The sequence below is a fragment of the Sphingomonas sp. 67-41 genome, assembly GCF_001899725.1.
GTDB classification, from domain to species: domain Bacteria; phylum Pseudomonadota; class Alphaproteobacteria; order Sphingomonadales; family Sphingomonadaceae; genus Sphingomonas; species Sphingomonas leidyi.
In genome coordinates this window covers 57,672-113,898 of record NZ_MKWJ01000010.1, presented here as the reverse complement: position 1 = coordinate 113,898, position 56,227 = coordinate 57,672, and the positions used below count along the sequence as shown (strand labels likewise).

Below are 56,227 nucleotides of genomic sequence, written 5' to 3'. Positions count from 1 at the left end.
AGCGGCGCGGTGAAGCTGCCATTGCCGGCGACGATGGCGGTGCCGATCTCGGTGCCGGCGGCGTTGAGCACATGCACGGTGGCGCCGGGCTCGCCGGTGCCGGTGACGGCAGTGCCGTCGGCGGAGACCGTGCCGGCCGGCGCGAGCGGCGGCGTAATGTCGGGTGCCGTGGCCGGCGTCGCTGGCGAGACATTGCCCGCGGCATCGGCCTGCGTGACCTGGAGAAGCTGGCCGTTGAGCTGGGCAGTGGAAAGCGTGGCGGTATAGCTGCCATTGGCTGCAACCACGGCGGTGCCGATCGGCACGCCGCCGGGATCCCGCACCGTCACCGTTGCGCCGGGCTCGCCGGTGCCGGTCACGATCGTTCCGGTCGCATCGACAGTGGCGGCAGGGGCGGCCGGCGGCGTGGTGTCTGGCGCCGTCGCCGTGACCGAAGGCGAGGCATTGCCCGCCGGATCCCGCTGGATCGCGGTAAGCGTCTCGCCATTGGTCTGCGGCGTCGCGAGCGTGGCCGTGTAGGTGCCGCCGGGCGCGACGGTGGCAGTGCCGATCGGCGTGCCCGCGGCATTGGTGATCGTCACCGTCGCGCCGGGCTCGCCGGTGCCGACGACGGTGGCGCCGTCGGGCGATACGGTGGCGGTGGGAGCAGCCGGAGGCGTGGTGTCCGGCGCCGTGACCGGCACGGCCGGCGAGACGTTCGCCGCCGCGTCCGCCTGGGTGACGGACAGTAGCTGGCCGTTGGTCTGCGGCGTGCCGAGCACGACGGTGTAATTGCCATTGGCGCCGACGGTCGCGGTGCCGAGCACGGTGCCGCCCGCATCGGCGACGCGCACCGTTGCGCCGGGCTCGCCGGTGCCGGTGACGATCGTGCCGGTGGCATCGATCGCCGCGACCGGTGCGACCGGCGGCGTCAGGTCGGGCGCAATTGCCGTGGCCGGCGGTGAGACGTCACCCTCCGCATCGGCCTGGGTGACGTGCAGCGTCTCGCCGTTCAGCTGGGGGGTGGTGAGTATCGCCACATAGGTGCCGCCGGGCGTGACCGTTGCGGTGCCGATCACGACGCCATTGGGTCCGGTCACGCTCACCGTGGCGCCGGCCTGACCGGTGCCGAACACGGTCGCGCCATCGGCCGCCACCGTCGCGGTGGGTGCCCCAGGGGAATCGTTCGGGACGAGGTCGGGGGCGACCGCACTCCCCTGGGGCGAGGCATTGCCGGCGGCGTCCGTCTGGACGAGGCCGAGCAGCTGCCCGTTGGTCTGCGGCGGGACCAGCGTGGTGGTGAAGGTGCCGTCCGAAGCCACGACGACGGTCCCGATGTGCAGGCCCGTCGGATCGGTGATGACCAAGGTCGCCCCCGCTTCGCCCGTGCCGGTTATCGAGGCGCCATCCGCTGCGACCGTCCCGACAGGCGCGGGCGGAGCGGTGAGATCGGGTGCGGTGAGCGACAATGCCGGGGAGGTGTTCCCCGCTGCATCCGTCTGCGTCACGCTCAGGACCTGGCTGTCGATCTGCGGCGTGGAGAGGACGACCGAGAAGGTTCCCGCCGCAGTCACCGTCGCTGTTCCGATCACCGTCGACAAGGGATCGCGTACCACGACCGTCGCTCCCGGCTCGCCCGTGCCGGAGACGACTGCGCCGGTGGCATCGAGGGTGGCGGCGGGGATTGCGGGAGGCGTTATGTCGGGCGCGTTGGCGGTGCCGGGAGGCGAGACGTTGCCCGCCGCATCGGCCTGGGTGGCGCTGACCGTGCCGCCATTGGCCTGGGGCGTGGCGAGGGTGATCGAGAAGTGCCCGTCGGCTGCGACCGGGCCGGTGCCGAGCACGGCGCCCGAGGCGCTGGTGACCGTCACCGTCGCACCCGGTTCACCCGTTCCCGTCGCGGTGGTGCCGTCGGCGCTGATCGCGAGAGCCGGAGCGGCAGGCGGAGTGATGTCGGGGGCCAGCGCCGGCGTCGGAGCGGAGAGGTTGCCGGCGGTGTCGGTCTGGGTGACCTCGAGGAGCTGGCCGTTGGCCTGGGGCGTGGTGAGGATCACCGCATAGGCGCCGTTGGCGGCGACCACCGCAGTGCCGATCGCGGTGCCGAGCGGATCGTGGACGATCACGGTCGCCCCCGCCTCGCCGGTGCCGGTGACGATCGTACCGGTGCCGTTGACCGTGGCGGTCAGCCCGGTCGGCGCGGTGATGTCGGGCGCCGTCGTGTGCAGGTCGGGCGAGGGATTGCCGGCCGGATCGGTCTGGCGAACGGTCAGCACTTCGCCATTGGTCTGGGGGACGGAGAGCGTGACCGAATAGCTGCCGTCGGCGGCCACCGTCACGGTGCCGAGCACCGTACCGGCCGGGCTTCGCACGACGAGCGTCGCCCCCGCCTCGCCAGTGCCGGTCACCGTCGTGCCGTCGGCCGAGACCGTCGCGGTCGGCAGTGCCGGCGGGGTCAGGTCGGGCGCGGCGGCCGGGACGGGCGTGGACGCATTGCCGGCGGGGTCGGTCTGGGTGACCTGGAGCAGCTGGCCGTTGGTCTGCGGAGTGGTGAGGGTGACGCTGTAGCTGCCGTTCGCGGCAATTACGGCCGTGCCGATCGCGATGCCGGAAGGGTCGCGGACGGTGACGGTCGCGCCCGCCTCGCCGCTGCCGCTCACCACCGTGCCGACGCCGTTCACCGCAGCGGTGAGGCCGAGCGGGGCCGTGATGTCGGGTGCGTGCACCGCCACATCGGGCGAGGCGTTGCCTGCAGGATCGGTCTGCGAGACTTCCAGCAACTGGCCGTTGGCCTGGGGCGTGGTCAGGGTGATCGAGAAGCTGCCATCGGCCGCGACCGGGCCGGTGCCGAGCGGATTGCCGGCGGCGTCATGGACGGTCACCGTCGCGCCGGGCTCGCCGGTGCCGGTCACGACCGTGCCGTCCGGCGAGACGCTCGCCACGGGCGCGGCGGGCGGAGTGATGTCGGGCGCGGTGACGCTCACCGGCGTGGAGACGTTGTGGGCGGCATCGGCCTGGGTGACTTGCAACACCTGGCCGTTGGTCTGCGGGGTGGTGAGCGTCGCGGTATAGCTGCCGTTCGCGGCTACGGTCGCGGTACCGATCACCGTGCCGGCGGGGTCGCGCACCGACACGGTCGCACCGGGCTCGCCGCTGCCGGTCACGACCGTGCCGCCGGCGCCTATCGCTGCGGTGAGGCCGAGCGGGGCCGTGATGTCGGGCGCGTGCACCGCCACATCGGGCGAAGCATTGCCTGCCGGATCGGTCTGCGAGACTTCCAGCAGCTGGCCATTGGCCTGGGGCGTGGTCAGGGTGACGCTGAAGCCGCCATTGGCAGCTACAACGGCGCTGCCGAGCGCGTTGCCGGCGGCGTCATGGACGGTCACCGTCGCACCCGGCTCGCCGGTGCCGGTCACTGTCGTGCCGTCCGGCGAGACGCTCGCCACGGGGGCAGCGGGCGGCGTGATGTCGGGCGCGGTCAGGCTGACAGTCGCGGAGGCGTTGCCCGCGCCATCGGTCTGCCCGACCGTCAGCGTCTCGCCATTGGCCTGGGGCGGCGCGAGCGGTACGAAATAGCTGCCATTGCCCGCAACCACCGCGGTACCGATCGCCGCGCCGCCGGCGCCGGTGATGGTCACGGTGGCACCCGGCTCGCCGGTGCCGGTCACCGATGTGCCGTCCGGCGCGATGGTCGCGGTCGGCGCTGCAGGCGCGACGACATCCGGCGTCGTCACGCTGGTGGGGGGCGAGACATTGCCGCTGGGATCCGTCTGGGTGACCACGAGCGTGCCGCCATCCGATACGCCCGGCGCCAGCGGCACCGTGTAGCTGCCGTTCTGACCGACGACCGCAGTGCCGACCGCGGTGCCGGTATCGGGATCGCGCACGGTGACGGTGGCGCCGGGCTCGCCGGTGCCGGTCACCGCCGTGCCGTCCGGCGTGACGCTGGCCGTCGGCGCGGCGGGCGGGGAGAGGTCGGGCGCGGTGACAATTGTTGGAGGCGAGTGGTTGCCGGCCGGATCGGTCTGCACCACCGTCACCGGCTCGCCGTCGAACACGGCGGGCGGAAGCGCGATCGAATAGCCGCCATCCGCATTGGCGACGGTGCCGCCCAGCGGCCTGCCGGCGGCATCCGTCACCGTCACCGTCGCACCGGGCTCGGCACTTCCCGAGACGGTGAAGGTATGCGGGTCCATTATTGCGGTGGGAGCGCTGGGTGGCGTGATGTCGGGCGCCGCGAGATTGATGGCATTCGATCCATTGCCCGCCGCATCGGTCTGCGTGACGGCGAGCGTGCCGCCATTGTTCTGCGGCGTGGTGAGCGTCACCGAGTAATTGCCCTGTGCATTGACGACGGCGGTGCCGATCACGGCATCGCTGCCGTTGCGCACGGTCACGGTCGCTCCGGGCTCGCCGGTGCCGGTGACGATCGTGCCATTGGGATTTACCGTGCCGGTGGGCGCGGCCGGCGGGGTGGTGTCGGGTGCGTGCGCCGTGGTGGGGGCGGAGACGTTGCCCGCGGGATCGGCCTGCGTGACGGTGACCGTCTGGCCATTGGTCTGAGGCTGGGTGAGCGTCACCGAATAGCTGCCGTTGCTGCCGACCGTGCCGCTGCCGAGCAGCGCCCCCGAGCCGTCGCGTACCTGCACGGTGGCGCCGGCTTCGCCCGTGCCGGTGACGCTGGCGCCGTTGCCGCTCACCGTCGCGGTGGGCGCACTGGGCGGCGTCGTGTCCACGGTGGTGCCGGGACTGCTGCCGCCCCGGCTCGAGCCGCCGCCCGCCAGCGCCGCCGCGCCCCCGGCCACGGCGGCGCCCCCCAGCAGCACAGGGAGCAGCGCGCCGCCACCGCCGCCGGCTGCCTCCGCCCCGGCCCCGATCAGCAGGTCGTCGATACCGTGCAGCGCCGCGAACCGCGCCGGCCCCGAGGCCGCGGTGTTCGCCAGCCAGAGATGATCGCCCTCGCGGACCACGAGATCGCTCGCGGCGCCATTTGCCTGGACGTAGAAATTGGAGACACGGATCGTCTCGCCATTGGCGAGGTGTACGATCAGGTCATTGCCTTGCCGCTCCAGCGCGGTGATCTGCGAGCGGTCGATGTCGAGCCGAACCACGCTGGGGCTGGATAGATCGATGGAGTCCCCGGGAACGTGAACAATATTGCCCGTCGATTTATCGATCACATCGGCACGCATGACAGTCTCCTCCCAGAGAAATCCACGCAACTTCGCCGGAGCCGACTGGTTAATATCTGCGCAAGTATTTAGTTTAAATCTCGTAACCTGCGAAACATTGTTGGAAGGTCCGGTAGTTCGCTCAAACCTTACGGGAAGGATTTCGATGCAATACTTCCGAAATCGGAATCGATCGATCTACTATGCGGCCCTCTCAACTGCAGGTGCATGCGCATGCGCCGCGGGCGCAGTGCTTCCGTGCCGCGGGGCCGGGGACCTTCACCGATCGGCGCAGTCCCTTGTCTTCAGCCGCGGTGCCGCGTCTCGGCCAGATCGAGTTCGCGCGTCAGCTTGCGCGCGGTCTCGCTGCCGATCGCGCGCGCCCTGCCGAGCTCCAGCAGCCGCGCGCGCTCGGCCTGGATGCCGACGAGCCTGAGCTCGCTGGCCAGCCTTTCCTGCGCGCGCGCTTCGCCAGCCATGCCGTCGCCCAGGCCCTCGATGCGCTCGCGATAGAAGCCCATCACGCGGGCGCCTGCCGCCGCGTAGAGATCGGGGTCGCCATGCGCTTCGCCCAGCGCGTGCTGATGCCGCTCGACGGCGCGGATGGCGGCCTCCGCGGTGGCGACCCGCGCGGAATCCTCTTCCGCCTGCCGGGACGGCTCCGGGGGCAGGACCAGTCCCTTGAGCAGGATCGGCAGCGCGATGCTGGCGATTACCAGCGACAAGATGATCACGCCGGCCGCGAGGAAGATCGCCAGGTCGCGCGCGGGGAAGGGCGTGCCGTCCCGCAGCACCAGCGGCAGGGTGAGCACGCCGGCCAGGGTGATCGCGCCGCGCACGCCGGCGAAGGAGGTGGCCGCGACCAGCCGCCAATTGGGGCTGCGCATCGCCGCGGCACCCTCGCGCTTGCGCAGGATCGTCAGCCGCAGCGACGTCCACACCCAGGCAAAGCGCAGCGCCGCCAGCCCGGCGACGATGGCCACGACATAGACCGCCAGCCACCAGGGCGAGGCATGGCCGGTCAGCAGCACGGTCTGCCTGGCGCCCGCGACGATGCCGGGCAACTGCTCGCCCAGCAGCACGAAGATGACGCCGTTCAGGGTGAACTGGAGCGTGTCCCACACCGAGTTCCGGCGCATGCGGGTGACCGCCATCGCCTGGCGCGAGATTTCGGCGAAGGTCATGGTCACTCCCGCCGCCACGGCGGCCAGGATGCCCGACGCATGGAGATGTTCGGCGAGCAGATAGGAGCCGAAGGGGATCAGCAGGCTGACGAGGATCTGCGAGCCGGTATCCTCGCCCCAGCGCCGGGTCACCCACGCCTTGGCGCGCGAAGCCGCGAGCGTGACGAGCACGCCGATGGCGAGCCCGGCGCCCGCGACCCAGAGGAAGGTGAGCGCGGCTTGACCCGCGGAGAAGCTGCCGGTCAGCGCGGCGGCGACGGCGAAACGCAGGCACACCAGGCCCGAGGCGTCGTTGAGCAGCGATTCGCCTTCCAGGATGTGCATCATGCGCTTCGGGATGGGCACGCGCGCGGCGATCGCCGACACCGCGATGGGGTCGGTGGGCGAGATCACCGCCGCCAGCGCGAATGCCACCGCCAGCGGCATGGCGGGGATCATCCAGTGGATGAGCAGCCCCATGCCGATCACGGTCAGCAGCACCAGCCCGAGCGCCAGCTCGACCACGGTGGGCAGATCCTTGAACAACTCGTCCTTGGGAATGCGCCAGCCGTCGAAGAACAGGAGCGGCGGCAGGAACAGGAACATGAACAGCTCGGGATCGAGCTCGACCCGGTGCGAGGTGGACAGGCCGATCGCGGCGCCCAGCACGATCTGCACCAGCGGGGTGGGCACGCCGAAGGGAAGCATCCGCGCGACGGCGCCGCTGACGACGACGGCGAGCAGGAGGAACAGGATGATCGAAACGGTTTCCACGGCTCTGCCTTGTTCTGCGCGGCCCGGCGGCCGCCGCTGGTTGCATGTCCCGGCAGGAGCCGGGGACGGGACGGGAATTCAGTTCGCGCTGGCGAGCCGATAGCCGACTCCGGGCTCGGTCGCGAGCAGCCGCGGATCGCTCGGATCCTCCTCGATCTTCTGGCGGAGCAGGCCGATATAGACGCGCAGATACTGGCTGTCGGCGGTGTCGCTGCCCCAGCCCACGGCGAGCAGGCGCTTGTGCGTCACCACCTGGCCGGCGCTGAGCGCCAGCGTCCGCAGCAGGTCATATTCCTTGGGCGAGAGTTTCACGACATCGCCCGCCAGCGACACGCGCCGCGCCTGGAAGTCGATCTCCAGCGGGCCGCTGCGATAGGTGGTGGGGGTGTTCTTCAGGCTCGAACTGCGCCGGATCGCCGCGCGGATGCGCGCCATCAGCTCGCCGATCTCGAACGGCTTGTTCACATAGTCGTCGGCCCCGTGGTCGAGCGCGGCGATCTTCTCGCCTTCCTGGTGGCGCGCGGAGATGACGATGATCGGCACCTCGCTCGTCGCGCGCAAGGCGCGGATGACGTCCTTGCCGTCGATATCGGGCAGGCCGAGGTCGAGCAGCACCACGTCGGGCCTGATGTCCTCGGCCATGCGCAGCGCCGGCACGCCGCCCGAGGCGACGGCGACGCTATAGCCTTCGGCGCCGAGCACCGGTTCGAGCACCGCGATCAGCGCGGGCTCGTCGTCGACGAGGAGGATGTTGGTCATGCTTGCATAGCCTCGGCGAGCGGAAGTCGGATGGTGATGCGGGTCCCGCGGCCGTCCAGCCCGGGGATCGTGGCGTGGATGGTGCCGCCCAGCGCTTCCACGAAGCCCTTTGCGATCGCCAGCCCCAGCCCGCTGCCGCGTCCGGTCGTATCGGGCCTGCCGGCACGGTAGAAACGCTCGAACACCCGCTGGAGCGCGTGTTCCGGTATGCCTTGTCCGCTGTCCGCTATGTCGATGCGGCAGGCGCCGTCCTCGGCGGATATGGCGATTTCCACCCGGGCGCCTTCGTCGCTGTAGAGGATCGCATTGTCCAGGATGTTGAGCAGCACCAACTCGAACAGCGCGGGGTTGGCGGCGACCGGCAGGTCCGGGTCCGGTGCGTGCAGCGTCACTTGCCGCCCGCCCGCGCGCGGCCGGATCCGGTGCAGCGCCGCGCCGGCCATTTCGGCGGCGCCAAGGATCTGGAGCGGCTGCGCGATGCCGCCGGCCTCCATCCGGCTCATCTCGAGCAGATTTGCCGTATAGCGATTGAGGCGCTCGCACTCGTCGACCACGCCGCGCAGCAGGCGCGCGGAGGTTTCGGCGTCGAGCTTCTCGCCATAGGCGATCAGGCTGGATGCCGACGCGCTGATCGCGGTGAGGGGCGTGCGGAAATCATGGCTGACCGAGGCGAGCAGCGCGCTCTTCAGCTTCTCGGCGCGGGCGACGGCGCGGCGCTCGGTGATCTGTTCGGACAGCGCCGCGCGCTCGAGCGTCAGCGCGACCATGTTGGCAACCGCATCGATGAAGGCCGGCTTGATCTTTCCCGGCCGCAGCGGCTCGAGCACGAGCACGGTGACCGGCGCATTGGCGAGTTCGAGGCGCCTGCCGATCAGCGGGCTGTCTCCGGAGACCTGGGGGGCGTGCGCGATCCCGTTCGCGAAGTCGTGCCAGCTCGCCTCGCATGGCAGTGCCGAGAGGCAGCGCAGCCCATCCTCGTCGGCCTGGAAGAGCGTTGCCCGGGCCCCGAGGATCCGGTGCACGGCCCGCTCGACGGTGACGACGACATCGGAAGGGCGCGCCGCCGACTGGAGTTCCTGGCTGAGCGCCAGCAGGCTGTTGAGCTGAAGGTTGCTCGATCGCGCCGCCAGGGCATGGTCCTTGAGCTGTCCGGCAAGCACGCCGGAAACCAGCGCGCACAGGTTGAACACCACAAGCGGCGCGAGGTCGCCGCCCGTCGCGATCCGGAAGGTGAGGGCCGGCTCGGTCAGGTAGAAATTGTAGATCAGAAAGGCCGCGAGCGCGGCGATCAGGGCCGATGCGAGCCCGCTCAGCGCACCCGCCACCGTGATGCCGAGCACGAACACCAGCGCCGAGGCGACTTCGCCCAGCGGATGAACGGCGAATGCCGCCATGGCGGACAAGGTGAGGACGATCGCAGTGCGGAGCAGGCCGGCGCGATCGAGATGCAGCCGCGCCGTCAGGAAACCGATGAGGGGATTTGGTCGTCCGGTCGTCATCGAGCTCCTGATATTCTCGGGCGGCTGGTCCGGGCGGCGGGCTGGGGCCGGGAGCCCTTTGTGCCCGCCGCCGCGGTAGGAACGCGCGCCTCTCTTGGGGGGAGGCCTGCATGAGGGGGTGCAAAAGCGCGCTCTCGCCAAGTGCCTATGGCGGCGGCCGGTCTCGGTCCATGCATAAAAAACCTATAGTAACGCTCGCTCGCCAGGCTTCTCTAGGGATGTTTCCGAAACATTTCTTGGAGAAGTTATGCGTAGGGAACTCGTGCTGGCGGTGATGGTGGGGGCGGTGGCCCTTGGCGGCTGCACCAAGCGGACGCACCCCGGCAATGTGTCGGACGTGCCCAATGCGGGCGGTGGCGAACCCTATGTCGAGAATGGCGAAGATCCGGCGCTGGCGCGGCTGCAGGCGGACCTGGTGGCGAGCGCGGGCAGCGACCGCGTCTTCTTCACCTTCGATGCGTTCAGCCTCTCGCCGGAGGCGCGCGCCACGCTGACGCGCCAGGCGCAGTGGCTGCGCCAGCATCCGCGGGCGGGCTTCCTGGTGGAGGGGCATGCCGACGAGCGCGGCACGCGCGAGTACAACCTGGCGCTGGGCGACCGCCGCGCGCGGGCCGCGGCCGACTTCCTGTCGCTGCAGGGGATCGCACCGAACCGGATCACGACCATTTCCTATGGCAAGGAACGGCCCGAGGCGCTGGGCTCCGACGAAGCCTCGCACGCGCAGAATCGGCGTGCCGTGTCAGTCGTCATTCATCTGCCGTAAGGGATATGGGGGGCGCCGGAGGAACGTCATCGTTTCGCAGGCGACCCACGCTATCCGATTGCCCAAGATGAAGATGTCACTGGTCAACCACAGCCGCGCCGATGCGCCTGCCTCCCGGGCCGGGCGTCCCGCCCTCGTCCGACCGATGGGGCCGTCCGATTCGGTCGCGTGCGAACCGGGCGCGACGCGCCCGGCCAACGATGCCATGCCCGCCGCGGGCATGCGGATCGCACTCTTCTCGGGCAACTATAATTGCGTGCGCGACGGCGCGAACCGCGCGCTCAACCGGCTGGTCGATCACCTGCTCGCGCGCGGGGCAGCCGTGCGCGTCTATTCGCCCACGATCGCCGATCCGGCCTTCGCGCCCGCAGGCGATCTCGTGTCGGTTCCGTCGCTGCCGATCCCGGGGCGCAGTGAGTTCCGGGTGGCGCTCGGCCTGCCGGCATCGGTGCGCATGGACGTCGAGCGCTTCGCGCCGAACATCGTGCACGTGTCCGCGCCCGACCTGCTCGGGACCGGGGCGCAGAAGCTGGCGCGCAGGCTCGGCGTGCCGGTGGTGGCCAGCCTGCACACTCGGTTCGAGACCTATTTCGACTATTATGGCCTCGGCGCCCTGCGGCACTGGGGCGAGCGCCGGCTGCGGCGTTTCTACCGGGCGAGCGACCGCGTCCTGGCGCCGAACGCCGACTCGGCGGAGAGCCTGGCGGCGATGGGCGTGCCGGACGAGGACATCGCCATCTGGGGCCGCGGTGTCGACCCCGCGGCCTTTTCGCCGGCGTTGCGCGACCTGCACTGGCGGCGCGGCCTGGGGTATCGCGACGACGAGATCGTGCCGATCTTCTTCGGCCGGCTGGTCGTCGAGAAGGGGATCGCCACCTTTGCCGATACCATCCATGCGTTGCACGAGCGCGGCTATCCGCTCCGTCCGCTGATCGTCGGTGCGGGGCCGGCAGAGGCACGCTTCCGGGCGTTGCTGCCCGACGCGGTCTTCGCCGGACATCTCGACGGCACCGCGCTGGGCCGCGCGGTGGCGAGCGCCGACATCCTGATCAACCCGAGCATGACCGAGGCCTTCGGCAACGTGAACCTGGAGGCGATGGCTTCCGGCCTCGCGGTGGTCAGCGCCGATGCGGGCAGCGCCCGCGCGCTGATCGCTTCGGGCAAGTCCGGCCTGTTGACGCCGCCGGTGGCGACGCGCCTGGCCGATGCCGTGGCGCAGCTGGCCGAGCGTCCGGACCTCAGATTCGCGATGGCGGCTGCGGCCCATGCCGAGGCGCGGGGCTATCGCTGGTCCGAGATCCTGGACAAGGTCGTCGCCAGCTATGCCGATCTGCTCGGCACCCGGCGCAGGACGAGCGCCGCCGCATAGGCGATGCCCCGGGGGCGGCCGGCGATGCCTTCACCGCCGGCCGGTCGACGGCTCAGTTCGATTTCGCCGTGCCTTCCCAGGCGGGGGTGGGCTTGCGATAGTCGAGTGCGGGTGCCCGCTTGCCCAGCAGCGCATCATATTGGAACGCCGGGCCGCGTGCCTTGTCGAGCTCGGCCTTCGCCGCCTTCAGCGTCTCGGGGCTCAGGAACAGGTCCGCAGCCGTCAGCGCGATCGTCTTGGCCGCGACCGCGGCGCCCTTGATCCCGATCGACGATCCGGACGCCGCCACTGCCTGCCAGCTGTGCGCGGGCGTGCCGGGAACCCAGGTGGCGGTGCTGAGGCCGATCGTCGGCACCGTCCAGCTGATATCGGACACGTCGGTCGAGCCGCCGCCGTCCGGGCCGCGCTCGCGCGAGCCGGTCTGCGTCACCGAATCCAGCGGCTTCTGCGTCGGCAGGCTCTTCTGCAGTTCGGTTGCCCAGGCGACTTCCTGCGGCGTCCACTGCTCGCCGCCCACGGCGTCGAGATTGCGGCTCATCACCTTGGCAAGCGTCTCGCTGGCGAGCATCGAATAGACGCCGCCGGTGATTTCGTGGTCGACCGTCGTGCCCGTCGCCATTGCCGAGCCCTCGGCCGCCTTCACCACCCGGCCCCACACGTCGCGCACGATCGCGGGATCGACGTTGCGGACATAATAATAGCTCTCGGCGAAATCGGGCACCACGTTCGGCGCCTCGCCGCCCGCGGTGATGATGTTGTGGATGCGCGTCGAGGACGGAACATGCTCGCGCATGAAGTTCACGGCGACGTCCATCACCTCGACTCCGTCCAGAGCCGAGCGCCCCTTGTCGGGCGATGCCGCTGCATGGGCGCTGATGCCGTGGAAGCGGAACTTGCCCGAGATGTTCGCCATGCTCTTGCCGGTCGAGACGCCGTTCGCATCGCCGGGATGCCAGTGGAGCACGGCCGAGACATCGTCGAACAGGCCGGCGCGGACGAGATAGACCTTGCCCGAGCCGCCTTCCTCGGCGGGCGAGCCATAGACGCGCAGCTCGCCCTGCACCTTGTTGGCGATCATCCATTCCTTGATCGCAATGGCCGCCTCCACGCTCGCCGCGCCGAACAAATTGTGGCCGCAGCCATGGCCGGCCGCCTTGCCCGGGATCGCGGTCTTGGTCGGCGCGGTGGTCTGGGCGAGGCCGGGCAGGGCGTCATATTCGGCGAGGATGCCGATCACCGGCCCCGAGCCCTGCTTGAAGCTGGCGACGAAGGCGGTGGGCATGCCGGCGACGCCGGGGGTGACGGCGAAACCCGCCTTCTTCAGCCGCGCCTGGAGCAGCGCCGACGACTTGTTCTCCTGATAGCCGACTTCGGACCAGCCCCAGATCGTCTTGGCGGTGCTCTCCAGGTCGGGCGCGCGCTTGTCGATGCCGGCGAGCATGGCGCTGCGCTGGGCTTCGGGCACGCCCTGCGCATGGGCCGAAAGCGGCGCGAGCGCGGCGGCGAGCAGCAGCGCGGTCTTGATCGTCATCTCGTGCACTCTCCTATGTTCTATTTGGCGCCGATGGCGGCGGCATCGGGCCGGCGCGTATCCGCCGATCCCAGGAACCTGTCGCCCTCGACCATGATCGACTGGACCGAGCCCATGGTGTTCGACGCGCGTACCTTGTGCCCCTTCGCCTCGAGCAGGGGAATGATGTCCGGCGAGAAACCCTCTTCCAGCTCGAGCGGGCCGTCGCCGCCCGACTGGTTGATCCGCGGGCGTTCGGCGGCTTCCGCAACGTTCAGGCGGTGATCGATGACGTTGGAGAGCATCTGCACCATCGTCGCGATGATGTAGCCGCCGCCGGGCGTGCCGGTGACGAGCCAGGGCTTGTCGCCCTTGAACACGATCATCGGCGTGATCGTCGAGCCGACGCGCTTGCCGGGGACGGGCTGGGTTGCCTTCCACTCCTCGCCGCGGCGGCCCCAGGCGAGGTTGCCGAGCGAGTTGTTGAGCAGGATGCCCGTGCCCGGCGCAACGACGTGCGCGCCATAGGAAGCGGAGAGGGTATAGGTATTGCTGACGGCGTTGCCCGCCGCATCCACGACCGAGAAGTGCGTCGTGTCCTTGCTCTCATACGGATAGGGATTGCCGTCGGGCAGGGTCCTGGCGTCGAGCGCGCCGTCGGCGCGGATCAGCTTCGCGCGCTCGGCGGCATATTCCTTGCTGGCGAGCCCCTTCGCCGGGGTCCGCCAGTCCGGCCCGCCGCCGACCAGACGGCGGTCCGACCAGACGATCTTGAGCGTCTCGGCGAGGAGGTGGAGGTTGGCGACGCTGCCCCAGCGCTGCTCGCGCACCGGGAAACGCTCGAGGATGTTCATCGCCTCGGCGACGCTCACGCCCGACGCGGTGGGCGGCATATAGGCGATCGGCATGCCCCGGTAGCTCGACCAGATCGGCTCGGAGATCACCGGCTGATAATCGGCCAGGTCCTTCGCGTCGATCACGCCGCCGCCGGCCTTCATCCCCGCCGCGATCTTCTGGGCGATGGCGCCGGTGTAGAAGCCGTCGCGGCCCCTGGCGGCGATGACCTGCAGCGTCGCCGCGAGGTCCGGCTGCCTCCAGCGCTCGCCGGGCGCATAGGCGCTCCCGTCCGGCTTGAAGAAGACGGCGAGCGCGGCGGGATCGTCGTACATCGCCTTCTTCTGCTCGGCATTGGCCTGGGCTTCGTCGTCCGACAGGATGACGCCATCCCGCGCCATCGCGATCGCCGGCGCGATCAGCGTGCCCCAGGGCAGCGAACCGAAGCGCTTGTGCGCTTCCCACAGGCCCGCGATCGTGCCGGGGATGGCGACGCCCTTCATCGAATAGCTCTTGGCGGGATCCATCTTGCCGTTCGCGCCCAGCAGCAGGTCCGGCGTCGTGTTGCGCGAGGCCTGGCCGTAATAGTCGATCGCGATCGTCCGGGCGGGCTTGCCGTCCTTCGCCGCCATGTGGATCAGCATATAGCCGCCGCCGCCGACATTGCCGGCGCGCGGCAGCGTCACCGCCAGGGCGAAGGCAGTGGCGATCGCGGCATCGACTGCGTTGCCGCCCTTGCGCAGGATCGCGGCGCCCACATCGGCGGCGATCCTGTTCTGGCTCACGACCATGCCGCCGCGCCCGATCGCGGGCTTGTGGATCTGGTCATAGGCGACGATGTCGCCACCGGAGACGCGCTGCGTGGCGGGCGCCTCCGGTGCTTCCTGGGCGTAGGCCGGCGTCGCGAGCGACGCCAGCGCCAGGGCGAGCGCGATCCGCATCAGAAGCTCGCCCGCATGTTGGCGTACCAGTAGCGGCCATAGGGGCTGTAGAGCGAGCCGAGGAAGCCGTTCGAGCTGAGCGGCGGCGACTCGTTGGTGAGGTTGCGCACGCCGATGCGCAGGCGATAGCGGCCGCCATTGTCGCGCTTGCCGACCGTGACCTGGCCATAGAGGTTGAAGGTCATCCGGTCCTCGATCAGCCAGGCGGCGCCGGCCGAATCGATCAGGCCGGTATCCTGGACGTCGCTCGTATATTGGGTGAAGCCGCCGATCTGGAACGGCCCCTTTTCCCAGGTGATCGACCCGGTGACCTTCCAGCGCGGCTTGCCGTTCTGGCGCACCAGGTCGCCCGCATCGGCGATGTTGGTGCCCGCGTTGATCGTCCCCGCTGCGCGCGCGGCGATCAGGTTCTGGATCGGCGGCGAGGGCTCGAGGAAGAACTTGTCGAGATAGGCGGCGTTCGCGTTCAGGCTGATCCTGCCCGCGCCGAAATCGGGCAGGCGCCAGTTGAAGCCGAGATCGACGCCCGCGGCCTCCTGCGGCAGCAGGTTGACGTATTTGTCGTTGACGTAGAGCACCCGGCCGACCGGCGCCAGGCCCGTGCCGGCGAACAGCGCATTGTCCTCCGCCGTCGGCGCGGCGCGGATGACATTGGGGTCGCTCGATCCCTGCACGCGCAGCAGATAGTCGTTGATCAGCGCATTGCCCTCGCCGAACAGGCCGACGATGCCCTTCTGGCTGACATGCCAGTAATCGGCGGTGAAGGTCATCCGGCCGACCGCGGCATCGAGGAAGTGCGGCTCGAGCACGACGCCGACCGTCCAGGTCTTGGACTGTTCGGGCTTCAGGTCGGGATTGCCCGAGCGCCGTGCGGTGGTGGCGAAGCCCTGCGAGCAATTGGCGAAGCTGCTGATGCGGAGCGGGTTCGGCGTGACGCCATCGGCCAGGAACGGCGGCTGGCGCAGCTGGGCCTCGCAGCGGACCCAGTCGGTGCGGGTGTTCGAGCGGGTGACCATCGTCGCGTTGATCTGCTCGAGATTCGGCGCCTTGAAGCCCTCGGCATAGGAGCCGCGCAGGCGCAGGCCGCGCACGATGTCCCATGCGGCCGCGATCTTCGGCTTGGCGACCGAGCCGACGTCCGAATAATGTTCGAAGCGGCCGGCGAGCTGGAGCTCGATGTTGCGGACCAGCGGGATGTGCATGTCCGGCGAGACCACCGGCACCGCCAGCTCGAGATACGCCGCGGCGACGGTGCGCCGGCCGTTGGTGTCGGGCGAGGGGCTGGTGCCGACCAGGTCGGATCCGTTGACCGCGCCGGTGATCGAATCGGTGAACTGGATCGTCCCGTCGACGCGCGGATCGCGGTCGTCGCGCTGGGTCTCGCGGCGCACTTCGCCGCCGATCGCGATGCCGACATTGCCGCCGGGCAGGCGGATCAGGTCGGTGGTCGAGCCCTTGATGTCCCACATCGCCAGCGTCGACTGGCTGACGCGGGTGGTCTTGATCCGGATCGCGTTGATGGCGGCGAGGCTGCTCGGCGTGTTGTCGGCGCCGCTCGGCGGAGTGAGGCCGCTGCCGTTGAACGGATTGTAGGCGTCCGGCGTGGTCAGGTTGATCTGGCGCTGGAGCAGCGTCTGGCTGATCCCGTCGGACGTGTCGCGCACCCGCGCTTCCGAATAGAGCGCGGCGCTCTCCCATTCGAAGCCGAGCGCCTTGAACCGCAGGCCGCCGAGCAGGCGATACTGGGTATTGAGCACGTCGACATGGTTGGGGCCGACATCGGCGAAGTTGTAGCTCGACAGCGTGATCGCCTGGCCGGTGGCCGCGGCGTTGATGCCGGGCAGGCGGTTGGGGCTGCCGACCGGGCCGAACGGATTGTAATAGGCATTGGCCGCAATCGTCAGCGGGCCCGAGGACAGGGTGCCGCTCGATGCCTGGATGCTGTCGCTCTTGCCGTTGTAATAGCCGGCCTCGCCGAACAGCTCGACGCCGCCGCCCAGCTCGTAATGGCCGTTCAGGAACAGGTTGATGCGGCGGATATTGGGGGTGACGTTGGTGTTGAAGGCCAGCGGCGCGTCGAAGCGCAGGTCGCGGATGCCCGCTGCCGAGCTGGTGCCGGTGGCGACGCAGTTGGTGCCGCCGATGATGCCGGCGCCGCCGGTCGGGCAGCCGGTGAAGCTGGTCGGCTGGATGTGGAACTGGCCCGAGGTGTTGGTCAGCGCGGTCGTGCCCTGGCGCACCACCACGTTGCCCACCGTCTGGAACGAGCCCCAGGGCGTGATGGTCGAGCGGCCGTCGAGCGAAGTCGCGCCCTCGAAGCGGGTGCCGACGAAGAGCGGGCGGTTGTCGTTCGAGCGAGTATAGTCGAAGTCGCTTGCGAGCACGCCGTCGCGCTTGTCGTAGCTGGCGAACAGCGTGATGTTGCCGCGATCACCGAGATTGCGGCCGGCGAGCAGGTGGGTGTTGGTCTCGAACAGGTGCGAGCCTTCGCCCCAGCCGACCTGGCCCTCCAGCTCAACGCCGTGATAGTCGGTCTTGAGCACGGTGTTGACCACGCCGGCCACGGCGTCCGAACCGTAGATCGCCGCGGCGCCGTCGCGCAGCACTTCCATGCGCTCCAGCCCGAACACGGGAATGGCGTTGGTATTGACCGTCAGCACCGGCACCAGATTGTCGTCGGCGCGGCTGGTCGGGTGATTGACCACGCGGCGGCCGTTGAGCAGCACCAGCGTGTTGCCGACGCCGAGGTTGCGCAGGTTGATCGAGCCGACATCGCCGCGCGCCGAGTTGGAGCTGTTCGGCAGGTAGGAGCTGTTGAAGCTGACGTCGCCGAGCTGCGGGATCGAGCGGAACAGCTCGTCGCCAGACGTCGCGCCGGTGGCGCCGATCTGGGCTTCGTCGACGACGGTGACGGGAAGCGCGGCGGTCACCTTGCTGCCGCGGATCTGCGAGCCGACCACGACGATCTCGGGCGGCGGCGCCTCGTCGCCGTTCACGGCCTGCTCGACGCGGGCGGTCTCGGCGGCGGCCTGCTGGTCGCCGGTGGGCGCGGCGGCAGGGCTGTCCTGATAGAGCGCGACCGGGCGAGTTGCCGGCTGGGCGTCGGCGCGCGGCATCACGCGCACGCTGTTCGGGCCGGTGAAGCGATAGGTATAGCGGCTATTGGCGAGCAGCAGTTCGAGCGCGTCGCGGATGGTGTACCGGCCCTCGAGCTTCGGCGCCTTGATCCGGGCGATCGCGGGATCGGTGAAGACCAGCTGGACGCCGGTCTGCTGGGCGACCTGCATCAGCGCGCTGTCCAGGCTTCCGCCCGAGAAATGGATTTCGTGGCGCACGGCCTCGCGCGCCTGTGCGGCGGCGGGAACGGCGACGAAGGCGGCAACCGTGGCGAGAAGCAGCTGGCGTGTGTTCATGGATATCGACCCCCCTGAATCGATGCCTGGACGTGGCAATCATGGTTTATGACGCTGGGACTCCCCGCACGCGAACCAAAGTGGACCAAATTTTTTTCGGGTGTTGCGTCCGTGCAAGGTTCGCCTTTGCCGCAACCGCGCGTCATGGCAGGAGGAATATGCGCGGGTGCGCGACAGGGAGATGCGGGCTTGGCCGCCGGACGACCAGAAATGCAGGCGGCCCCGGAGGCGGACGACGGCAGTTTCGACGCCTATCGCGCGGCGCTGCGCGCGTTCGTCGCGCGCCGGGTCGACGATGCATCCGAAGTCGAGGACCTGGTGCAGGAAGCCTGTGCCCGGCTCGTCGCCAGCGCTCGCGAGCGGACCGTGGACGAGCCCCAGGCCTATCTCTTTCGCATCGCCGCCAATCTGATCGCCGATCGCCATCGTCGGGTACTGCCGGTCGTGCCGCTCGGGCCCGAGATCCATCCGCCGGTGCGCCCCGCGCAGGAGGATCGGCGCCGCGTGGCCGATCTCCAGGCGGCGCTCGAGGCCGCGCTGGACGAATTGTCGCCTCGCTGCCGGGAAGTGTTCGTGATGCGCCGCTTCGACGAGCGCGGCACCGGCGAGATCGCCCGTGAGCTCGGCATCTCCCCGCGCATGGTGCAGAAGCACCTCAACCACGCAGTCGCGCACCTCTACGACCGGCTCGCGCATCTGATGGAGCGCGGCGCATGAGCGAGCGCAATCTCGGCAAGCGCGCCTCGGCCGTGTTCGAGGCGTTCCTGGACGGGCGGGACGGCGACCTCCATCCGGCGGACCGGGCCGAGGCCTCGGCCTTCTGGAACTGGCTCGGCGAGTTCGAGCGCCCGGGCGCGGCGCCGGTGCGGCAGCGGTCCGCCTGGCTGGGCCGGGCGGCGGCGGGGATCGCCGCGCTGGCCGTTGTCGGCGGCACCTTGTGGCTGTCGCATCCGCGGCCCGCGCGCGAGACGGTGCAGAGCGTGGCGACCGGCCATGCCGAGCGCCGCCGGATCGCGTTCAGCGACGGATCGGTGGTGACCCTGGCGGCGGACAGCCGGGTCGACGTCGCCTATGCCCCGCGCGAGCGTCGGCTGCGGCTGGTGGCCGGCGAGGCGCTGTTCAAGGTGGCGCACGACAAGAGCCGGCCCTTCGTCGTCGAGACCCGGCACGGCGAGGTCGTTGCCGTCGGCACCATGTTCGACGTGAGCGTGGGCAGGCGCGAGGCGAAGGTGACCGTGGTGGAGGGCGTGGTGCGCGTCGCCTTGTCCGAGCCCGGGCGGCCGGGCACTTCCGAGCCGATCGAGAAGCTGGCGCGCAAGGGCGAGCGCCTGTCGTTCGGTATCGCCAAGGGCACGGGCGGCGACACGGGCTTCATCCGGCAGGCGGCCGATATCGATGCCGACAGCGCCGTCGCCTGGACGCGTGGGCGGCTGGTCTTCCGGGGCGAGCCGCTGAGCGAGGTCATCGAGGAAGTGAACCGCTATGCGAAGGACCGCCTGGTCCTGACCGATCCGCGCGCAGGATCGGTGCGGGTCTATGGCGTGGTCAACCAGGGGGATACGGCCGCGATCCGCGATCTCATCGCCAATCCGGGCGCGGTCGCCATCGAATCCCGCCAGCGTTGAGGGGCCCCTCAGCGCTGGAGCTTGGTCGCCAGGATGACCGAGGAAGTGGTGCGCTCCACGCCTTCCATCGCCCCGATCGTATCGAGCAGGTCGTTCAGCCGGTTGACGTGCGGCGCCTCGATCACGGCGATCAGGTCATATTCGCCGGAGATCGCGTAGAGCCCGGCCACCGCGGGCATCGTCATCAGCTGGTCGATCGTCGCCTGGGTGGCCTTGGGATAGAGCTTCACCATCACATGGGCGCGGATCAGGCTGCGGTCGTAATCCTCACCCAGGCGCACCGTGTACCCGACGATCGTGCCCTGCCGCTCGAGCCGTTCGATGCTGCTGTAGATCGCGGTGCGGGAAACCCCCAGCAGCGTGGCCAGCTCGGAGACGTTGCGCCGGGCATCCTCGCGCAGCAGCGCCAGGATCCGGGGATCGATCTCTTCGGATCGCAGCGTCATTTCGGCCCCGGCGCCCCGATCAGCTTGCCGCCGGCGACGCGCGCGACGCCGCTGAAGGCGGGGCGCGTGACGCGGAGCGTGCGCAGGTCGATCGCGCCGTCGGGCGCGATCCCGGTGATCCGCACGCCGGCCCAGTCGAGCGGCTTGCCTGCGCGCAGGCGCGCCGTGCCATGGGGCTCGACCAGCCAGGCATGGCCGCCCGGCGGGGCATGGAGCTTCGCGCTGCCGTCCGCCTCGACGCAGAGCGCGGCGCCTTCGTCGATGCCGAGTCCGATCGCCCGCGGGTCGCGCAGCCGCGCCTTGGCGACGAACGCCACGAGCCGCCCGAGCCGGTCGCGCTTGGCGAAATGCGTGTCGGTGACGACATGGGCGAGCCGCGGCATGTGGAGGAAGCCGGTGACCAAGGTCACCGCCGGCCCGGCGGGATCGGCGAGCGCGGCCGGGCTGTCGATGCTGCCGCCGTCCATCGCGCCATAGGCGGTGCCGCCCAGGATCGCGAGCCCCGCGCTGGTGCCGCCGAGCGGCCGTCCCCGGCGGACATGGGCGTCGAGCGCCGCGGCGACCGGCGTGTCCTTCCAGTAGCGGACATAATTGGCCTGGTCGCCGCCCGCGATGAAGATCCCGTCGGCATGGGCGAGAATGTCGAGCACGCGCGCGTCGTTTGCCGCCGCGCGGCTGTGAAAGACGATCGTCTGGACCGAGGCGACTCCGCCGACCTGGCTGTAGATCTCCTCGCCCGCCTGCCCCTCGCCCGAGGCGCGCAGCACCACGATATGGCCATGCCCGGCCCGTTCGGCGAACCAGCGGAAGGCGCCATAATCCCAGTCCCCGCCGCCGACGAGCATCAGTGCCGGGGCCGTCGGGCCGCTCCGCGCGGCGGCAAGATCGCCGATCGCGTAATAGCTGTAGCTCTCACCCGGCCGGGCCGATGCCGCCGCCGGCGCGAGCAGGGCCAGCACGGCCAGGGCAAGGCGCAATAGTGTCTTCACGGCCATAGTCCTTTGCAATTCGTTCGTATGGCATAGCCAAACTGCATTTTTATTGTTTCAATTTGATCGCTCTCGTTATCAATATGTCACAAACGCATCAGGGGGTCGATATATGCGGTACATGAAGTTGGTGGCGGTGGCGCTGGCGGGGACCAGCATGGTCGCGCTCCCGGTCGCGGCGATGGCGCAGGCGGCGTCGGGCGAGCAGAGCGTGCCGGCGACGGGCCAGGAAGCGAGCGAGGGCGAGGGGCAGATCGTCGTGCTCGGCTCGCGCATCCCGCGCATCCAGGGCGAGGGGCCCGCGCCGGTGACGACGATCACCGCCGACGACATCCTGCGCAGCGGCTATCAGAGCGTGCCCGACGTGCTGCGCGCGATCACCCAGAATGGCGGCGAGACGCAGAGCCAGCAGAGCTTCTCGGGCGCGGATTTCACGCCGGGCGCGCAGCAGGTCGATCTGCGCGGGCTCGGCCCCAACCACACGCTGGTGCTGGTCAATGGCCGCCGCATCGCGGACTTCCCGCTGCCCTTCAAGGGCAACGGCAACTTCACCGACATCTCGAACATCCCGGTGGGGCTGATCGAGCGCGTCGAGATCCTCAGCGGCAGCGCCTCGGCGATCTACGGGTCGGACGCGATCTCGGGCGTGGTCAATTTCCAGCTCAAGTCCAAGCCCGACGGCACCCGCATCGACTATCGCTACGGGGCGACCGAGCATGGCGGCGGATCGTCGCAGCGGCTGAGCCTCACCACGGGCTGGGAGACCGGCGGCTTTCACGGCGTGGTCGGTGTCGAACTGCTCGACCAGCGGCCGCTATGGCAATATCAGCGCAAGCTGCAGGATTCGACCGCCGATGATCCCACCGGGGCCCCGCTGGCCCGGCGCACCTTCCTGCGCGCCGACGAATATCTCTATTACATCAACCCCGGCAAGGCGACGTGCGACCGGCTGTCCTCGCTCAACCGCGGCACCACCTATTATGCCGCGCGCCCGCGGCGCGACACCATCTCCGGCGACGGCTATTTCTGTGGCAGCAACGCATCGGTCGCCTACGGCACGATGCTCTCGAAGCGGCAATCGGCCAGCGGCTTCGGCACCATGGGCTATACGCTGAGCGACCATGCAGAACTGTTCCTCGACTTCCAGGCCAGCTATTCCAACCTCAAGCTGTTCCGCGACGTGCTGTCCTGGTCGTACGTCGCGCCCGACGGGAACGAGGAAGGCACCTTCTACAATCCCAATTACCTGGCCCCCGGCGACACCGACAGCGGCGACCAGCTCGACAATTGGACGCGCCAGTTCACGCCCGAGGAAATGGGCGGGTTCGATGTGGGCATGACCCGCAACCGCTCGTTCAGCTACAATGTCACGCCGGGCGTCAAGGGCAGCTTCGGCGGCACCTGGAACTATGAGTTCAGCCTCAACCACGCCGAATACAGCGCGCGGATTTCCTTCCCCCAGGTGGTGATCTCCAAGGCCAATGCCTTCTTCCTCGGTCCGCAGGTCGGCGTCGATCCCAACTCGGGCTATGCCCAGTTCAACGCCAATCCGACGCGGCTCTACACGCCGCTGACGCCGGCCGAGTATCGCTCGATCACTGCCGATTCGATCTATCGGCCCAAATCCTGGGTCAACAACGTCGCCGCCACGGTGAACAATACCGAACTGTTCCGCCTGCCCGGCGGCCCGGTCGGCTTCGCGATCAGCGCCGAAGTGGGGAACCAGGGCTATGACCTGAAGCCCGATCCGCTCGCGCTGACTCAATATTATGTCGGGCTGGTCGATTCGGACGGGAAGGGGACGCGCCAGCACTGGGGCGCCGGCGGCGAGCTGCGCATCCCGGCCTTCTCGTTCCTCGAGCTCGATGCCGCGGCGCGCTACGATCATTACAGCTTCGCCGGCAACGGCTTCGGCAAGTTCACCTACAATCTCGGCGCGGTGGTGCGGCCGACCAAGTCGCTGATGCTCCGCAGCGCCTATGGCACCGGCTTCCGCGCGCCCGATCTCAACTATGTCTTCCGCGGGCCGGGCAACACCCATCCCTCCGGCACCGATTATTATCTCTGCCGCAGGGACGAGCCGGGCGTCGCCTTGCCCGATTGCAGCTATGCCGATCAGGGCATCGTCTCGCACCGTTCGGGCAACCGGCGGCTGCGGCCGGAGACCTCGACTTCGCTCAACGCGGGCATCGTGTGGCAGCCGTCGCGGCGCTTCGACGTGTCGGTCGACTATTTCCGGGTCGCGATGAAGAACCAGGTGCTCGACATGAACATCGACAGCATCCTGCGCGACGAAGCCGATTGCCTTCTCAAGCAGACAGCGGCGGGCAGCCCGGTCGACGGCAATTCGCCGACCTGCCTCGACGCGAAGGCGCGCGTGCAGCGCTATGTCGGCGGCGCGCTCGATGGCCAGCTCCAGGGCGTCTTCATCAATCCGATCAACGTGGCGAAGGAGACCACCGACGGCATCGACTTCGCCGCGCATCTCCGCATCCCGACGGCCGGGATCGGCACCTTCGCGCTCTCGGCGAGCTACACCTATGTGCTCAACCACACGATCCGCCAGTATCCGGGCGATCCGGTGATCGACAAGCTGACCTATGACAGCGGCTACGACATCCCGCGCGACAAGGGCACGGCGAGCCTCAGCTGGGACCTCGGCAAATTCTCGACGACGCTGACCGGGCAGCGCCTGGGCAGGCTGCCCAATTACGACGAGAATGCCTTCATCAAGGAAAGCTATCTCTTCAACCTGTCGGCCCAGTACAACATCACCGATCGCTTCCGCCTGTCGGGCACGATCAACAATCTGTTCGACCAGAACCCGATCAAGGACCGCACCTATGGCGCCTATCCCTATTACGACATCTCGTGGTTCGACGGGGTGGGGCGGAGCTTCTACGTGCAGCTGACCTACAAGATGGGCGGGGCCAAGCTGTGATCCGCCAGGCCGGAGCGATTCTTCTCGCCTCGTCGCTGTTGGCGGGGGCGGCGCCCGCCGCGGCGCAGGGACTGTCGAAGCCCGAAAAGGCGATCGACCGCACGGTCGATGCCGAGTTCGAGCGTTCGGTGGCGCTGCTCGCCCGGCTGGTCGACCAGAACAGCGGCACGCTGAACCTGCAGGGGGTGGCGAAGATCGGCGAGATGATGCGCGCCGAGCTCGAGCCGCTCGGCTTCGTCGTCAGCTGGAAGCCGATGGACGCCGTCCAGCGCGCCGGCCATCTGATCGCGGTCCATCGCGGCAAGCCGGGCGGCAGGCGCATCCTGCTGATCGGCCATCTCGACACGGTGTTCGAGCCGGGCTCGCCCTTCCAGAAGTTCGTCCGCACCGGCGACAAGGCCGAGGGGCCGGGCGCGGGCGACGACAAGGGCGGCATGGTCGTGATGGTCGCGGCGCTGCGGGCCATGCAGGCGGCGGGCACGCTCAAGGACGCGAATATCGAGATCATGCTCACCGGCGACGAGGAGGATGCCGGCAGCCCGCACAGCATTGCGCGCGCCGATCTGATCGCCGCGGGCAGGCGCGCCGATGTCGCGCTCGATTTCGAGGGGCTGGTGATCGACGGCGGCAAGGACATGGGCTCGATCGCGCGTCGCTCGGTCACCGACTGGCGGATCACCGCGACCGGCAAGACCGGCCATAGCTCGCTGATCTTCGGGCCCGATTTCGGCGACGGCGCGATCAACGAGCTGGCGCGCATCCTGGCGGCCTTCCGCAAGGAGCTGCCCGAGCCCAACCTCACCTTCAACGCCGGGGTGATCGCCGGCGGCGCCAGCGCCGCGATCGACGAGAGCGGCAATGCCAGGGCCGCGGGCAAGACCAACATCATCGCCGCCACCGCCGTCGCGACCGGCGATTTCCGCACGCTGAGCGTCGAGCAGACCGCGCGGATCCGCGCGAAGATGGAATCGATCGTGGCGGCGCACGCCCCGGGCACCGATGCCAGGATCGAATTCGGCGAAGGCTATCCGGCGATGGCGCCGACCGAGGGGAACAAGGCGCTGCTGGCGGCACTCAACGGCGTCAACCGCGACCTCGGCCTGGCCGAGATGGCGCCGCTCGACCCGCTCAAGCGCGGCGCCGGGGACATTTCGTTCGTCGCGCATGACGTCGACAGCCTGGCCGGCCTCGGCACCTACAGCACCGGCGATCACGCGCCGGGCGAGACCGTCGACCTTGCGAGTATCCGGCGCCAGGCAAAGCGCGCGGCCATCCTGATCACGCGCCTGGGCGCGGGGCGGCCCGCCAGGCGGTGAGGCGTCGAGGGAAGGACGGGCCCCCGGGGACAACGACCCGATCGGCAAACCCCGTCGTCCCTGCGAAGCCGGCGATGACGATGTAAATCGGGATGGCGGCGGAAGGACAAGCGGTTTGGGCGTCGCCGAGGCGGCCCGGCCCGCTTTCCCGCCGCCGTGCTAGAAGCGCTTCCGGATGGACAGGCGCACGGTGCGCCCCAGCGGATCGATCTGGTAGCGCGTGTATCCGGCCGGGATGCTGCCGTCTTCCAGGGTCGCCCGGCGATAGCCGTCGAACAGGTTCCGGATGTCGAGCGAGAGCTTCACATTCTTCAGCCAGGGCGTTTTCGCCGCGCCGGGCAGGATGTGTTCGGGCTCGACGAAGAGCGACAGGTTGAGGATCGACGAGGGGGCAAAGCGATAGGCGCCGCCCGGCCCGGCGTTGCGCAGGCGCGCGGAACCGCTCCAGTTCCCGTTCAGCGTTGCGCCGATGCCCCGCTTTCCCGCGGTCGCCTGGAGCGAGACGAAATCGCGGGACTGGCCGCTGTCGGGGCCGAGCTGGTCGATCGGCGGAATGCCGGCGCGCGTCAGCAATTCGCTCTTCAGGCGGCGGCGATAGTTGAGCGAGATGCTCCAGCGCATCGGATCGGCACTGGCCCCGGCGGGCGTGGCCTTGCCGCGGCGCGGCAGCAGCAGTGCGATGCCCGAAGTCAGCTCGGCGCTGGTATCGCGGGCGAGATTGATGGCGCGCGCGTCGACCGAGACCAGATGGCCCCCGGCATCCCGCGTCACGCGCTCCGGAAAGGCTGCCTCGATCGCCGGCGTCAGCTCGGGGAAGGGCGCGACGCCGCCCTTGGCGACCTGCTCGCTATAGCCGAAGTTCAGCGTCAGCGTCTGGTCCGCCAGCGGACGCGCCATTGCCGTCAGCGCGCGACTCTGGCGCCGGCCGCGGCCCAGATTCGGGTTCCCGCCCAGGATCCATATGGCATCGACCGCTTCCTGCCGCGCATAGTCGTAGATCCGGTTGATCGTCGTGACGACGGGGCCGTCGAGCTGTTCGGGCGAGGGGGCTGCCTCGACATCCTCCAGCGTGCCGCGAAGCTGGAGGACGGGATGCGGCGTCCAGGTCAGCCCGGCGCCGAACCGCTTCTGCAGGCTGCCCCCCGAGAGCGACTGGCCGCCCGCGACCAGGTTGAGCGCCAGGTCGCCGAGCGGGCCGGCACCATCCTTTCCGCGCCGGGACAGCGGGACGTTCAGGGAGAGCTGCCCGTCGATCCGGCCGGATGCCCGATCGGTGACGACGAGATTGCCCGAAAGGTCTCCGTTCCGGCTCTCCAGGCTGTTGCGGCTGGCATTGATCGAGAAATTGGCGGTCAGGGGCCCCGCCGGGAGATCGATCGCCGTCTTGATGACGTTGAGCCGGGCGGAGAGATTGTCGCCTTTCGCGCGATTGCGGCCCGCCAGCAGGAACCGCGTGCTCCACGGGCCATAGGGATTGAACGCGGGATCGCCAGCGGCGACCAGTTGCTGCACGCTGCGCGCATCGATTCCGCGCTCGATCAGGCTGTCCGTCCAATTGCGTCCATAGCTGCCGGAAAGCGTAACCTGCCAATCCGCGATCCGGCCCGTCAGCGTCAGCGACGTGCCCAGCGTTTGCGAGCTGTTATCGTTGCGCAGCGCCCGCTCGCCGGCAAAGGGGCGCACCAGGAGCACCGCGTTGCCGAAGGGCGACCAGGGGCTGCCGGCCGGGATCTCGATCGAAGCCATGGGCAGCCCGCGCAGCCCGTTGCTCCCGATGCTGGTGGCATTGAAGCTCAGCGATGCCGAAAACGCCCCCAGCGGACGGGTGACGCCGGCGCTGAGCAATATCGAGCGCTTCGACGGCAGCAATGTCTCATATGCATCGGGATCGACCGGATGCGTGCGGTCCGCGGTGCCGGCGAAGTCCGCGAGCGTCGGCGCCTGCGATGCGGCCCCCGGGGGGATGGCGGCAAGGCCCACCGGCCGGCCGGCGAGCTGGCTGAGCGCCGGGTCGATCTCTCCGCCGCCGGGCGCGGTGACATAGCCCGTGCCGTCGAAGATGCCCGCTGCCGCGGGGAGGCTGCGCGCGCTCTTGCGGAGCGCCGAGTCCCGGCTGATGCGCGCCTGCACGTTCCAGCGGGTCGGCCCGTCGATCGTCACCCGGCCCGCGGAAAGGTCGCCGCCATATTGCCCTCCCGCGGTCGCTGCGGTCATGCCCGCGTCCAGGTTCAGGCTGGCGAAGTGCTGCTTCAGGACCAGATTGACGACGCGCCGGCCGGGCGGATAGCCATATTGCGCCGCGGCATCCGGCTTCAGCACGGCGAGGCGGTTCAGCGCTTCCGCCGGATAGGACAGGATCGAGCGGTCGCCATCCGCCGGCCGGCCGTTGATGAGCAGGACCGGTTCGTCGTCGCTGCCGCTATTGCCGATGAAGGGCGTCAGGCGAGCCAGCAGGTCCTGGATGCTGTCCGCGCCGTGGCTGGCGATCTCGTCCTCGCCGAACTCCGTCTCGGCGGCTACCCTGGCTTCGCCATAGCGCCGGGCGGTGACGACGATCTCGTCCCCCGGCTGCGCTTCGGCGGGAGAGGGGCGGTCCTGCGGGCCGGTGGCTGCGCCCGGCTTTTCGCCCGCCGTCTGCGCCCTGGCACCCTGGGGCAGCGTCATGGGCAGTGCAAGGGACAGCAGCACGGAGAAACGGGCCAGGGGCATCATAGACCGCGTACTTTCCGCACTCCGGATTCCCCCGATACGACGCCGTGGACCCGTAATGACTAACGCTCCGGTCAAATCAAGGCGCGCTGCCTTGTGGCCGGAGGCAAGGACGATAACGACACCGCGTTGCGGGGATGCGCCCGCACTGCAGGGAAATGAAGCGGGCGCACCGAAGCAATGCGCCCGCCGAGTTTCAGTGTTGAGAGGGTGAGTGCACCTTCATTCAGGCGGCAAAGCCATCGACCGTGCAGGCCGGACCACCGGTGTGGGGCGGAAGGACGGCGCCGCTGATGGTCAGGGTGCTGCCATCCCAGGTGCCGCTGATGTCGCCATAGCAGTCGCCGATGGTGATCGTGGTCACATCGACGTTGTGGAACGTCAGGACGCCGGCCGAATAGGAGGTGGTGTACGGCATGTTGTTGAAGTGCAGCGCGGCGCAGTTCGTGTCGCCGGGGTTCATCTCGATAGAGCCCTTGTTGTTGGCCGCATCGAGAGTGAGCTTCAGATCGCACGTGACGGTGATGCCCTTGGTGGCGACGACGACGCCGTTCAGAACGCCGTTCGGTGCAGCCTGAGCCATGGCCGCCGAACCGAAGAACGTCGAACCAACAACAGCCGATGAAATCAGGACGAGTTTGTTGAGCCTGTTCATTTATCATCTCCCGCGTTATTTGATTCGCACTGTCTTATCAGTGCGACTCGACTATAACTTATCTGTCATTTTATTCAAGAGTATTCAGATTTAACGTAAAATTAATTGCGTTGAACGGTTCGTCTCAGAATCGCTTCATGATGTTGAATCCCACGATGCGAGGGTCCAACGTGAATACGTTGGTTGTCAGGCCAGTATCATCGGCATTTGTGAAGAAGTCCGTGATCGGGGTGTTGTTGAAAAGGTTCTTTACGTAGAGCTGAAATGTAATGTCGGATTTCGGCCGAGACAAAGTCAGGGCTGCATTTACGTTGTCCCACGCTCTCAGGCGATCATAGGCGGTATTATAAACGCGCGCATAGCTTTTTGACTGACGGTAATAGTCACCGCGCAGCGTGAGTTCCCAGTCTCCACCATCCAGGAAGAAAGTGTATTGCGCGCCGACATTGGCGGTCCAGCGCGGGGCGTTGGGTAGCTCGTTGCCGGTGAGGTCGGCGGCGAAGCCGCGCCCGCCATTGGGCGCGCCGCTTCCGCCCTGGGCGATGTTCAGGCCGACCGTGCTCGCATTGTAGGGCGCGAACGGATCATAGGTGAAGCCATAGGTGTTGTAGAGCTTGAACTTGCTGTCCACCGCCGGGTTGTAGGTGCCGATGCGGGTCGCGCCCGGGCAGAGTGCGGCCAGCGCGATCTCGTTGCCCGACGGCAGCACCTTCTCCACCAGCGCGCGGGGCGCGATGCAGTTCGAGGGGACCTGCAGCCAGGGCCGCAGCACCACCCAGTCCGGATCGCCCTGCGTCCGGTTCATCACGTCGATCGACTCCGAGCCCTTCTTCAGCCGCGTCTTGAGGAGGCCGAAATTGCCGTCGATGCGAAAGGCACGCGAGGGGCGCCATGCCGCCTCCAGCTCCAATCCCATGCTCGTGGCGCCGAAATTCTCGTTATAGGCAATCCGGTCGACGATCTGCGAGATCTGGTAATCCTTGTAATCGTACAGGAATGCAGTGGCGTTCAGAGTCAGCTTGCGGCCGGCAAAGGCGTTCTTCGTGCCGATCTCGAAGGCGTTGACATATTCCGGCCGAAAGGTCTGCGGCAGGAACTGATACTGCACGATCGCCGGGTTGAAATCGACGCGAGGCGGATTGACGCCGCCGCCCTTGTAGCCGCGGGCCGCCGAAAGATAGAGGAGCGTGTCGTCGGTGAAGCTGAGCGTCGGCTTCCAGTCGATCACCGCGCGCCCGGTGAACTTCCCCCATTTCTGGTGGATGTCGGGCAGGGCGGGATAGCCGCTGTTCACCCGGCCGCCGGTGGTGTCCCCGGGGAACGGCGTACCGGTGCCGCCGCCCAGCAGCAGCTGGCTGGGAATCTGGGTCGAGACCTTCTCGTCCTGCGTGTAGCGCAGGCCCACGGTCAGCTTCAGATTGTCGGTGGCGTTCCAGTAGAGCTCGCCAAAGGCGGCCTTGCTTTTGATCCGCACGCCATTCTGGCTCAGAAAGTAGTTGTGGCCCTGATTGTCGAGGCTTCCCAGGGGGTTGCGGTCGACATAGGGGCATTCGCGTGCTTCGAAGCCGAGTCCGCAGGGCGCGACCGCCGGCTTGAGTGTCGTGCCGCCGCGGCTGTAATACCAGTCGGCGATCAGGGTGAACATGTTATTGAAGACGTAGTAATCGTCCTTGGATTTGAAATCGAGATAGTTCAATCCAAGGTTGAAATTGAGCGGTCCGCTGAAGCTCGATTGAAGGCGGAACTCCTGAGACCATTGGCGATTTCTAGAACGACTTATGTCGACCGAGACCATTCGGTCGGAGCAGCCGAGCTGGGGATCGCAATATATGCCGCCCGGGGTGGGCAGTTCCGACGTGTCCATGGTCCGGCCGAGCACGTCGAGGAGGAGCTGCGAGGAGTCGTTGAAGATCGGGTTGCTGACGAACCGGTTATAGTCCTGCGAAGAATAATAGCGGTCGCGGGCATAGGCGGTCTGCGACACCAGCTTCAGCCCTTCGGCGGGCACGAACTCGAGGTTGAGCTGGTAGACGTCGTTCGTCGCGCGGAACACCGGGTCGTAGCTGGTCGATATCTCACGCAGGTTCCGCGATTGCGTCACCCCGGCAAAAGGGTCGGCGTCCTTGAGGACGTTGACGCGCGGCCCGCCCCGCCGGTCGGGGCGGGCGGGGTTGGGCTGGAAGCCGAGCAGGATGTCGGAGGGCACTTTCAGATAGACGAGGCTGCGCCCATTGGGCACGCCATAGGCCGCATCGTCATAGAGCGAGCCCGGCAGGCAGCCCTGGCTCAGCTTGCCGCGCAGGCTAGGATTGGTGATCGTGACGTTGCCGACCTTTGCCGGGCCGGGATCGGTGGTGCACAGCTGCTTGCCCGTGCGCGCCCGGTTGTCGTCCTCGTCGAAATGCTGCCAGATCAGGTTCGCGCGAAACCGGTCGCTGGGAATCCATTGCACCGTTCCGCGGGTCGACCAGAGGTTGCGCCCGTTGACGTCCCGCTTGGTGAAGCTGTTGTAGTCGAAGCCCTCGCGGCTGGTCCAGGCGCCGGCGACGCGGATGCCCAGCGTGTCGCCGAGCGGAACGTTGATCATGCCGTTCAGGCGCATCGTGCCGTAATTGCCGACCTCGGCCTTCACTTCGGCGCCGAAATGGGCGTCCGGCAGGGCGGGGATCACGTTGACCACGCCGGCCGTCGCGTTGCGGCCATAGAGCGTGCCTTGCGGGCCGCGCAGCACCTCGACGCGGGCCAGGTCGAAGAATTCCGATTCGAACAGTCGGTTGCGCACCAGCGGCGTGTTGTTGAAGCTCACTGCGACCGCCGGATCGCTCGACGCCGAAATCGCCTTGGTCCCGATCCCGCGGATCGAGAAATTGTACATGCTGAAATTGCTTTTCGAGAAGGTGACGTTCGGAATCGCTCGCAGCAGTTCCGAGCCGCCTTCGATCTTCCGGTCGTCGAGCGCCTGGGCGGAGAATGCGGACACCGCGATCGGCACGTCCCGGATCGATTCCTCGCGCTTCTGCGCGGTGACGATGATCTCCGTCGGGCCATCGTCCTGCGCCGCGCCCGGCGCTTCGCTGGTGCCCGAGACCTGGACGGGCCGGACGGGCGCGGGCGGGGCGCTGGAGGTGGGCGTCACCGCGCCGGCGGCGGGCAGCACTACATAGGTCTTGGCACCGGTCTGGCGCGCGACCAGCCCCGTGCCCTCGAGCAGCGCGCCGAGCGCCTGGTCGATCGTCATTTCGCCATGCACGGAGGCGGTGCGCTTCCCGCTGGTATATTTGCGGGCGGCGATGATCTGGATATCGGCCTGATGGCCCAGCGCGACGATGCCGGTTTCCGCGGCCTGCGCCGATACGTCGAAGCTACGCCGCTGCGCCGAAGCCGCCGGCGCCGTCATTACGAAGATACAAGCAGTCGCCCCCAACAGGGCGGCACGCCCCCGCATAATCCCCATGTTATTCCTCTCCCTTGCGGGCTTTTTGCGCCCGTTATTCCGCAAGAGTCCCCGGCGGCGATTTTCCTTATTTTCGCGGGCGGCCGAGGCGGATTTCGTTCGGATCGCTCAGGTCGATCGGCACGCCCAGACTTTCCTGCACGGCCATGGCGAAGCCTTCGAGATCGTCGGTGCGCAGCGTGCCGTCGAAGCTTTCGCGGGCGATGCCGGGATCGACGATGACGAGCTGGCGGCGATTATAGCGGTTGAACTCCGCGGCTGCGTCGGCGAGCGTGACGCCGGCAAGGTCGATCTTGCCTTCGCGCCAGGCAAGCGCCCGATAGACCGAGCTCGCGCTGGCAGGCGCGCGGACGACTGCGGCATCGTCGGCCAGGAAGGCATGCTCGCCCGCGGCGATGCGGATATGCGGCGCGGCGGCGCCGTTCGCCCAGGCTTCGACCACGCCTTCGGTCACGGTGATGTCGGCGCCTGCCTGGCGGCGCCGGACGGCGAAGGCGGTTCCCACGGCCTGTACGCGGATCTTTCCCGCCTCCACGAGGAAGGGGCGTTTCGCATCCTTGGCGACCTGGAACCACAGCTCGCCCTGCCGGATCCGGACCAGGCGGCGCGCTTCCTCGAGGTCGACCGAAGCCAGGCTGGCGGTGTTGATCACCATCGTCGAGCCGTCGGCGAGCGGCACGCGGCGAATCTCGCCGATCTGCGTGCCATATTCGGTGCCACGGTCGAGCAGGAACGCCGCGCCCGCAAGCGATGCCGCGATCGCCGCGCCGCCACCGATCAGGAAGCGCCGCCGGCCCGTACGGGAGCGATAGGTCGGCGCTTCGGCTTCCGCGTCGTCGGCATTGGCCGGGCGCAGGGGGTCGAGCGTCGCCCAGGCCGCCTGGGCCTGCAGCAGCGCGCCGCGCCGCCGCGGATCCACTTCGAGCCAGAGCCCGAGCTCGGCTTCGTCGATGTCGTTCCATTCGGACCCGTCCATCCGCGCGACCCAGCGCGCGGCTTCCTCCTGGATCTCGCGGGCGCTCTGGTGCGTCATTACCGGCGCCCCCCGTCCGCGCGCGGCGTGCCGGCTTCGAAGCCGTTCAGCCACGCCATCACCCGGCGGTCCTCGTCGCGCCAGACGCGCAGGATCGTCTGGACGCCCTGATGGACGTCGTTCTCGACCACGCTCTCGCTGACGCCCACGCGGCGCGCGATCTCCTTCTGGGAGATGCCCTCGATCTTGCGCATCTCGACGATGCGCCGGCAGCGTTCGGGCAGGCCGGCCATGATCGCGCGCAATCGCGCATAGTCGAGCCGGCCCGCGGCTTCGCGTTCGGGCGAGGGGCTGTCGTCGATCGCATAGGTTTCGATCTCGGCGATCATGTCGATCGATACGATCCGGCCGCGCTTGAGGCGCTGCAGCAGCAGGTTGCGTACGATCGAGAAGAAATAGGCGCCCGGACGCGTGATATGGTCGACCGTGTCGAGCGCGGCGAGGCGGCAATAGGCTTCCTGAACGATGTCATCGATATCCTCCTCCGAAACGCGCGCGCGCACCAGCCATGCCCGTACCGTGCTCTCGTACGGGATCACCGTTTCCGCCACCCACGTCGCCCTCAGGCGACGTCGTTCGAAGTTCGCCTCCTTCTTCGTCGTGCCTCTCCTGCTTTTTTGTTCTTTTCTACGCGGCTTCTTGTCGTCCGTACTGCACAGATACCTGACCAGTGAATTTCCTTATTGCAACCCGCGCTATTTTTACGCGGCGCGCATCTCAACTCCGCCTGTCCATAACGAATGGTTATGCTGCAGCGCGGCCTTCGAACGTGGCGTCGGCCCGTGTTTCGGCAATCATGCGATGCGAGGCATCAATCGGGGTTTTCAATGATTGCCAGTCCTTATCTCCTGTATCTCGGCCATTCGAACGACGAGGTGGGCATCAAGACCTCCCGCGGGCTGGCGGTGTTTCGGCCGGACGATTGCGTTGGCGAATTTCGGCACGACGATTGCGGATTGACGCTCGACCTGCCGCGCATGGGCTTTGCCGAGGCAGTGGCCGCCGGGGCCAGGACCCTGGTGCTCGGCATCGCCAATGCCGGCGGCCGGATGAGCGCCGATCTGGTCGGCGATGCCATCGCGGCGATCGAGGCGGGGCTCGACGTGGCGTCCGGGCTGCATCACCGGCTGCGCGAGGAACCGGCGATCGTGGCGGCGGCGGCGCGCCATGGGCGCAAGCTGCACGATGTGCGCGATCCCCGGCCCGGCATCCCTGTCGGCAATGGCAAGCGGCGCGCGGGCAAGCGGCTGCTCACCGTCGGCACCGATTGCTCGGTGGGCAAGATGTACGCGACGCTCTGCCTGGAGCGCGGCATGCGCGCGCGGGGCATGGCCGCCGATTTCCGCGCGACCGGCCAGACCGGGATATTGATCGCCGGCAGCGGCGTGCCGCTCGACGCCGTCATCGCCGATTTCATCTCGGGGGCGATCGAGGACATCTCGCCCGCGCGCACCGATGACGGCTGGGACCTGATCGAGGGACAGGGTTCGCTGTTCCACCCTTCCTTCGCGGGCGTCTCCACCGGCCTGCTGCACGGCGCGCAGCCGGCGGCGCTGGTGCTCTGCCACGATCCCATGCGTGCCCATATGCGCGGCCTGCCGCATTATCCGGTGCCGGGGCTCCGGGAAACGCTGGAGGCCAATCTGGCCGTCGCGCGCCTCACCAGTCCCGAGGTCCGGGCGGTCGGCGTCGCGCTCAACACGTCCAAGCTCGCGCGCGCGGAAGCGGAGCGGCTTTGCGCCGAGACCGCCGATGCGCTCGGCCTGCCCTGCACGGACCCCTTCGCCATGGGTGTGGACTCCATCATCGACAGGATCGACCAATGCTTCGAAGCCTCGCCGCGCGTAGCGACGCTTTCGCTCTAGCCACGCCCTTCCGCATCTCGCGGGGCGTGAAGACGGTCGCCGATGTGGTGACCGTCTCGATCGCGGCCGAGGGTGCGGTCGGGTGGGGAGAGGGGGTGCCCTATCCGCGCTATGGCGAGTCGATCGCAGGCGCGCTCGCGGAGATCGCGGCGGTACGCGGCGCGATCGAGGCGGGGGCTTCCCGCGAGGCGTTGCTTGCCCTGATGCCGGCCGGCGCGGCGCGCAACGCAGTCGATTGCGCGCTGTGGGACCTGGAGGCGAAGCTGGCCGGGCGTAGCGTGACCGAGCTGCTCGGCATGGCGCCGCTGGGGCCGACTGCGACGGCCATGACCGTCAGCCTGGACACGCCCGAAGCAATGGCGACGGCGGCGCAGCGCCTGGCGGATGTGCCGCTGATCAAGATCAAGGTCGATCGCAGCGATCCCGAGGCCCAGATCCGCCGCGTGCGCGAGGCGGCGCCGGCGCCGCGCGTGATCGTCGATCCGAACGAGAGCTGGACGATCGCGGAGATCGAACGGCTGCAGCCGATGCTGGTCGAGCTGCGCGTGGATCTGCTCGAACAGCCGCTGCCTGCGGGCGAGGATGATGCGCTGGAGGGGTTCGCGCCGCTGGTCCCGATCGCCGCGGACGAATCCGCGCATATCGCCGACGACGTCGCGGCGCTCGCCGGCCGGTATCAGGTGATCAACATCAAGCTCGACAAGACGGGCGGCCTCACCGGCGCGCTCGCGCTGGCGGAGGCCGCCGCGGCCGCCGGGCTCGGCGTGATGACGGGCAGCATGATCTCGACTTCGCTGTCGATCGCGCCCGCGCTGGTGATCGCCGCCCGTTCGGGTTTCGTCGATCTCGACGGGCCGCTGTGGCTGGCGGAGGACCGGCCGGGCGGCGTGCGTGGCGAACGGGGCGTGCTGTCGCCGCCGGCCCCCGGATTCTGGGGAGCGCCATAGCCGGAAGCAACAAGCAACAAGGGGAGTCGCGTCGGATGGTTCGGGGTCGAAAGCTGAAGATTGGCGTGGCGGCGGGCATCGTGCTGGCCACCGCCGCCGGAGGTGCCCTCGCACGGGGAGGCAGCCCGGAACCGGGCGCCGACCTGATCCTGCGCGGCGGTACCATCTATCCGGGCAATGCCGCGCCTTTCAAAGGCGATGTGGCGATCCGCGGCGACCGCATCGTCTATGTCGGCCCCAGGGCGTCCGGCGGGGCCGGAAGGATCATCGATGCGACCGGTCTGATCGTCGCGCCCGGCTTCATCGACACCCACACCCATGTCAACGGCGCGCTGGCGTCCGGCGATCCCGCGGCGCGGCTGGTGCTGCCGTTCCTCACCCAGGGCGTGACGACTGCCTTTATCGGGGTGGACGGCGGCGGCGACCCCGATGTCGCCCGCACCTTCGGCCGCGATAGCGGAGCGAAGGGCGGTGACGGAGAGGCGGCGCTGGGCCAGTCGAGCCGCGACTATGGCATCAACTTCGCCACGTATGTCGGCCTGGGCGCGGTCCGGCTGAAGGTGATCGGCCCCGACGATCGCGCGCCGACCCCGGAGGAGCTGGCCCGGATGCAGGGGCTGGTCTCCTCGGCCATGTGCCAGGGTGCCCTCGGCCTTTCGACCGGCCTGTTCTACGCCCCCCAGAGTTTCGCCAGGCGCGACGAGGTGGTGGCGCTGGCCCGCGCCGCGGCGGAGAAGGGCGGCATCTATGACAGCCATCTGCGCGACGAATCCTCCTATACGATCGGCCTGAAGGGCGCGGTTGCCGAAGCGATCGAGATCGGGCGCGAGGCCGGCATCCCGGTGCACATCGCTCATATCAAGGCGCTGGGCGTCGACGTGCAGGGGCAGGCCGGGGCGATCATCGCCCAGATCGAGGCGGCGCGGAAGGCGGGGCAGGTGGTCCATGCCGATCAATATCCCTGGTCCGCCTCGGGAACCGGGCTGTCGGCGGCGCTGATGCCGCGCTGGGCGCAGGATGGCGGCCGCGACGCGATGCTCCGGCGCTTCGACGATCCCGCCGCGATGGCGCGGATGCGGCCGGAGATCGCCGACAATCTGCGCCGGCGCGGCGGTCCCGCCTCGCTGCTGATCACGTCGGGCCCGGCCGATGCGGAAGGCAGGACGCTCGCGCAGATCGCCACGAGCGCCGGCGCCGACCCGATCGACGCCGCGATCGCGATCCTGCGCAAGCGCGAGGCGGGCGTGGCGTCGTTCAATCAGAGCGAGGCGGACATCGCCGCCTTCATGCGGCAGCCCTGGGTAGTGACCAGTTCGGACGCGTCGCAGGGCCATCCGCGCTATTATGCGTCCTTCGCCCGCAAATACGCGACCTATGTGAAGGAGAAGCAGGTCATCGACCTGCGCGCCTTCATCGATCGCAGCACCGCCGTGACGGCGGCGATGTTCGGCCTGGAGGGGCGAGGGCAGCTCAAGGCCGGCGCCTTTGCCGATGTGATCGCGTTCGACCCCGGCCGCTTCGCGCCGCGGGCCGATTATGTCCGTCCGGCGCGGTTCTCCACGGGCATGCGCACGGTGATCGTCAACGGCGTGGTCGCCATCGAGAATGGCGCGCCGACCGGCGCCGCCGGGGGCCGCCCGCTGCCGCGCCAGCCCAGGCCGGGGAGCTGCCGATAAGTAACTGACAGGGAACCGCAGGAAGGAGCCGATGCGGTGCAGCCGGAGCAACCGGCGCACGAGTGGCATCATCGCTCGACTATACCGAGGAAGGGGAAGAAATATGACAAGATCGACGAGGGCCGCCTCTCTGTCCGCGCTGGCGATCGCGCTGCTGTGGAACGGCGCGGCGCATGCGCAGGACGCGCAGAACGGCGAGCCGGCAGCCGAAGCGCCGCAGACCGAGATCACCGTCACCGGCACGCGCATCCAGCGCAACGGCTATCAGGCGCCGACGCCGCTCACCGTGATCAACGCGGAGGACATGGCGGCGAGCGCGCCCGCCAACGTCGCCGACTATGTCAACGAGATCCCGTCGCTGGTCGGCAGCGTGACGCCGGCCAATTCCAACCTCAACATCTCGGCCGGCACCGCCGGCGTCAACGCGCTCAACCTGCGCGCGCTCGGCACTGCGCGCACGCTGGTGCTGCTGGACGGCCAGCGCTCGGTGGGATCGACCGTCGGCGGCCTGGTCGACGTCAACACCTTTCCGCAGGGCCTGATCAAGAGCGTCGAGATCGTCACCGGCGGCGCCTCCGCCGCCTATGGCTCGGACGCGGTGTCGGGCGTGGTGAACTTCATCCTCGACAAGGAATATTCCGGCCTCAAGGGCACGGTCGAATATGGCATCTCGACCTATGGCGATGCGCCCAACTACCGTGCGACGCTGACCGCCGGCACCGGCTTCGCGGGTGGGCGAGGCCATATCCTGCTCAACGGCGAGATTTCGGTGAAGGAAGGGCTGCACGGCGTCCCGCGCGACTGGAACAACCGCGGCTGGTACATGATCAACAACCCCGCCTATGTGGCGGGGAACGGCCAGCCGGAGCGGCTGGTGGTCTCGGGCGCGGGGCTCAGCCAGGCGACGCGGGGCGGCGTCATCCTCAACACCGCGCTGCGCGGCACCCAGTTCGGCTATGGCGGGGCGGTCAGCCAGTATAATTTCGGCACCAACCGCGATCCCTGGCAGATCGGCGGCGACTGGCAGTCGACTCAGGTCAACGGCTTCCAGTCGCTCGATCCGGAGGAGAATCGCAAGAGCCTGTTCGGCCGGGTGAGCTTCGAAGTGGCCGACGGGCTCAACCTGTTCGGCCAGGCTTCCTATGCCAAGTCGCAGAATCTCGGCTGGCTCGGCGTGCAGCTCAACCAGGCGAACGTCACGATCCGTTCGGACAATGCCTATATCCCGGCCTCGGTCCGTGCCCAGCTCGGCGGCATCGCCAGCTTCACGCTGGGCACCAGCAACGCCGACCTGCCGATCCGCAAGAACGACACCGAGCGCGAATTGCAGCGCTACGTCGTCGGCGCCAATGGCAGCTTCCCGCTATTCGCCGGCACCGCGCGCTGGGACGTCTATTACCAGAAGGGCATCAGCCGCACGCGCGAGATGGCGCGCGACATCACCAACAATGCCCGGCTCGCGCTGGCCCAGGACGCGGTGTTCGCACCGGCCGGCAATGCGATGGGCGTGCCCGCGGGGACGATCGTGTGCCGTTCGACGCTGACGGCGCCGACCAATGGCTGCGTGCCGCTGAACCGCCTCGGCATCGGCGTCGCCAGCCCCGAAGCGCTCGCCTATGTCCTCGGCAATCCCTATCGCCGGCAGAAGTTCGAGCAGGACGTGGTCGCGGCCAACCTGGCGTTCGACGCGTTCGCGCTGCCGGCCGGCCCGGTCTCCGTCTCGGTCGGCGGCGAGCATCGCCGCGAGAAGGTAAGCGGCTTCGTGCCCAGCGAATATCAGAGCGGCTGGTTCGTCGGAAACTTCCTGCCCAGCTTCGGCCAGTACAGCGTGACCGAAGGCTATGTCGAACTCGCGGTGCCGGTGATCAAGGGGCTGGACCTCAACGGCGCGGTGCGCGGGACCGATTATTCGACTTCGGGCTATGTAACCACCTGGAAGGCGGGCCTGACCTTCCAGCCGATCCCCGACATCCGCTTCCGCGCCACCCGCTCGCGCGACATCCGCGCGCCCAATCTGGGCGAATTGTTCACCGCCGGATCGACCCGGATCAACGTGCTGATCGATTCCTCGCAGAACAACGCGTCGGTCACCTTTGCGGGCACGACCCGCGGCAACGCGCTGCTCCAGCCCGAAAAGGCCGATCAATGGGGGGTCGGCGTGGTGCTGCAGCCAAGCTTCCTGCGCGGCTTCGCGATGTCGGTCGATTACTACAACATCAAGATCAACGGCGCGATCGGATCGGTCGCGGCGCAGACGATCGTCGATCGCTGCAACGAAGGCATCCAGGCCTTTTGCGCGGCCGTGGTGCGCGGGCCCAATGCGTTCGGCAACAACCTGCAGGTGTATGAGAGCCCGTTCAACTTCGCGGTGCAGAAGGCGCAGGGCATCGACTTCGAGGCTTCGTACCGGACCCGCGTCGGCCCCGGCAATTTCTCGCTGCGCGGCATGGCGACGCGCTACATCAAGAATTACTTCGACAACGGCATCGACGCGCCGACCGACACGGTGGGCCAGAACGCCCCCGGCGGCACGCCGAAATGGCTCTACCGCGCCCAGGCCAGCTATGACGTGGACGATTTCAATGCCACGCTGATCGGACGCGGGGTGAGCGACGGCGTCTACGACAACAGCTTCGTCGAATGCACCAGCGGCTGCCCGACTTCCACCGTCACCAACCGCACGATCAACGACAACCGGATCAAGGGCGCCTTCTACATCGACGCCTCGCTCACCCAGGGCTTCAAGATGGGGGGTAGGGACGTGCAGCTCTTCTTCAACGTCTCCAACCTGCTCGACAAGGATCCGCCCGTGGTGGCGCCGGGACCCGCGGGCAGCGCCTATGCGACGCCGGCGACCAACCAGTCGATCTACGACCTGCTGGGGCGGACCTTCCGCATCGGCGCCCGGTTCAAGATGTGAAGGGAGGCGGATCGATGAAGACCCTGACGCTGTCCGCCGTCGCATTGCTCGCGACGGCCTCTCCCGCGCTCGCCCAGGACTATGACGTGCTGATCCGTGGCGGCACTGTGTACGACGGCAGCGGCGCGCCGGGCCGCAGCGCCGATGTCGCGATCATGGGCGACCGCATCGTCGCGGTGGGGACCATCCCCGCCAGGGCGACTGCGAAGACGGTGGTCGATGCGCGCGGCAGGATCGTCGCGCCAGGCTTCATCGATCCGCACTCGCACGCGGCGCCCAATATCCAGACGCCCGAGCTCGCCGCCGCGCTGCCGATGCTCCATCAGGGCATCACCACCCTGTTCCTCAATCCGGATGGCGGCGGCCCGGCCGACCTGGCGCCCCAGATCGCCGATCTCAAGGCCAACGTCCCCGGCGTCAACGTCGCTCCGATGATCGGTCACAATGCCGTGCGCGCAGCGGTGATGGGCAATGTCGATCGCCTTGCCACGCCCGAGGAGCAGGCAAGGATGGAAGGGCTGGTCACCACGGCGATGAAGCTGGGGGCCATCGGCCTGTCCGACGGGCCCTTCTACATTCCGGCCAAATATTCGAACACGGCGGAGATCGTCGGCCTCGCCAAGGCCGCCGCGGCCTTTCCGCATGCCTTCTACGAAAGCCATATCCGGGACGAGGGCAATTACGACATCGGCGTCGTCGCGGCAGTGGAAGAGGTGATCACCGTCGCGCGGGGGGCAAGGCTCCCCGGCGTCGTGACTCACATCAAGGTGCTGGGGCCGCAGGTCTGGGGCAAGTCGGCCGATGTGATCGCGCATATCGACAGGGCGCGTGCCGAAGGCGTGCAGGTCTGGGCCGATCAATATCCCTATACCGCATCCGGCTCGAGCCTGATGGCCTCGCTGGTCCCCGGCTGGGCGCAGGAGGGCGGAGCGGAGGCGCTGGCCAAGCGGCTCGCGGACCCGGCGATGCGCGCCCGCATTCGCGCCGAGATGGTCCCCAATCTCGCCCGCCGCGCCGGGCCGCGCGCGATCCAGATCCGCGCCTACAAGGCCGACCCGTCGCTTGACGGCAAGCGGCTCGACGAAGTCGGCGCGATCATGAAGCTCGATCCGCTCGACGCGGCGATCGAGATGCTCAAGCAAGGCGGGGCGCCCACCGTGTCGTTCAACATGAGCGACAAGGACGTCGAGGCGTTCATGCGGCAGAGCTGGACGATGACGTCGACGGACGGCGGCCTGCCGCCCTTCGGCCGGACCGCGGAGCATCCGCGCGCCTATGGCGCCTTTCCCCGCAAGCTGCGCAACTATGTGATCGACAAGCCGGTGATCTCGATGGCCCAGGCGATCCATGCCGCCACCGGGCTGCCGGCCCGGGTCTTCGCGATCACCGATCGCGGGGCGCTGCGCAAGGGCGCCTTTGCCGATGTGATCGTCTTCGATCCGGCGACGGTGCGCGACACGGCGACCTATGCGAAGCCGCATGCCTATGCCCAGGGCATGGACTATGTCTTCGTCAACGGGCGGGCCGCGCTGGTGCGGGGCACGCCGGCGCCGGAGCGGTTCGGCAGGGTGCTCCTGCGCACGCCCTGATCGTTCGGCGCGGGTTTCAGGCGATGATCAGCTTCACGCCCGCCTGCTCGATCATGCGGGCATGGGCATCGCCGATCGCCGCATCGGTCACGATCACGTCGAGCTCGTCGAGCCCGCACACCACCGAGCCCGAGGGCGCGGCGAATTTGGAGCTGTCGACGAGCAGCGCCACCCATTCGGCGCGGTCGATCATCTGGCGCTCGGCGGCGGCGAGCACGACGTCCGCCTGCATCACGCCCTGCGCGCCGACGAAGGCCGCGCCCATGAACAGGCGCGGGGCATGGACGCGCGGCATGCATTCCTCGCCGCCGATGCCCAGGATGATGTTCTGTTCGCGGAACACCGATCCGCCGGGCACGGCGATGCGGGTGCCCGGCTGGGGCAGCAGCGCGCTCACGACATGGAGCGAGTTGGTAAGGACCTGGAGGTTGAGCCCGGCCAGGTGGCGGCACATCTGCAGCGTCGTCGAGCCGCCGTCGATGATGATCGATTCGCCCGGCTGGCAGAGCGTGGCGGCGGCGCGGCCGATCGCTTCCTTCTGCTTGCGGTTGCGATCGATATTCTCGTGGAACGGCACGCCGGCGAGCGACTGGACGTCGGTGCGCTCCCCTTCGTCGCCGACCAGCCGCGCCCCGCCGCGCACGCGCTGGATCACGCCCTTGCCCTCCAGCCGGTCGAGATCGCGGCGCAGCGTGGCGGGCGAGGCCGGTACGGTCGCCTCCAGGCTCTTGAACGACACGAAGCCGGTTTTCCCCATCAGATCGAGGATCAGGCTATCGCGCTCTTCGACATGCATTTCCGGTGGAGCCCCAAATTTCCTAGGGTCTTGTGCCGGGCAAATCTGCCGAAATCAATCTTTTCCGCTCAAACGATGCCAGCGCCGAGCCCCACGGCCATCCGTTCCTGCGCCTTGCGTGCCCGCCAGCCGCTGTCGCGATAGGCGACGATCGCATCGATCGCGCCGCCGGCTTCCATCCGCGCCATGGCGAGGATCGGCGATACGTCGGTGCGATAGGCCTTTCGCAGCGTGAGGAAGGCCAGCATCGTGTCGTTGGCCTGCTGCGCGGCGGCGAGCGCCTCGCGGTCGACCAGGCTCGCCTTGGCGAAGGCGCCTGCGATCGCTTCGGCCGACGAGATCATGCTCTCGATCGGATCGGTGACGTTGTGCGACTGGTCGATCATGTACGCCGGATCGAATCCGTCGCGCGGGTTCAGCTCGGCCTCGATCAGTTCGTTGAAGACCAGGAAGAGCTGGTGCGGGTTGATCGATCCGCTGTCGAGATCGTCGTCGCCATATTTGCTGTCGTTGAAGTGGAAGCCGCCGAGCTTGCCGAAGCGGTGGAGCCGGGCGACGATCTGTTCGATGTTCACGTTCGGCGCGTGATGGCCGAGATCGACCAGGCACTTCGCCTTGGGGCCCAGTTCCTGCGCGGCGAGGATCGACGAGCCCCAGTCCGAGATCACGGTGGAGTAGAAGGCCGGCTCGAACATCTTGTGCTCGAGCAGCATGCGCCAGTCGTCGGGCAGCGCCGCATAGACCTGGGCCGCGGCCTCGAGATAGCGGTCGAGCGACTTGGCGAGGTCCTGCTGGCCGGGAAAGTTGGTGCCGTCGCCCACCCAGACGGTGAGCGCGCTGGCGCCGAGCTGGCGGCCGATCTCGATGCACTCGACATTATGCTCGACCGCCTGGGCGCGCACGCCGGCATCGCCGGCCGAAAGGCTGCCGTCGCGATAGCTGAGCTTCTGGCCGGGCTGGTCCTGGAAGGTGTTCGAGTTGATCGCGTCGAAGCCCAGGCCGAGCGCCGCCGCCTCCTCGCGCAGCGCGGCATAGTCGCGCACCTTGTCCCAGGGGAAATGCGGGCTGACGCGCGGCGTGACGGTGGAGAGCTGGTGGATCACGGCGCAATCCGCCAGCTTCTCGTGGATGGTCGTGGGTTCGCCGGCGATCGGGAACTTGGCGAAGCGCGTGCCGCCGCGCCCGGCGCCCCAGCTCGGCACCGCGACCGAGAAGCCGGCGACGCGCGCCTTCACTGCATCGATGTCGATCCCGCGGCGCCCGAGCGCGCGGCCCAGGCTGTCATATTCGTCCCGCAGCGCTTCCACCCGCGCCGCATTGTGGCTTTCGATCTGGTCGACCGAAAGCGGCAGTTCCTTCGCCATTGCACCCTCTTGTTCTTATCGCGGGAAAGCCTGCGCGTTCCCGGCATCCACATTGACGATGTTGCCCGTCGATTTGGAAGAGGCTTCGGAAGCGAAGAAATGCACCGCCTCCGCCACGTCCTCGGGCAGTACGTCGCGCTTGAGCATCGAGCGGTTGCGGTAATGCTCTTCCAGCTCCGAGCCGGGATCGATGCCGTGCGCGCCGGCACGTTCCTTGCGCCAGTCGCCGTCCCAGATCCGCGAGCCCTTGATCACTGCGTCCGGGTTGACCGTGTTGACGCGGATGCCGTGCGGCGCGCCTTCCAGCGCCAGGCAGCGGGCGAGGTGCAGCGACGCCGCCTTGGCCGAGGCATAGGCGGAGGCGTTGACTGCCGCGGCCAGCGCGTTCTTCGAGCCGATGAACACGATCGAGCCGCCGCCGACCGCGCGCATCAGCGGGAAGGCGGCGCGGGCGCTGAGGAAATAGCCTTCGGTCAGCACGTCGTAGTTGCGGCGCCACAGCGCGACGCTGGTATCCTCCACCGAAGCGGAAGAGGCGATGCCGGCATTGGCGACCAGGATGTCGAGCCCGCCGAACTCGCGGGTGCACGCCTCGAACGCCGCGGCGACCTGCCGCTCGTCAGTGACGTCGCAGGTCTCGGCGCGGACCACGTCCTTGCCAAAGGCCTGGGCCATTTCGGCGCGGACCCGCTCGGCCGCCTCGGCGTCGCGGTCGACCAGCATCACGCAGGCGCCGTCCTGGAGCAGGCGCCGCACGGTGGCCGCGCCGATGCCCCCGGCACCGCCGCTCACCAGTGCGATGCGGCCGACCAGCGGCCTGGGCTTGGGCATGCGCTGCAGCTTGGCTTCCTCGAGCGCCCAATATTCGATGCCGTACGCTTCCTTCTCGGGCAGGCCGATATAATCGCCGATCGCCTCGGCGCCGCGCATCACGTTGATCGCGTTGCCATAGAATTCGCCGGCCAGGCGCGCCGTGGTCTTGTCGGCGGCGAAGGTGATGCGGCCGATGCCGGGGATCAGCACCACCACCGGATTGGGATCGCGCATCGCCGGATCGCCGGGCTCGGCGCAGCGCTGATAATAGGCCGCATAGCCTTGGCGATACGCCTCCAGCGCGTCGGCCAGATAGGCCTCGTCGTCGAGCCGGGCGGGATCGAGCGTGAGCGGGGCGATCTTGGTGCGCAGGAAGTGATCGGGGCACGAGGTGCCGATCGCGGCCAGCCGGGCGAAATCGCGGCTGCCGGCGAACTCCAGCGTCTCGGGATCGTCGGAGAAATGGCCGATCTTGCCGCGCGCGCCGCGCATCAGGCCACGCAGCCGGGGCATCAGCGCGGCGGCGAGGACGGCGCGGTCATCGGCGGCGAGGGGCGGGGTCACTTCGCCGCCGAACGCCGGGCCCTGGGCCAGGCGTTCGTTGAGATAGGCCGCCGCGTCCGCGATCAGCGCGATCGTGTTGTCGTAACAGGCCTTGGCGGTGTCGCCCCAGCAGATGATGCCATGGCCCTCCAGCATCACGCCGCGCAGGTTCGGGCTTTCGGTGGCGAGCTTGCGGAGCTGCAGGCCGAGCTCGAAGCCCGGGCGCTTCCAGGGCAGCCAGCCGACCGCGCCGCCCCAGATCGCGTCGGTCGCGTCCTTGCCCGCGCTCGATGCCGCCAGCGCGATGATCGCATCGGGATGGACATGGTCGACATGCGCATAGGGCAGATAGCCGTGCAGCGGCGTGTCGATCGACGCCGCGCGCGCGTTCAGGTTGAACGTGCAGTGCGGCAGATACGCGACCATCTCGTCCTCGAACGCCACGCCGCGATAGCGCGATTCGAGGCCGAGCAGCTTGTCGAGATAGAGGGTGGCGAAGCCGTCGAGCTTCATCGAGCCGATATCGCCGCCCGAACCCTTCACCCACAGCACCGTCGCCGGCGCGCCGCTGAGCGGATCGGCCATCGCGATCTTCGCCGAAGTGTTGCCGCCGCCGAAATTGGTGACGGTCAGGTCCGAACCCAACAGGTTCGACCGGTAGAGCAGCAGCCCCTCCGGCGACATGCCGGCGGCCTCCGCATCGGACCAGCGGTTGCGCGGCACGGCGAACGGAATGGCGGACACCGCCCGGCGCACCCTTGTCTCGTCTTCAAGCATCCGGAATTACTCTCCCCCAGCGCCCGTTTCGGCGCGAGCTTCTCTATCAAGGTGTCTAGCCAGATACAATCAACTTCGCTAAATATCAATCATAACAAATTGGGGAGGCAGCATTGGGTGATGGGCTGAGCGTGGTGCTCGATTTGGGTAAGACCTTGTCGAAGCTCAGTCTCTGGGATGCGTCGGGGGCGATGCTGGCCCGGCGGACGCGACCCAATGACCGGCCCGTGACGGTGCTGGGTGGCGAGCGTGTCCGCACGCTCGACGCGGCCGGGATCGAGGCCTGGGCCGAGGAGGTGCTGCGCGCGTTCGCGGGGCTCGGGCGGGTGGCGCGGATCATTCCCGTGGGGCACGGTGCCGCGGCCGCGATCGTGCGCGACGGGGCGCTGGTGGCGCCGCCGCTCGACTATGAGCAGGCAATACCCGCCGAATGCGCCGCCGCCTATCGCGGCCAGCGGGATCCCTTTGCCCGCACCGGTTCGCCCGCGCTGCCCGACGGGCTCAACCTCGGACTCCAGCTACATTTCCTCGAATCGCTCGATCCGGCTCTGCTCCACGGTGACGCGACGATCCTGCCCTGGCCGCAATATTGGGCATGGCGATTCTCGGGCGTCGCGGCATCCGAGGTTACGAGCCTGGGCTGCCACAGCGATCTCTGGTGCCCCGCCTCGGGCAAACCGTCGGCACTTGCCGAGCGGCGGGGCTGGGCCGCCCGGCTCGCGCCGCTCCGGCATGCCGGCGAGGCGATCGGCACGATCGGCGCGGAATGGGCGGAGCGCACCGGCCTGCCGGCCGATGTCGCGGTGCATTGCGGGCTGCACGATTCGAACGCGGCCCTGCTCGCGGCGCGGGGCTTTGCCGATATCGCCGAGCAGGAAGCGACGGTGCTCTCGACCGGTACCTGGTTCGTCGCGATGCGGAGCCCCGGCAAGGGCGCGCGCCTCGACCTGGCAGGCCTGCCCGAGGCACGCGACTGCCTGGTCAATGTCGACGTCCATGGCACCCCGATCCCCTCGGCCCGGTTCATGGGCGGACGCGAGATCGAGCTGCTGACCGGCATCGATACGCGGCGCGTCGACATCAATCCCGATCAGCCGGCGATCATCGCGGCGCTGCCCGGCGTCGTCGCGAGCGGCGCGATGGTGCTGCCGACGCTGACCCCCGGTATGGGCCCGTTCCCGGGCGGCGCGACGCGCTGGATCAACCGGCCGGCCGAATCGATGGGGCTGCGCGCGGCGGTGTGCCTCTATGCGGCGCTGGTGGCCGATGCGATGCTCGACCTGATCGGGACGCGCGAGCGCGTGCTGGTGGAGGGGCGGTTCGGCGAGGCCCAGGCCTTTGTCCGCACGCTGGCCACGCTTCGGCCGGACCTCCACGTCTTCGTCTCCAACGAGCACAACGACGTGTCCTATGGAGCCTTGCGCCTGATCGACCCGTCGCTGGCACCGCCCTCGGCGCTCATCCGGGTGGCGCCGCTCGAGTGCGATCTCGCCGGCTATGCCGCGCGCTGGCGGAGCCTGGCGACGGGCAGCAGCGAGGCGGCATGAAGGCGGCGTCGATATCCGATTATCGCGCACTGGCGCGGCGCAGGCTGCCGCGCTTCCTGTTCGAATATATCGATGGCGGTTCCTATGCCGAGGTGACGCTGGGCCGGAACGTCGCCGATCTCGAGGCGGTGGCGCTGCGGCAGCGGGTGCTGCGCGACATTTCCCGGATCGACCTGTCGACGAGCCTGTTCGGGGAGCGGCTGGCGATGCCGGTCGCGCTCGGGCCGGTCGGGCTGGCGGGGCTCAACGCGCGGCGCGGCGAAGTGCAGGCGGCGCGGGCGGCGGAGGCGGCGGGGGTGCCCTTCGCGCTGTCGACCGTTTCGGCCTGCCCGCTCGCCGAAGTGGCGGGGGCGGTGAAAACGCCGCCCTGGTTCCAGCTCTATATGATCCGCGACCGCGGCTTCATGATCGACCTGATGGCGCAGGCGAGCGCGGCGGGCTGCCCGGTGCTGATCTTCACCGTAGACATGCCGGTGCCCGGCACGCGCTACCGCGATTATCGCTCCGGGCTGGCCGGCGCCCCGGGCCTGGGCGGATCGCTGCGGCGATTCGGCCAGGCGCTGACGCATCCGCGCTGGGCTTGGGACGTGGGCCTGTGGGGCCGGCCGCACCATCTCGGCAATGTCGCGCCGGTGCTTGCCGGCAAGACCGGGCTCAACGACTTCTTCGCCTGGATGCGCGACAATTTCGATCCCGCGATCGGCTGGGACGACCTGGATTTCGTGCGCAGGCACTGGAAGGGGCCGATCCTGCTCAAGGGAATCCTGGATCCGGACGACGCCCGCGAAGCGGCGGCGCGGGGCGTGGAGGGCGTGATCGTCTCCAACCATGGCGGGCGGCAGCTCGACGGCGTGCCGTCGACTGCCCGCGCGCTGCCGGCGATCGCCGATGCGGCGGGAGACCGGCTGACCTTGATGGCCGATGGCGGCATCCGGTCGGGGCTCGACGTGGTGCGGATGCTCGCGCTGGGCGCCCGGGGCGTGCTGCTCGGCCGTGCCTGGGCCTGGGCACTGGGCGGCGGCGGGCAGGCGGGCGTGGCGCATGTGCTGGAGCTGCTGGCCGCCGAGATGCGCGTCGCCATGGGGCTGACCGGCGTGACGCGCATCGACCAGATCGACGAAAAGATACTCGCGGGGAGGGAATGAATATGGGCGGAAATCCGCTGATCGGCGTTTTGTTTCATTGGCTTGGCGGGCTTTCCTCCGCCAGCTTCTATGTTCCCTATCGCCGCATCCAGGCCTGGTCCTGGGAGATATTCTGGCTGGTCGGCGGCGTCTTCTCCTGGCTGATCGCGCCCTGGCTGTTCGCGTCGATCCAGACGCATGACCTGCTCGGCGTGCTGGCGCGGACTCCGAGCAGCACCTGGTTCTGGTGCTGGTTCTGGGGCGCGATGTGGGGTTTTGGCGGGCTCACCTTCGGGCTGACCATGCGCTATCTCGGCCTCTCGCTCGGCATGGCGGTGGCGCTCGGGCTGACCACGGTGATCGGGACGATGGGCCCGCCGATCTTCCACGGCACGCTGGGGCAGCTCGCGGAGACGTCGAGCGGGCAGATGACCTTTTTCGGCATCGCGATCACGCTTGCCGGCATCCTGGTGGTCGCCGCCGCCGGGCGCCGCAAGGAGCGCGAGATGGCAGGCGCGGCGGCAAGCCAGAGCGTGCGCGAGTTCAACCTGCCCAAGGGGCTCGCCATCGCGGTCTTCTCGGGCATCATGTCGGGCTGCTTCGCCTGGGGGCTCGATGCCGGCGCGCCGATCCGCGCGGCCACGGTGGCGGCGGGGACCGATCCGCTGTGGCAAGGGTTGCCGGTGCTGTGCGTCGTGCTGCTCGGCGGCTTCACCACCAATTTCGCCTGGTGCGGCTGGCTGATCCTGCGCAACCGGTCGGCGGGGCAGATCGTCGGCGCGGTTCCGTCGGGCGAGAAGCCGCCGCTGCTGCGCAACTATCTCCTGGCCGCGCTGGGCGGCACGCTCTGGTATTTCCAGTTCTTCTTCTACACGATGGGCGAGAGCCAGATGGGGAAATATGGCTTCTCCTCCTGGACGCTGCACATGGCGAGCATCATCCTGTTCTCCACGCTCTGGGGCTTCGCGCTCAAGGAATGGGCGGGGGTGCGGCTGGGCACGCGGACGCTGGTGTGGCTGGGCATCGGCGCGCTGCTGCTCTCCACCGTGGTGATCGGCGTCGGCAACTATCTCGCGGCATGACCATGGCGAAGCGGCGCCCGCTGATCCTGGGCAATTGGAAGATGCACGGCACGGGCTCCGACCTGGCCGAGGTCGAACGAATCGACGCCGCCGTGCAAGCGCTCGGCGTCGAGGCCGGGCTGATGCTGCCGGCGACGCTGATCGAGCGCGCGGCGCGCCGGGCGCGGGCCGTTGCGATCGGCGGGCAGGATTGCCATGCCGCTGCCCAGGGCGCGCATACCGGCGGCGTGTCGGCGGCGATGCTGCGCGAGAGCGGGGCGACCATGGTGCTGGCCGGGCACAGCGAGACGCGTGCCGGCGATGCCAGCAGCGTGGCCGCCAAGGCACATGCCGCGCAGGCGGCCGGGCTGGCCGTGGTGATCTGCGTGGGCGAGTGCGAGCGTTCGGCCGATGCGCGGGCGCTGGTGGCGGCGCAGCTCCGCGCATCGCTGCCGCCCGGGCTCGACCGGTCGCGCGCCGCGATCGCCTATGAGCCGGTCTGGTGCATCGGCGGGAGCGCGGTGCCGGATGCGGCGCATCTCGCCCGCATCTTCGAGATGCTGCGCGGCGAGGCGGGCGAGGCGCGGCTGCTCTATGGCGGCGCGGTCGATGGCGGCAACGCGGCGGAGCTGCTGGCACTGCCGGGGATCGACGGGCTGCTCGTCGGCCGGGCCAGCCGGTCGGCCGATGATTTCGTGCCGGTGCTGGAGGCGGCGGCGGGCGCCTAGAGGGCGTCCGGCCGCTCCCGCGGCGCATCGGAGGCGCAGGAACGAACCGCACCAAAATAGCCGTCACCCCGGCCCCTTCGGTCGCCTGCGGGGCAAGCAGCCGAGGGGGCCGGGGTGACGAAGTTGGTGGGTCAATCGATCGGCTTGGTCGCGGTGACGCGGATGTCCTTCTTCAGCCGGATATCGTCCGAGGCGCTGCCGACGAGCAACTGATAGGCACCGGCGCGCGCCACCCAGTGATGCGTGGCGGCATCCCAATAGCCAAAGGCCCGCGGATCGAGGCTCAGCTCGACGGTGCGGCTCTCGCCCGGCGCCAGCGCCACCTTGGCGAAGGCTGCGAGCTGCTTGATCGGCTCCTCGGCCGTGCGATCGGCCCGCGCGACATAGAGCTGGACGACTTCCTTCCCGGCCAGCTTGCCCGTGTTGCGGAGCGAGAGGCGGACCTTGGCCGCGGCGCCGGGCGCCACCGTCGCGGGAGCGGCGAGGCCGGCATAGCCGAAGCTGGTATAGGACAGGCCATGGCCGAAGGCGAAGAGCGGCGCCACGCCGCGCGCCTCATAGCCGCGATAGCCGACCAGCAGCCCCTCGGCATATTGGGTCTTCATGTCCGTCAGCCGCACCGGATCGTCGGCGCTGCGCAACGGGAAGGTCACCGGCAGCTTGCCCGAGGGATTGACCTTGCCGATCAGGATGTCGGCGAGCGCCGCCGCGCCCTCCTGGCCCGGTAGCCACATGCCGACGATGCCCGGCACGTCCTTTGCCCAGGGCATGGTCATCGCCGCGCCGGCGTTGATGACCACCACGGTCGACGGGTTGGCCGCCGCCACCGCCGCGATCAGCTTGTCCTGGTCGCCCGGCAAGTCGAAATTGGCCCGGTCATAGCCTTCGCCCTCGGTGAGCGAAGCGGAGCCGCCGACCACGATCGCCGCATCGGCGCGCTTCGCTGCGGCGACTGCCGCATCGAAGTCCGGCCGGGGCACGCGCACGCCGAACTTCAGTGCCTCATAGGGCGTCTGGCCGGTCACATAGTCGAGCTGGATCGGATAGGCCTTGCCGCCCTCGAGCTGGACCTGGACGGTCCGCTGGGGAACGGGAAAGCCGATCACGTCGCGATTGTCCGGCTTTGCCGGCGTCGCCTTGTCGAGGATAGCCTTGCCGTCGAGCGTCAGCACGCCCGTGCCGGTGCCGCGCACGCTGAACTCATAGGTGCCGGTGGCCGGCGCGCGCAGCACGCCCGCCCAGCGCATCGATGCATAGCCGATCACCTTGGCGCTCGCGATATTGGCGCTGATCCGCTTGGTGAAATCGGTGGCGCGTTCGCGCTTCACCGGGTCGCCGCTGAAATCGGCACTGGCATAGTAGGTGGCGGCCAGGCCGGTCTCGCTGCTGTCGGCCGAGGGGCTGAACAGCGCGGGCGCGGCGGTGGGCGGCGTCTCCTCGCTGTCGACGCCCTTTTCGTAGATCACCTCGACGCCCGGCAGCGCGGCGCGGATCGCCTCGAGCGGCGTCACCAGCTTGTCGAACGGCGCCACCGCCGAGCTGCCGCCGCCCTGGATGCGGGCGATATCGGCATTGGGGCCGATCACCGCGAGCGTCCTGATGCCCGGCTTCAGCGGAAGGACGCCGGCATTCTTGAGCAGGACGATCGCTTCCTCGGCCGCGGCGCGGGCGGCCGCGCGGTGGCGTTCGCCGCCGATCTCGCCCTTGGGCTGGGGTCCGTCGAGCGCGCCGCTGCGGACGATCAGGCGCACGATGCGCCGGGCATTGTCGTCGAGCTGCGCCTCGCTCACTTCGCCGTCGCGCACCGCGGCGAGCAGCTTGGCGCCGAAATGCTGGGCGGGGCCGGGCATTTCGAGGTCGAGCCCGGCATTGGCCGCGGGGGCGGTGCTATGGGTCGCGCCCCAGTCGGAGACGACGAAGCCCTTGTAGTTCCATTCCTTCTTGAGCAGGTCGGTGAGCAGCCAGCGATTCTCGCTCGCATAGGTGCCGTTGACCTTGTTGTACGAAGCCATCACCGACCAGGGATCGGCCCGTTTCACCACCGTCTCGAAGGCGGGAAGATAGATTTCGCGCAGCGTCCGCTCGTCGATGACGGAATCGACGAAGAAGCGGTTGGTCTCGTGGTTGTTCACCGCGAAGTGCTTGATCGAGACGCCGATGCCCTTGCCCTGGACGCCGGCGACATAGCCGAGGCCCAGCTTGCCGGCGAGGAGCGGATCCTCCGAATAGGTCTCGAAATTGCGGCCCCAGCGCGGGGTACGGACGATGTTCACCGTCGGCGCCAGCAGCACCGCCGCGCCATAGCCGCGCGACTCCTCGGCGATCGCGGCGCCCACCGCCCTGGCGATTTCCGGATTCCAGGTCGCGGCGATGGCGACGCCGACCGGGAAGACGGTGGCGGGCTTGCCCTCGGGCGAGCGCACGCCGGTGGGGCCGTCGGTCACCTTGACCGCGGGGATGCCCAGCCGCGGGACGGAATGCAGCGTCATCGAGCTTTCGCCGGCGAGCAGCGACACCTTCTCCTCCAGCGTGAGCCGGTGCATCAGGTCTTCGACGCGCTTCTCCAGCGGAGCGCTCTTCTCACGATAGGTCATGCGTTCGTTCTGGGCCTGGGCGAGCGCGGGTGCGCTCGCAATCAACGCCGTCGCGGCGACGCAGGCAAGGAAATTGGCGCGAGTCATCATTTGATCGCGGCGAGATCGGCGGCGGTCTTGGCGAGGATCTCGTCGGTGAGCTTGCCGTCCGAATAGGCCTTGAGCTGGTTGAGGCTCAGCCCCTTGAACATGTCGTATTGCGGCAGGCCGATCAGGCCGGGCAGGTTCTTGTCGATCGCGGCCTTGCCCTGGGCGTCGGCCACGATCTCCTGGATCGGCGTATCCAGCGTGAACTTCGCCGCGGCGGCCGGCGCCGTCGGCGCGGGGGCCGGTGCCGGCGCGGTCTGGGCGAGGGCGGTGCCCGGCAGGGCGAGCAGGGCGGCGATCAGCAGCTTGTTCATCATCTTCATCCTTGGCTTGCGGTTTGGAGATCCAGCTCGGCGATCATCGCCTCGCGGATCAGATATTTCTGGACCTTGCCGGTCACGGTGGTGGGGAAGGCGTCGACGAAGCGGACGTAGCGGGGCACCTTGTAGTGGGCGATGCGACCGCGGCAGAAGGCGCGGACCTCCTCCGCGTCGCCCGACGAGCCGGCGCGCAGCCGGATCCAGGCGCAGAGCTCCTCGCCCATGCGATCGTCGGGCACGCCGACCACGGCCACGTCCTCCACCGCCGGATGGCCGTAGAGGAACTCCTCGATCTCGCGCGGATAGATGTTCTCGCCGCCGCGGATCACCATGTCCTTCAGCCGGCCGACGACATTGCCATAGCCGGCCGCGTCGATCACCGCGAGGTCGCCGGAATGCATCCAGCCCTCCGCGTCGAGCACTGCCGCGGTCTTCTCCGGCTCGTCCCAATAGCCGAGCATCACCGAATAGCCGCGGGTGCAGAGTTCGCCGGGCGTGCCGGCGGGCACGATCTCGCCGGCCTCGTCGACGATCTTGCATTCGAGATGCGGCTGGACCCGCCCGATCGAGCCGATGCGGCGCTCGAAGGGATCGTCCACCGCGGTCTGGAAGCTGACCGGGCTGGTCTCCGTCATGCCATAGGCGATGGTGACCTGGGGCATGTGCAGCCGCTCGTTCACCGCGCGCATCAGCGGCTCGGGGCAGACGGCGCCGGCCATGACGCCGGTGCGCAGCGAAGCGATGTCGAACCGCTCGAACTCGGGATGGGCGAGCACGGCGATGAACATGGTGGGCACGCCGTAGAGCGCGGTGCAGCGCTCGCGCTCGATCGCCGCCAGGGTCGCGCCCGGGTCGAAGCCGGCGGCGGGATAGACCATCGTCGCGCCGTGCGTGAGCGCGGCAAGGTTGCCCATCACCATGCCGAAGCAATGGTAGAGCGGCACCGGGATGCAGACCCGGTCGCCGGGCTGGAGGCGCTGGGCCAGGCCGACGAAATAGCCGTTGTTCAGGATGTTGCGATGGCTGAGCGTCGCGCCCTTGGGCTGGCCGGTGGTGCCGCTGGTGAACTGGATGTTGATCGCGTCGCCGGCGCGCAGTTCCGGGCCGATCGCCGCAAGCATCCGGCGGCTCGCATCGTCCGCATGGCCGGCGACCTGGTCGAACGCGATCCAGCCGGGCCGGCGCGCGGTGCCGATGCAGAGGATGCGGCGGAGCGCGGGCAGGTCGGGTGCGATCTCGGCGACCATCGCGGCATAGTCGCTGGTCTTGAAGCGATCCATGAAGACCAGCGCGGCCAGGCCGACCTTCGCCATGGTGAAGCTGGCCTCGGACGTCCGATAGGCGGGGTTGATCGTGACCAGGATCAGCCCGGCGCGCGCGGCAGCGAACTGGGTGAGCGTCCATTCGATGCAATTGGGCGCCCAGATGCCGATCCGCTCGCCCGGCTCCAGCCCGAGCGCGAGCAGCCCGGCGGCAAAGGCGTCGGCCCGTTCGAGCAGTTCGGCGAAGGTCCAGCGGATATCCTGCTCGACCGAGACCAGCGCCTCGCGCTCGCCCCAGCGGGCGGCGGCCAGCGCCAGCGCCTCGCCGATCGTGTGCTCGATCAGCGGCGGCGCATCGGCGCCCCGGACGAGGCTGGCGGCCGAGCTCACCGCTTCGCGCCGGGAGCGACGCAGAGGAAGTTCGCCGCCTCGTCGGTCGAGCCCTTGCCCGTCCAGCGCGCGACCTTGGGATAGGCGCACAGGGGACGGGTGCGGACCGGCTTGGCCGGGAAGCCGAGATAGCCGAACAGGTCGTTGTCGTATTTGGTGGCGATCATCGTCTCGGGCGCGGGGCCGCCCTGGCGCCATTTGTCGATCGTGCCGAGCGTATCGAGCACGTTCGGGCCGGGGCCGGCCAGGCAGTGCGACATGCCGGGGACCATGAACAGGCGCACCGAGTCCCGCGCGGCGGCGCCGACGCGCTTCTGCACGGCCTGATAATAGTCGATCGTGTTCTCGGGCGCGATCGCGGCGTCGTTCCAGCCATGATAGAGGATTAGCTTGCCGCCGCGCTTCAGGAACGGGCCGATGTCCGGATTGTCGCTGTCGAGCACCGGCGCGAGGCGGCGGGCCGCGGCATAGTCGCGCGTCACGT

Annotated in this window: 36 protein-coding genes (1 of these 36 running past the window's edge); 15 read left to right on the top strand and 21 right to left on the bottom strand. The window is 68.8% G+C overall.

What is annotated here, in order from left to right; translation table 11 throughout:
* From BGP17_RS05845 to BGP17_RS05830, 4 genes are all read right to left on the bottom strand, one after another.
* Window positions 1-5,168: Ig-like domain-containing protein (locus BGP17_RS05845; RefSeq protein WP_286711323.1), on the bottom strand; the 5,168-nt coding region annotated here is incomplete at its 3' end.
* Between the two features lie 284 nt (window positions 5,169-5,452).
* Window positions 5,453-7,084, bottom strand: a complete 1,632-nt coding sequence (locus tag BGP17_RS05840) for a Na+/H+ antiporter (protein ID WP_286711322.1) — start codon at window positions 7,082-7,084, stop codon at window positions 5,453-5,455.
* A gap of 78 nt (window positions 7,085-7,162) precedes the next feature.
* On the bottom strand, window positions 7,163-7,843 hold the full coding sequence (locus BGP17_RS05835; protein WP_286711321.1) for a response regulator transcription factor: 681 nt from the start codon (window positions 7,841-7,843) through the stop codon (window positions 7,163-7,165).
* The gene (locus tag BGP17_RS05830) at window positions 7,840-9,342 is read right to left on the bottom strand and encodes a sensor histidine kinase (RefSeq protein WP_286711320.1); all 1,503 of its coding nucleotides are present in this window, start codon (window positions 9,340-9,342) and stop codon (window positions 7,840-7,842) included. Before BGP17_RS05830 ends, BGP17_RS05835 begins: the two co-directional genes overlap by 4 nt.
* A 247-nt stretch (window positions 9,343-9,589) precedes the next feature.
* On the opposite strand from BGP17_RS05830, the gene pal reads away from it, so the two are divergent.
* Both pal and BGP17_RS05820 read left to right on the top strand, forming a co-directional pair.
* Window positions 9,590-10,105: a peptidoglycan-associated lipoprotein Pal gene (gene pal, locus BGP17_RS05825; protein ID WP_167300613.1), complete on the top strand. Its 516-nt coding sequence runs from the start codon at window positions 9,590-9,592 to the stop codon at window positions 10,103-10,105.
* A gap of 205 nt (window positions 10,106-10,310) precedes the next feature.
* Window positions 10,311-11,474 carry a glycosyltransferase family 4 protein gene (locus BGP17_RS05820; RefSeq protein WP_380926307.1) on the top strand — a complete coding sequence of 388 codons (1,164 nt, stop codon included), beginning with the start codon at window positions 10,311-10,313 and terminating at the stop codon, window positions 11,472-11,474.
* A 52-nt stretch (window positions 11,475-11,526) separates the two neighbouring features.
* Here BGP17_RS05820 and BGP17_RS05815 read toward each other — a convergent pair whose 3' ends face one another.
* The 3 genes from BGP17_RS05815 to BGP17_RS05805 are packed head-to-tail and all read right to left on the bottom strand — an operon-like array spanning window position 11,527 to window position 18,172.
* Complete coding sequence (locus BGP17_RS05815) at window positions 11,527-13,005, bottom strand: amidohydrolase (protein WP_167300612.1); 1,479 nt, start codon at window positions 13,003-13,005, stop codon at window positions 11,527-11,529.
* Between the two features lie 20 nt (window positions 13,006-13,025).
* Window positions 13,026-14,759: a gamma-glutamyltransferase gene (gene ggt, locus BGP17_RS05810; protein ID WP_286711318.1), complete on the bottom strand. Its 1,734-nt coding sequence runs from the start codon at window positions 14,757-14,759 to the stop codon at window positions 13,026-13,028.
* On the bottom strand, window positions 14,759-18,172 hold the full coding sequence (locus tag BGP17_RS05805; RefSeq protein WP_286711317.1) for a TonB-dependent receptor: 3,414 nt from the start codon (window positions 18,170-18,172) through the stop codon (window positions 14,759-14,761). Before BGP17_RS05805 ends, ggt begins: the two co-directional genes overlap by 1 nt.
* 210 nt (window positions 18,173-18,382) lie before the next feature.
* On the opposite strand from BGP17_RS05805, the gene BGP17_RS05800 reads away from it, so the two are divergent.
* Both BGP17_RS05800 and BGP17_RS05795 read left to right on the top strand, forming a co-directional pair.
* Window positions 18,383-18,889: an RNA polymerase sigma factor gene (locus tag BGP17_RS05800; protein ID WP_167300609.1), complete on the top strand. Its 507-nt coding sequence runs from the start codon at window positions 18,383-18,385 to the stop codon at window positions 18,887-18,889.
* Window positions 18,886-19,797 (top strand): FecR family protein, encoded by a 912-nt coding sequence (locus tag BGP17_RS05795; protein WP_286711316.1) that lies wholly within the window; start codon window positions 18,886-18,888, stop codon window positions 19,795-19,797. The genes BGP17_RS05800 and BGP17_RS05795 overlap by 4 nt, the downstream gene beginning before the upstream one ends.
* An 8-nt stretch (window positions 19,798-19,805) precedes the next feature.
* Here BGP17_RS05795 and BGP17_RS05790 read toward each other — a convergent pair whose 3' ends face one another.
* Both BGP17_RS05790 and BGP17_RS05785 read right to left on the bottom strand, forming a co-directional pair.
* On the bottom strand, window positions 19,806-20,243 hold the full coding sequence (locus BGP17_RS05790; RefSeq protein ID WP_167300607.1) for an Lrp/AsnC family transcriptional regulator: 438 nt from the start codon (window positions 20,241-20,243) through the stop codon (window positions 19,806-19,808).
* Window positions 20,240-21,232 carry a cyanophycinase gene (locus BGP17_RS05785; RefSeq protein ID WP_208413683.1) on the bottom strand — a complete coding sequence of 331 codons (993 nt, stop codon included), beginning with the start codon at window positions 21,230-21,232 and terminating at the stop codon, window positions 20,240-20,242. The genes BGP17_RS05790 and BGP17_RS05785 overlap by 4 nt, the downstream gene beginning before the upstream one ends.
* A gap of 121 nt (window positions 21,233-21,353) precedes the next feature.
* On the opposite strand from BGP17_RS05785, the gene BGP17_RS05780 reads away from it, so the two are divergent.
* Entirely contained in the window at window positions 21,354-24,173 is a 2,820-nt protein-coding gene (locus BGP17_RS05780) for a TonB-dependent receptor plug domain-containing protein (protein ID WP_286711315.1), read from the top strand.
* Window positions 24,173-25,489 (top strand): M20/M25/M40 family metallo-hydrolase, encoded by a 1,317-nt coding sequence (locus BGP17_RS05775; protein WP_380926306.1) that lies wholly within the window; start codon window positions 24,173-24,175, stop codon window positions 25,487-25,489. The genes BGP17_RS05780 and BGP17_RS05775 overlap by 1 nt, the downstream gene beginning before the upstream one ends.
* 159 nt (window positions 25,490-25,648) lie before the next feature.
* Here BGP17_RS05775 and BGP17_RS05770 read toward each other — a convergent pair whose 3' ends face one another.
* The 5 genes from BGP17_RS05770 to BGP17_RS05750 form a co-directional block, all read right to left on the bottom strand.
* Window positions 25,649-28,198 carry a porin family protein gene (locus BGP17_RS05770; protein WP_286711313.1) on the bottom strand — a complete coding sequence of 850 codons (2,550 nt, stop codon included), beginning with the start codon at window positions 28,196-28,198 and terminating at the stop codon, window positions 25,649-25,651.
* Between the two features lie 226 nt (window positions 28,199-28,424).
* Window positions 28,425-28,853 carry a PraA/PraB family alkane oxidation protein activator gene (locus BGP17_RS05765; protein ID WP_167300603.1) on the bottom strand — a complete coding sequence of 143 codons (429 nt, stop codon included), beginning with the start codon at window positions 28,851-28,853 and terminating at the stop codon, window positions 28,425-28,427.
* A gap of 124 nt (window positions 28,854-28,977) precedes the next feature.
* Window positions 28,978-32,250, bottom strand: a complete 3,273-nt coding sequence (locus BGP17_RS05760) for a TonB-dependent receptor (protein ID WP_167300602.1) — start codon at window positions 32,248-32,250, stop codon at window positions 28,978-28,980.
* Window positions 32,251-32,374: 124 nt separating this feature from the next.
* A complete protein-coding gene (locus BGP17_RS05755; RefSeq protein ID WP_167300601.1) occupies window positions 32,375-33,340 on the bottom strand; it encodes a FecR family protein in 966 nt (321 codons plus the stop codon).
* A complete protein-coding gene (locus tag BGP17_RS05750) occupies window positions 33,340-33,891 on the bottom strand; it encodes an RNA polymerase sigma factor (protein ID WP_286711312.1) in 552 nt (183 codons plus the stop codon). The genes BGP17_RS05755 and BGP17_RS05750 overlap by 1 nt, the downstream gene beginning before the upstream one ends.
* A 276-nt stretch (window positions 33,892-34,167) precedes the next feature.
* On the opposite strand from BGP17_RS05750, the gene dgcN reads away from it, so the two are divergent.
* The 5 genes from dgcN (at window position 34,168) to BGP17_RS05725 (ending at window position 42,337) form a co-directional block, all read left to right on the top strand.
* A complete protein-coding gene (dgcN, locus tag BGP17_RS05745) occupies window positions 34,168-35,205 on the top strand; it encodes an N-acetyltransferase DgcN (protein ID WP_286711311.1) in 1,038 nt (345 codons plus the stop codon).
* Window positions 35,163-36,152 (top strand): N-acetyl-D-Glu racemase DgcA, encoded by a 990-nt coding sequence (dgcA, locus tag BGP17_RS05740; RefSeq protein WP_286711310.1) that lies wholly within the window; start codon window positions 35,163-35,165, stop codon window positions 36,150-36,152. Before dgcN ends, dgcA begins: the two co-directional genes overlap by 43 nt.
* Window positions 36,153-36,187: 35 nt before the next feature.
* Entirely contained in the window at window positions 36,188-37,828 is a 1,641-nt protein-coding gene (locus tag BGP17_RS05735) for an N-acyl-D-amino-acid deacylase family protein (RefSeq protein ID WP_286711309.1), read from the top strand.
* Between the two features lie 103 nt (window positions 37,829-37,931).
* Window positions 37,932-40,748 (top strand): TonB-dependent receptor domain-containing protein, encoded by a 2,817-nt coding sequence (locus BGP17_RS05730; protein WP_286711308.1) that lies wholly within the window; start codon window positions 37,932-37,934, stop codon window positions 40,746-40,748.
* Window positions 40,749-40,762: 14 nt separating this feature from the next.
* The gene (locus tag BGP17_RS05725; protein ID WP_286711307.1) at window positions 40,763-42,337 is read left to right on the top strand and encodes an N-acyl-D-amino-acid deacylase family protein; all 1,575 of its coding nucleotides are present in this window, start codon (window positions 40,763-40,765) and stop codon (window positions 42,335-42,337) included.
* Window positions 42,338-42,353: 16 nt separating this feature from the next.
* Here BGP17_RS05725 and BGP17_RS05720 read toward each other — a convergent pair whose 3' ends face one another.
* From BGP17_RS05720 to BGP17_RS05710, 3 genes are all read right to left on the bottom strand, one after another.
* Complete coding sequence (locus tag BGP17_RS05720) at window positions 42,354-43,133, bottom strand: DeoR/GlpR family DNA-binding transcription regulator (protein WP_167300595.1); 780 nt, start codon at window positions 43,131-43,133, stop codon at window positions 42,354-42,356.
* 68 nt (window positions 43,134-43,201) lie between these two features.
* The gene (gene rhaI / locus BGP17_RS05715) at window positions 43,202-44,497 is read right to left on the bottom strand and encodes an L-rhamnose catabolism isomerase (protein WP_286711306.1); all 1,296 of its coding nucleotides are present in this window, start codon (window positions 44,495-44,497) and stop codon (window positions 43,202-43,204) included.
* A gap of 15 nt (window positions 44,498-44,512) precedes the next feature.
* Complete coding sequence (locus BGP17_RS05710; protein ID WP_286711305.1) at window positions 44,513-46,630, bottom strand: bifunctional rhamnulose-1-phosphate aldolase/short-chain dehydrogenase; 2,118 nt, start codon at window positions 46,628-46,630, stop codon at window positions 44,513-44,515.
* Between the two features lie 113 nt (window positions 46,631-46,743).
* Between BGP17_RS05710 and BGP17_RS05705 the strand changes: the two genes are divergently transcribed.
* The 4 genes from BGP17_RS05705 to BGP17_RS05690 are packed head-to-tail and all read left to right on the top strand — an operon-like array spanning window position 46,744 to window position 51,090.
* A complete protein-coding gene (locus BGP17_RS05705) occupies window positions 46,744-48,177 on the top strand; it encodes an FGGY-family carbohydrate kinase (protein WP_286711304.1) in 1,434 nt (477 codons plus the stop codon).
* On the top strand, window positions 48,174-49,322 hold the full coding sequence (gene lldD / locus BGP17_RS05700) for an FMN-dependent L-lactate dehydrogenase LldD (RefSeq protein WP_167300591.1): 1,149 nt from the start codon (window positions 48,174-48,176) through the stop codon (window positions 49,320-49,322). Before BGP17_RS05705 ends, lldD begins: the two co-directional genes overlap by 4 nt.
* Before the next feature lie 2 nt (window positions 49,323-49,324).
* Window positions 49,325-50,383 carry an L-rhamnose/proton symporter RhaT gene (gene rhaT, locus BGP17_RS05695; protein WP_286711303.1) on the top strand — a complete coding sequence of 353 codons (1,059 nt, stop codon included), beginning with the start codon at window positions 49,325-49,327 and terminating at the stop codon, window positions 50,381-50,383.
* Window positions 50,380-51,090 carry a triose-phosphate isomerase family protein gene (locus tag BGP17_RS05690; RefSeq protein WP_341786461.1) on the top strand — a complete coding sequence of 237 codons (711 nt, stop codon included), beginning with the start codon at window positions 50,380-50,382 and terminating at the stop codon, window positions 51,088-51,090. The genes rhaT and BGP17_RS05690 overlap by 4 nt, the downstream gene beginning before the upstream one ends.
* 131 nt (window positions 51,091-51,221) lie before the next feature.
* Here the strand turns inward: BGP17_RS05690 and BGP17_RS05685 are convergent, their stop codons facing one another.
* The 4 genes in view from BGP17_RS05685 to BGP17_RS05670 are tightly spaced (at most 5 nt apart) and all read right to left on the bottom strand, a layout consistent with a single transcriptional unit that may run on beyond the window.
* Entirely contained in the window at window positions 51,222-53,771 is a 2,550-nt protein-coding gene (locus BGP17_RS05685; RefSeq protein WP_286711302.1) for a beta-glucosidase, read from the bottom strand.
* Window positions 53,771-54,085 (bottom strand): hypothetical protein, encoded by a 315-nt coding sequence (locus tag BGP17_RS05680; RefSeq protein WP_167300587.1) that lies wholly within the window; start codon window positions 54,083-54,085, stop codon window positions 53,771-53,773. Before BGP17_RS05680 ends, BGP17_RS05685 begins: the two co-directional genes overlap by 1 nt.
* A gap of 5 nt (window positions 54,086-54,090) precedes the next feature.
* A complete protein-coding gene (locus BGP17_RS05675) occupies window positions 54,091-55,743 on the bottom strand; it encodes an AMP-binding protein (RefSeq protein ID WP_286711301.1) in 1,653 nt (550 codons plus the stop codon).
* Window positions 55,740-56,227, bottom strand: partial view of a tannase/feruloyl esterase family alpha/beta hydrolase gene (locus BGP17_RS05670; RefSeq protein WP_286711300.1) — the end only. 1,114 nt of this gene lie beyond the right edge of the window; the window shows 488 of its 1,602 coding nt (coding positions 1,115-1,602); its start codon lies off the right edge, out of view — the gene reads right to left on this strand; its stop codon occupies window positions 55,740-55,742. The genes BGP17_RS05675 and BGP17_RS05670 overlap by 4 nt, the downstream gene beginning before the upstream one ends.

Bases quoted from the DNA above. Each gene is read 5' to 3' on its own strand.
- BGP17_RS05735 (WP_286711309.1), top strand. From the start codon at position 36,188: ATGGTTCGGGGTCGAAAGCTGAAGATTGGCGTGGCGGCGGGCATCGTG.
- BGP17_RS05800 (WP_167300609.1), top strand. From the start codon at position 18,383: ATGCAGGCGGCCCCGGAGGCGGACGACGGCAGTTTCGACGCCTATCGC.
- BGP17_RS05755 (WP_167300601.1), bottom strand. From the start codon at position 33,340: ATGACGCACCAGAGCGCCCGCGAGATCCAGGAGGAAGCCGCGCGCTGG.
- rhaT (WP_286711303.1), top strand. From the start codon at position 49,325: ATGGGCGGAAATCCGCTGATCGGCGTTTTGTTTCATTGGCTTGGCGGG.
- BGP17_RS05760 (WP_167300602.1), bottom strand. From the start codon at position 32,250: ATGACGGCGCCGGCGGCTTCGGCGCAGCGGCGTAGCTTCGACGTATCG.
- rhaI (WP_286711306.1), bottom strand. From the start codon at position 44,497: ATGGCGAAGGAACTGCCGCTTTCGGTCGACCAGATCGAAAGCCACAAT.
- BGP17_RS05770 (WP_286711313.1), bottom strand. From the start codon at position 28,198: ATGCCCCTGGCCCGTTTCTCCGTGCTGCTGTCCCTTGCACTGCCCATG.
- lldD (WP_167300591.1), top strand. From the start codon at position 48,174: ATGAAGGCGGCGTCGATATCCGATTATCGCGCACTGGCGCGGCGCAGG.
- dgcN (WP_286711311.1), top strand. From the start codon at position 34,168: ATGATTGCCAGTCCTTATCTCCTGTATCTCGGCCATTCGAACGACGAG.
- pal (WP_167300613.1), top strand. From the start codon at position 9,590: ATGCGTAGGGAACTCGTGCTGGCGGTGATGGTGGGGGCGGTGGCCCTT.
- BGP17_RS05815 (WP_167300612.1), bottom strand. From the start codon at position 13,005: ATGACGATCAAGACCGCGCTGCTGCTCGCCGCCGCGCTCGCGCCGCTT.
- BGP17_RS05805 (WP_286711317.1), bottom strand. From the start codon at position 18,172: ATGAACACACGCCAGCTGCTTCTCGCCACGGTTGCCGCCTTCGTCGCC.
- BGP17_RS05780 (WP_286711315.1), top strand. From the start codon at position 21,354: ATGAAGTTGGTGGCGGTGGCGCTGGCGGGGACCAGCATGGTCGCGCTC.
- BGP17_RS05730 (WP_286711308.1), top strand. From the start codon at position 37,932: ATGACAAGATCGACGAGGGCCGCCTCTCTGTCCGCGCTGGCGATCGCG.
- dgcA (WP_286711310.1), top strand. From the start codon at position 35,163: ATGCTTCGAAGCCTCGCCGCGCGTAGCGACGCTTTCGCTCTAGCCACG.
- BGP17_RS05685 (WP_286711302.1), bottom strand. From the start codon at position 53,771: ATGACTCGCGCCAATTTCCTTGCCTGCGTCGCCGCGACGGCGTTGATT.
- BGP17_RS05710 (WP_286711305.1), bottom strand. From the start codon at position 46,630: ATGCTTGAAGACGAGACAAGGGTGCGCCGGGCGGTGTCCGCCATTCCG.
- BGP17_RS05830 (WP_286711320.1), bottom strand. From the start codon at position 9,342: ATGACGACCGGACGACCAAATCCCCTCATCGGTTTCCTGACGGCGCGG.
- BGP17_RS05725 (WP_286711307.1), top strand. From the start codon at position 40,763: ATGAAGACCCTGACGCTGTCCGCCGTCGCATTGCTCGCGACGGCCTCT.
- BGP17_RS05790 (WP_167300607.1), bottom strand. From the start codon at position 20,243: ATGACGCTGCGATCCGAAGAGATCGATCCCCGGATCCTGGCGCTGCTG.
- ggt (WP_286711318.1), bottom strand. From the start codon at position 14,759: ATGCGGATCGCGCTCGCCCTGGCGCTGGCGTCGCTCGCGACGCCGGCC.
- BGP17_RS05820 (WP_380926307.1), top strand. From the start codon at position 10,311: ATGCCCGCCGCGGGCATGCGGATCGCACTCTTCTCGGGCAACTATAAT.
- BGP17_RS05765 (WP_167300603.1), bottom strand. From the start codon at position 28,853: ATGAACAGGCTCAACAAACTCGTCCTGATTTCATCGGCTGTTGTTGGT.
- BGP17_RS05795 (WP_286711316.1), top strand. From the start codon at position 18,886: ATGAGCGAGCGCAATCTCGGCAAGCGCGCCTCGGCCGTGTTCGAGGCG.
- BGP17_RS05835 (WP_286711321.1), bottom strand. From the start codon at position 7,843: ATGACCAACATCCTCCTCGTCGACGACGAGCCCGCGCTGATCGCGGTG.
- BGP17_RS05720 (WP_167300595.1), bottom strand. From the start codon at position 43,133: ATGCATGTCGAAGAGCGCGATAGCCTGATCCTCGATCTGATGGGGAAA.
- BGP17_RS05690 (WP_341786461.1), top strand. From the start codon at position 50,380: ATGACCATGGCGAAGCGGCGCCCGCTGATCCTGGGCAATTGGAAGATG.
- BGP17_RS05680 (WP_167300587.1), bottom strand. From the start codon at position 54,085: ATGAACAAGCTGCTGATCGCCGCCCTGCTCGCCCTGCCGGGCACCGCC.